We start from the raw sequence: 57671 nt of genomic DNA on the forward strand, positions 1-57671 counted from the left end.
ATACTCATTACGACTTATAAGGAATGACTAAGTTCCTGGGCGAAGAGCCCAGACGATCAGACAACTTGCCGGGAACATCGGCAACAAGTAAATTGTGATGAAAATCGGAGATAAATTATTAAAAGAGCTTTCCAAGCGTTACGAGCCGGAAAGCACGGTCGACAAAAAGTTTGGAAAGTACGATCTTACCTTTCGCACGGACAAGGAAGGTAATCCTGTAATGCTTTTTATCGGCCACCGCAATGAAAATGGCCGCATTACAGGCGACCGATTCACCAGGGTCATCGCCCGCGATCCGGCGGGCAAAGTGATCAAAGATCATTGGGACGCGAAAGGCCGCGCATGACGGGTATCATTTTTGTTCATAAGGCCTATCAACAAACAAAAGATCCTTATGAATCGACTAAAAGTTAACATGACAATGCTGAGCCTTGCCGCCTCGATAATGCTGGCATCGTGCGATACTACTAATAACCGTAAAACGACCATTGAAGGCTCGGGAAGCCGATCGGAAACGACGCCTAATGACAGTAGTGGCGCCATGAGCAGAAAAGATATCGGTGTTGGCGCCGACAATCAGGATGATTCGCTCGGCTATCCCAGCAACCAGTCTAATCTGAATGCCGATTCCACGCGAAAGAAACATGATGATACGGTTAGACAACCGAAACGTAAAAATTAAAAGAGAGGCCGGCGATTTGCCGGCCTCTCTCGTTTGCTGATAAACTGTAATCTGATTTTTAATGATAAGCGTTTTCTGCATCGCGAAGTCGCTTGATCGTATCGTGGCCGCTTTTCAGCGTCGCTTTCTGACGGGTAATCAGCGCACGGAGCTCGGGTGTCAGTTCGTCGGATTCAAGTGCCGAATTATACGCTTTCTGCGCCGCATCTTCCCCGAATTCCGAATTTTCCAGTGAGGTTTTGCGGCCATCGCTGCTGAATGCAGCCCGGACATCCATCCAAACCCTGTACAATTTACCTGATACCATTGTTCCAGTGGCGGGCTCACCGCCCAGTGCGGTAACCTCGCTGCTCAGTTCGGCTACATTGTCACGGCTGTGGTTTGCGAGACTGTTATAAACCGAACGAAGGTCAGTGTCGGCTGCATCCGTTTCATCATAAGCTTTTTCGTAGCCTGCGATACGGTCGTTGTTGATCAGGATCAGATCATTCAGTGTTTCTATGATTGCTGCATTTGCCATGATTATTCATGATTAGTGATGCAGCATTAATAAAAATTATTGTTCCAAACCGCTTACATGCGGCCTGACGTGGTCAAGTCTGTGATTTGTGGATGTTTTTGCGCCGTATATGCAGGCAATCAGCCGCTTGCTAACTCAGGTAGGCTATTTTTCGCTCAGTTTTCTTCGCACCTTGCTTAAAAATTCAGGAGAAAAACCGAGGTACGAGGCGATGTAATGCTGCGGAACGCGCTGCGGAATGGCAGGATACCGGGCGAGAAAATCAAGATACTTCTCAACGGCACTGGTAGAAATGGTTCTAAACAATCGCTCTTGCGTTTGCGCGAGATTGCGCTGTACCATGAGCCGGAACATCCGTTCGAAACCGGGGACAGTCGCCAGTAGCTTCTCCTTAGTTTCAGGTGTGAGAATGAGCACTTCGCAGTCTTCGAGCGTTTCGATATAAACATGGCTCGGGGTCTGGTTATGGAAACTGGTAATATCACTTACCCACCAGTCCTCAATGGCGAATTGCAGCGTCACCTCGGCTCCTGCACTATCGATAAAATAGGTACGGATACAGCCTTTGAGAATATAGGCCTCAAACTGACAAACTTCCCCTTGCTGTAAGAGGAAGGTCTTTTTGGAGTATTTTTTGAATTGGAGGAGCGAATCGAAAAATTCTAGATCTTGTGGCGTAAATGGCAAACACCTCAGAGCGTAGCTGTTAATTTTTTCAAACATATTTGGTTAATCGGTTAGCCACGAGCGGTTAGACACGGGCCGTTAGCCTCCGCCCAACGCATGCCGTATCTCAGAATACAATAGCCCGCTGCCGCCGCCGAAGTGGCGCAGGCAGACTATCCTCGGGTCGATGGATTGACAAAGCGAAGTGATTCTCTCGCCCGTTTCCTCATCCACACCGACCCCCAAAAGTACTAAATCGACCGAATTTAAGCGCAGTAATTCCTCAGCTTCTTCCAAAGAACCGGCAGGTATTCCATGCCAAAGTTCGTTCTGATTGATCAACCGGATAATTGTTTCCAGGATTTCGGGATGGTTGGCTACTGCCAGAATATTGATTTGCGACATATTACCAATCAATTCAAGTTCATATTCTACCACTTTTCAGGAACCTCGATCACGAGCAGAGAACTTTTCTCCAGCACTTTCACCGACACCGCAGACTCGGGCCAGAAACCGTAACCGTCACGTGTCGAAAGCAACTGCCCATTCAACTCCGCTTTCCCGTCAATCACAAACATATACACGCCGTTCCCCTCCTTTTTTAACTGATATTGGGCTTCAAAACCCGCATCAAATTCTGCCAGGTGGAACCATGCATCCTGGTTGATCCACACTCCGTCATCGTTAGGGTCGGGCGACAAGATTTGCTGAAAACGGTTATGCCGGTCACCGGAAGCGTATTCCATCTGGTCGTAGCGTGGCGCCACATTCAGTTTTTTGGGATACAACCATATTTGTAAAAATGTAACGGGTTCGTCCGGGTCCTTGTTAAATTCGGTATGGTAAACACCGGTGCCAGCGCTCATGACCTGAATTTCTCCCCGACGGATGACCGCCACATTACCCATGCTATCCTGGTGTTCCAGGGTGCCTTCCAGCGGAATCGAAATGATTTCCATGTTGTCGTGCGGGTGCCGCCCGAAACCTTTGCCGCCGTTGACGGTATCGTCGTTTAAAACCCTCAACGCTCCAAACTGGATGCGTTGAGGATCGTAATTTCCGTGAAAACTGAAAGTCTGTGCACTTTGGAGCCATCCATGGTCGGCGTAAAAGCGCGACGCTGCCGGGTGTAATACGGAATTTTTCATGATTACTTCAAAATCGTGTTGTTCACCAAGTGGATTTCCTCCCCTGAAATCGTGTGCGGCCGGCCGGGGTAAATCACTTGGTTGACCGTCGCATTCATATCTTCCAGGATCGTCACGCTCTCCTGCACCCGCGATACTGGCACGTGGGGGTCTGGGTTACCGGTCGAAATAAACACCGGCGTCTGTTTAAAATCTCCGTTGTAATTGTCGATCTCCAACTCCTTGCCTACCAGCCCGCCTGTAAAAGCGATGATTCCCCCGTACCTACGGGCATTGCGCGAAGTATATTCCAACGTAAGGCAAGCTCCTTGAGAAAAACCGGCGAAATAAATCTGATCGGCAGGAATTCCTGCTGCCTCTATTTCAGCCACCACATTCCCTACCAATGTCAGTGCCGAATCCAATGCAGGCTGGTTTTGCGCGACCGGCGCCATGAAACTGTAAGGATACCAGCTATTATTCGTAGCCTGGGGTGCATAAATCGCAAAATCGCTCAGATTCAAAACCCTTTGGAGGGAGATAATATCAGCGGCAGTCCCACCCCGGCCATGCAGCATAATGATCGCCCTTTTGGCCTGTTGAATGGGTAACCCGCTCGTAATGAATTGCTTGCTATGGGTGTACATGATGGATTTTAATTTTGAATGATTGAATGACTGAATGACTGAATAGTAGTATTCGGTCATTCAATCATTCAGTCATTCGACATTAATTAAGTACCGGCAACACTTTCACGATCTGCTCTCTGCGAGGTTCGTATTGAGGAGGCAGCATTAAACCTGAGCCCAATTGCTCCACAGTCTCGTCGGTTGCAAAGCCTGGATTGTCACTTGCGATTTCGAACAAAACGCCTCCTGGTTCGCGGAAGTAGAGCGAGTAGAAGTAGTTTCTGTCAATTTTATCGGTGATCTGCAAACCTGCGTCCAGTACTTTTTTGCGGAACTCCATCAGAATATCGTCATTCGCAACGCGGAATGCGATGTGGTGCACCGAACCTTTGGCCACATGACCCGCCCTTTCACCGGGAGCTTCCACGAGGTCGACGATATTGGCATTCTCTACCGCGTCGGTCACAAACCGGAAGCGGTTCACATGCTGTTCAGCCAGGCGGTAACCGAAAATGTCGGTCAATACTTTGGCAGTCTCTTCGATATTGTTCGTCGTGATAGTCACATTATGAAAACCACGGGTCGCATATTCCGCCGCTACTTCTGAAGTTGTCCATGGAATACGGTTATCGGTAATTTTGGGGACCGTCAGTTCAAATTTCAAACCATCGGGATCCAGGAAGGTCAGATACTGTTCCCCGAATTTCTCGGCAGGTTTGTTGTAAGTGATTTTATTGGCCTCCAATCTTTTCAACCAGAAATCCAGGCTGCCTTCGGGCACCGAGTAACCGATCTCGGTAGCCTGACGGGTTCCCCGGCGTCCGGCAGGGATCTGGTTGCCCCATGGGAAGAAAGTCAGGATCGAACCGGGCGTCCCGTTTTCGTCGCCGTAATAAAAGTGGTAAGTATTAGGATCGTCAAAATTGACGGTTTTTTTCACCATTCTAAGGCCTAATACCCTTGTATAAAAATCGTAGTTGGTTTTAGCGTCACCAGCGATAGCTGTAATGTGGTGGATGCCGTTGATTGTATTTTCCATTGTCTTGTTCAGTTAAGATGTTTCTTTGTTTTTGATGATACAAAGGTATATCCCCGGGCAGGGGCAGGGCATTGAACTAGGACAAGAAAAACGGAATTTGGAAAATTATTCGAGCGGGCTCAGCAAACTCAACACCGCATCCTCTTCCACTACCCTGCCGGCCGCTTTGGCCGCTTTCAGGTACACGCTCATCGGATATTTCCCATCGAATGCAGGGTCCGTTTCTACCATCGGTACTTTCAGGCGCGCGTGTTTAAGGCTTGCAAGATCCGACAGCGACACGTAACTCAGCTCCGGATTGCCCTGCCCTAGGTCGCAAAGCCCGAAAGCGATATTATTAACAGGATCGAGCTCAGAAAGCAGCCAAATGGCCTTACCATATTTGGAATGCAACTTCACAACGGGTGCATGATCCTTCGCAAGCTGGTTTTGTACCTCTTGCGCATTGTGGACCATTATTTCAATCAGGTTTTGTGGAATCATTTTTGACATGAGGCAAATTTAAAGGTTTTGCCCGGGGACGGAGTGCCAGGGCGCCATAAAATAAATGGAACCAGCCGCGGCTGTGTTTCGGATCACTTATTTGCCTAAATTTCGATGAGAATAGTCCTTCAATAACTTATCGGAAACTGATTATGCGCTCCTGATAGGAATGTAGAGGCAGCCTTTGGCATTTTAAAACGTGTTTCAAACAAACTAACTCGGTCCATTCATTTAAAAAGTAACGTATGAAAAAAAAACTACCACTCCTTATTTTATCACTAATATTAGTCACATCACACCAGATCTTATCCCAGGTTGTAATATCTTTTCCAACCGAAAGGGCCGTTTTTCAGCGCAACAACGCAAATGAAGCAGACGTATATATAGGTGGGTATATCACGCAGCCCTACCAGAAGATCGAGGTGCGGCTGACGCCCCGCGTGCCCGGCGAGGGGGAGCCTTTTCCCGCAGGCGGAGGTTGGGCAACGCTCGATGACCAGATTTCGGCAGGGCAGTTCCTCGGGTCTGTGCATCTGAAAGGCGGCTGGTACCAGTTGGAGGCGCGGGGTGTGGCAAATGGCGGAGGTACTTCGGCAATCGCTACGCTCTCCCGGGTAGGCGTAGGCGAGGTATTCGTTGTAGCAGGCCAATCCAATGCGACAGGTGGCGACTCCAATCCGAACGGTCCCGGCGCAGCTCATGATCAGGTAAACAGTGTCAATTTCCAGAATGTAGATCCGGTAACGTCATCCATTACTCCCTATTCAAACGTCCAGCTCCCCTGCCCCGAGTTTGTACACCTTGATGCCAACGTCAAAACGGCTCCGTTTGGTAACTATGCGTGGTGTTGGGGTTCTTTTGGAGACAAGATTTATGAGAAACTACACGTGCCGGTGATGATATTCAACAGCGGCTGGTCGAGCACCGGGGTCGACAACTGGAAACAAACCATTGATCCCAACGGCGTAACTACCAGCGCATTCGGCTACACTTTCCCGGCGGGGCTTCCATTCGGGCATTTACGGCTTGCATTGAACTATTATATTGCCCAATTAGGCGTGAGAGCGGTTTTATGGCACCAGGGAGAATCAGACAACTACCTTGAACAGCCGGGCGATAATACTTACAACCGGTACCTGTCGGCGCTTTGGGATGTGGTCAACGCAAGCCGCAGCGTCACTGGCAAACCGAATCTCGCCTGGGTTGTCGCGCGTGCTTCGCGATTTACCGTCAACGGTGCCACCCGCGTTTCGGCCAATGTGGTAAATGCGCAAAACGAACTGATCAACAACGACGGTCTCTACCCGCACGTGTTCCAGGGGCCAGATACTGACCCCTATTACACCATTGAATACCGCCACGACGAGGTACACTTCCGCGGCGACGGCGTCACTCCCTCTCCTGACGGACAGATCTATTCAGGACTCATTTCTCTTGCCGGCTTTTGGGCGGACAAAATCACGCCCGATTTCCTCAGCCAGTCCAACCCCTATGCCGCGACGCCCCCACCGGCTGTCGACGCAGCAAACGTACCGGGCGGTTCGCAGGTTACATTTACTGGCCCTTCGTTGCCGGGTGGCTACCAATACAATTGGCTCAACTTCGGCGATTGCAACCAGGTACAAAACACTGCTCAGCAATGGACGGTCGGAGCTGGTTTGTATAAACTCAAAGTGATTGATTCCAACCGCAACACCGTTTTCTCGCCTGCATTGAATGTATTGTCAACCCCGCTGCCGGTTACCTGGCAATCGTTCAGCGCGCGTATGGGCAATAACGGGCGCGTAACGCTCGACTGGGCGACGGCTTCGGAGATAAATGCCTCACACTTCGAGGTGCAGCGGAGTAACGACTCCCGGACATTTGTGACCATTAAGACCGTCAATGCCATGGGTAATTCCCGAAACACCTCTTTTTACCAATATGAAGACGAATTTCTCCCCAAAGGCACCTATTACTACCGCTTGAAGGAAGTTGATGCAGATGGCCGGACTGACCTGACGCGCATTGTAAGCATTCGCGTCGATGGGAATGAAACAGTACGTGTTTTCCCTAATCCCGCCTCGGATTTGATCACGGTAGAATCCGGTCAGGCATTGAACGGCATTGCTATTTTTAACAGCGCGGGGAAACTGGTGCAGAGTGCCCAAACCGGAGAAAAAGTTATTCGCCTGAACATTGCCGACCTTCCAAAAGGTCTCTATGTGATATCGGTAGACGGTCGCGAGCTGAAAATCGTGAAATAGAACTCCCCTAAATCACCGCAAAAGCCCCGCGCCGGTATTCGAGCGGGCTCATACCACGGTGCTTTCTAAAAGTCTTAATGAGATGGCTGTCGTCTGTAAAACCCAGTTCGGCAGCTATTTCATTAATACGCATATCACTGTGTTTCAAGCGGATCTCCACCAATGCGATTTTATAGTTGATAATATATTGCTGCAACGTCTCGTGCGTATGCTTTTTGAAATACTCGCTGAGGTAATTGAGCGAAATATTGAAATGGGAAGCGATACGCTCGGCCCGCAGCATTTCGGGGTTGTAAATATTTTGGTGAATGTAATGGATAATGTCCAGGGAAGTGTTCTGCGCAAGCTGCGTCTTCTCAGGAATATGGGTGGTAATATTCCTTGCAACCACCGTAAGCAGGGTATTGAGCAATTGCTGGACAAGCTCTTTATGCAGCGTCTGCCGGTTGGCATACTCCTGCCTGATCGCTTCCATCAATGCCCTTACGAGCGGCTTGTCGTGCTGGTTCCTGAGAATGCAGCCTTGCAAGTGATTATTGTTATGGAAGATATATTCCAATTTATGGATCCAGTCGCCCAGGTTACTATACTCATCGCGCGCCTTTTGAGCATTCAGATAGATATTATTGAAGCGGATAAACATAAATGCCGTCGTCTCTTTCACCTCGGTATAATGCAAATCCATCGGCATCGCTAAAAACAGGTTTTCCTTTTGATACCGGAACTCGTTCTGGTTAATATGGTATATCCCCGTTCCATCGAACATATACACCAGTTCGATAAAAGTATTCTTATGCTCCTTGATCGGGCATTCGTCGACCGTCACGAGCAGGACATCGAAAGGCTGATGGATATGATGAATACGCATACCCGCAAAGGTACCGATTTAACCCAAATTTTTACAACTCACAAAAGCACCCTGCCGGCGAAATTTGCAGACATCAAATCAAAACAATGCAAATTATGAAAGCCATCAAATTAGCGAAAAACGGAGGGACTGAAAACCTGATATTCACTGAAATACCGACACCTGAAATCAAGGAAAACGAAGTACTGGTACGCGTCAAAGCCATAGGCATCAATCCGGTCGACGCCTTTGTAAGGACCCATCCATTCGCCCTGGAAATGTTCCTCCAACCTCAGCCCGGCGAAACGGTCATTCTTGGGTGGGACATTTCGGGGGTGATCGAAGCCGTCGGCAAGGAGGTCACGCAATGGAAAACCGGCGACGAGGTATTCGGGATGGTCAATTTCCGGGGACATGGTAAGGCATACGCCGAATACGTGGCGGCTCCCGCAGACCAGCTCGCATTGAAGCCGGGCAACATTACGCATGAAGAGGCTGCCGCCGCCTCGTTGGCCGCACTCACGGCCTGGCAGGCGTTGGTTACTTATGGAAAAGTAAAAGCGGGGGAAAAAGTATTGATCCACGGGGCTGGCGGGGGCGTCGGACATTACGCCGTGCAAATTGCCAAGCATTTCGGCGCTTACGTCATCGGCACCGGCTCCGACGCCAAAAAAGACTTCATTCTGGGCCTGGGCGCCGACGAATTCATCGACTATTCGGCTATCAAATTCGAAGATGTCGTTCATGACGCCGATATTGTGATCGATTCGCTCTTCGGTGATCATATATTCCGTTCCCTGGAAGCCGTGAAGGAAGGCGGCCGGCTCATCGCGCTCCTGGTGCCTTTCACGGACGAAAAACTGATCCGGAAAGTGCAGGAGAAGAAAGTATATGCCCACACGCTCAATGTTGCTTCAAACGGTGAGGACATGCAGCAACTCGCCACGCTCCTCAAATCCGGAGAAATACGATCCCACGTTTCTGCTATCTACGCATTTGGAGACATTGCGAAGGCGCATGACGAAATAGAGGCCGGCAAGACCCTTGGCAAGATTGTGCTGACTTTACCTTAATGCGTATCATGCCCTTTTGGCGTGCTACATTTCCGTAGTACGCCAGTTTGGCATTTACAATCGGCTGGATAACTTTTTGAACGGGCTTTATCAAAACGATATCCAGCAGCTATGGACACCTTTTCAAGTATGATCATCGGCGCGGTTGATCAGATCAAAAATGCCGTTGTAAAAATCGATATATTCAAGACAATCAATGGGAAAATACGACCCGCAGGGTCCGGCTCGGGGTTCATATTCTCTTCCGATGGGCTCATTTTCACCAACAGCCACGTAGTCGACGGCGCGGAGAAAATTATGGTAAGCCTTTTGAATGAGAACGAGATAGAAGCAACACTCGTAGGCAAAGACCCGGACACCGACCTGGCTATCCTCAAAATATACGCCCAGGGTTATTCGGTAGCCAAGCTTGGCGATTCGGGGGCATTGCAGATCGGGCAGTTTGTGATCGCGATCGGCAATCCTTACGGCTATCAACATACGGTCACAACAGGCGTAGTAAGCGCGCTCGGCAGGACTCTGCAAACACAATCGGGGAGGTTCGTCGACAATGTAATACAGTCGGACGCGGCATTGAACCCGGGAAACTCCGGCGGTCCGATGATCAACACCGATGGTGAAGTAATCGGCGTAAATACGGCTGTCATTCAGGGCGCCCAAGGGTTGAGCTTTTCCGTGGATATTAATACGGCGAAGGAAATTGCACGACAACTTATCCGTGACGGTAAGGTATTCAAGGCATATCTGGGCCTCCAATTGCAGGATGTCCCCCTGAATGAACGCGTTCGCCAACACCACAAGCTTCCCAACCACGAGGGAATTTTCATCACGCATATTGAACCGAACACTCCGGCATCGCGGTCGCAGCTTATGGAGGGCGACATTATCGTCTCATTCAACGGCAAGCTAGTCCGCAATTCCAATGAACTGTTCAAGGCGCTCACAACGCGCGACATCCTCCGTGTTACCGACATTTCAGTGATCCGGCACACGGAGCTGCTCAACTTTATTGTGGTTCCGGTTGAGAAGAAGGTTTAGTATCGCGCAAATGGCTATAAGGTGTTTCAATCAGTTTGATTTGAAGCACCTTTTCCATTTTACAAATGGTTTGCAACGTAAAGTTTTCTGAGCCTTTCAGGATTTTGCCGATGTATTGCGGCGAGCAGCCCATGAGCTCGGCGAATTCACTTTTTGTCATGCCTCTGTCACGCAAAGTGCATACAACCTCCAAGGCAATGTCAAACGACACATTCAGCCAATATGCATTCTCCTGCCGGAATGTAGCGTCCTTTTTCCAGGTCACATCCGGCACTGCCATGAGTTTTAATTTAGTTAATGCGTCCATCTCCTTCGCTCTAAAATAGTTCAAATAATCCAAAATCATCTTTTTGGTCACCCGTCAAAAACCGGCAAACTTCTTCCAGTTTTATTAATTCTTCGTAAAGGTGCTCGCGCTCGTTCATGGTTCGGGTCAATTTAATCGCACCCGGTCACAATGAAATGGTTCACTCCCAATCTGATAGCATATATCCTTAGCCAACTCTTCCTTCGCATTCCCCGGGCTTTACTCTTTTCGATTTTGTCCACGCGCCACGTAGCTGGACTTAGCGGTTTAAATATCATCGACAAATTCTCGGAACCTCCTAGAGCACCGGAATTTGCAATGTCCATTATTTCATTGTCAAGGCTGGCGGCGTCCCTCTTAGTAATCCTTACTGCCTCCTTAACCGACATATACTCCCAAAAGGCCAGCAAATCGCTATAATGCGTGTCAAAAAACGATTGCAAATAATCTGCATCGTTCCACAGCCTGAATATCTTCGAAAATTCATGATTGTCTTCACCTGCAAACTGAACCGAGTAAAGGCTTTCCGGCACCACTTCAAATATACCGTTTATCTCCATAAAAAATAAACTTATAGGTTTACACTTCGGCCCCTCATTTATTCTTGATACGGTAAGATCCAGTTTTGGTAACAGACTTCTACAAACCCAAAAATCAAACGGTCCCAAACAATGTCTTTCAATTCACGCGATGAAGCAGAACGTCTGATTTACGCTTTGAGACACCTTGAAACCACTTTTTCAATTTTAATGGAATGAAAACCGACACTTTGCGTGTTGTGTAACCTGTTGCAAATAGTTTGACGAAATTTTTAACAGGTTATGAACTGGATTACTATTAATAGTGAAGAAGAAGTAGATAACATTTATCAATCGGCCGATTACTCTATTATTTATAAACATAGCCCCCGTTGCGCAACCAGCCTCATGGCTTACCGGCAACTTAAATCAGAAGTAAATGCCGCTGCCGACATTCAGATACCCATTTACATTGTGGACGTCATCCAGAACCGCAAAGAATCCCAGGCGATTGCAAGTAGCTTTGGTGTTGTGCACGAATCTCCACAAATTCTGGTCGTGAAGGGTGGACAGTGCATTTACGACGCGTCGCATGAGGACATTTCCCTGCGGGATTCGCTGGCATCTTTGAACTGAAAACCAAAAAATAGCTCGTAAAGAGTGCTGTTCCAGCGCGTGTTGAAAATATTTTTATGGATTATATCCATTAGTTAGGAATAATTCCATTATATTTGTTCCATCAACAAACAGGAACTACGACGACCTGCACAATTCAACCATCAAAATGGTATGGATTTTGTACCAGGCAGATACGTCGAAACTTATTAGCACTTCATCACAAACAGACGCAAAAGAGCAGCCCAGAGCTGCTCTTCTTGTTTTACCAGATTTTTTAAATCGTCAGGCATTATATATTACCGGACGCACGCGGTTCCAGGCGGGCAGCCCATTTTTGGAGCAGCAGTACCAAATCGTCCAGAATAACCGGCTTGCTAAGGTAGTCGTCCATTCCCGCTTCGAAACACTTGTCTTTGTCCTGCTGCAATGCGTTGGCCGTCATGGCGATGATAAATGGATGTGCAATATTCCGCGCCCTGATCTGCCGTGTCGCTTCCAGCCCGTCCATTTTCGGCATTTGCATATCCATCAAAATAACGTCATAATCGATTTTCTGTATCTGATCGAGCACTTCTAAGCCATTTTGCGCCAAATCGGCTTGGTAACCAAGTTTGCTGAGCGTATTCATGATTACGATCTGGTTCACTTTATTGTCCTCAGCCACCAGGATTGCCATCGGGTGCCGGCTGGCAAAATCGGCATGAAGTTTCTTTTCCGCATTGTCAATTCCGGGCGTAGTTTCTTCCGGCTCGGGCACATCCGGAGCAACTTTTGCGGTAATCCAAAACCGGAAGCTGCTGCCCTTGTGCAACTCGCTTCTCACTTCAATACCGCCCCCCATCAGCGCGGTCAGTTTTTCACAAATCGCCAGGCCCAGGCCGGTGCCCCCGTACTGCCGCGTTGTGGATGAATCGACCTGTGAAAAAGGCTTAAACAATTTGTCCAGCTTATCTTCCGCGATTCCAATGCCGGTGTCTGTGATCTCAAATCCCAGTTTGGCCTCCCTGTCCTCGCGCCCGATCACATACACGTGTACCCGAACCTCGCCTTTAGGCGTAAACTTAACCGCGTTGCCTACGAGGTTTGTCATAATCTGGCCAAGCCTCAAACGGTCACCCACGATACGTGTCGGCACGTTTTCCTCAATTTTCAACGTCAACTTCAGCGGCTGGGTGGCGGTTTTAGCACGGAAAAGATCCATTACTTCACCAATGCAGATCTTCAAATCAAACTCCTTTTCTTCGAGCTCCATGTTACCCGATTCAATTTTGGAAACATCGAGAATGTCGTTGATCACATTTAGCAAATCCCTACCGGACGTCTGTATGGATTTGGTGAAATTACGCTGCTCCTCGGTCAGCTCGGTTTCGGCAAGCAGCGAAGCAAGGCCAATCACCCCATTCATCGGCGTCCTGATTTCATGGCTCATCGTCGCCAGGAATGCACTCTTGGCCCTATTGGCCAATTCCGCCTTCTCTACTGCCATTTGCTGTTCGCCGATCGCCCGTTCGAGCTGCTTTGTCCGCTCCTGTATCTGTTGCTCAAGGACTCGTTTTTGTTTACGGATCGTATAAGTCCGGATCTGATAAAGGGCCAGAATCAGCGCGACAATCACTGCGACGGTCAGCAACCGGAACCACCAGGTGAGCCAGAAGGGTGGCGTGATGATCAGCTCTATGGCGACACCCTTTTCATTCCATAACCCATCGTTGTTTGAGCCTTTCACCCTGAATACGTAAGTACCGGGATCGAGGTTGGTGTAAGTAGCCGTGCGCTTGTTGCCGCTATAATTCCAGTCGTCGTCGAAACCTTCCAGCATATATGCGTACTGGTTCTTTTCCGCGACGGTGTAACTCAATGCCGCGAATTCGAAGGTGATCACCGACTGGTCGTGCCGAATCGTAATGGATTTGGCTTCACTGATCTGTTGATCAAGAATATGGTCGATGGCTCCCGTAACGACCGATCGGTTAAATATCTGAAAGTCAGTAATATACACAGGCGGCACAAAATCGTTGTAGCGGAGACTGTCGGGGTAAAAACTGATAAAACCATTGATACCGCCAAAGAACATCTCTCCGTCGGCTGTCTGAAAGCGGGAGTTGTCCCGAAACTCATTGCCCGGAAGCCCATCAGCAATGCCGTAGTTGCGAAAACTGCTGGTCATGAGGTTAAATTTAGAAATGCCCTTATTGGTGCTCAGCCAGAGATTATTTTTATTGTCCTTCTGAATCCCAAACACCACATTACTCGCAAGCCCGTCCTTTTCGCTGAACGACTTGAATGTTTGTTTTTTCTGATTAAAATAGCAAAATCCACCTCCTACGGTTCCTACCCAGAGATCTCCGTTTTCAACTTCCAGAATCGATTGTACTTTGTTGTGGGAAATACTAGCGGGGTCATTCGGCCTGTTGCGGAAATGTTTGAAACCACTGCGATCGGGCAGCAGCAAATCGAGGCCATTGAACGTCCCTACCCAGATGTTCCCCTTTTTATCCTGAAAAATAGTGGTAATAATATCGCCGCTGATACTCGCCGGATCGGTGATGTCGTGCCGGTAGTGCGTATATTCTTTTGTTTTGACATTGTAAAAATTAAGGCCACCCTTCCAGGTACCGATCCAGAGATTACCATCGCGGTCGCGCATCATATTGTTGACGTCCGCGATCGACAGGCTATTGGGATTCCCTTCTTCGGGTAAATGGTGCTCGATCGCACCGGTTTTGACATTCAGAAAATCAAATCCGCCATTGTGGAATCCCAGGGCAAGCACGTCCCTGGCGAGCCAGACCACGGAAATGACATAGTCATTTGAAATAGAACGCGGGTCGCCCACCCGGTGCCGGTAAAATGTAAAATTCTTTGTTTTACGGTTGAACCTGTTGAGCCCCCCTCCATCGGTCCCGATCCAGATATCGTCGCCGGTACTGTCGCCGCAAATGGCCAGAACCGCATTGTTGCTAAGACTGTTGGGGTTACTAATCATCCGTCGATAAGAATCAAACTTTGGTCCGAACTTCGGCAAGTAAGATACCCCACCCGAATAGGTACCGACCCACATGTTCTCCGCATTGTCGTGGTAAATCGTGTATACCGAATTGTTGCTAAGCGAAAAGCGGTCATCAGGATTGTTTCTCACGGAGAAAAAGCGGTCCATAGCAGGGTCATAAATGCTGATACCTCCATTCTCAGTACCAATCCAGAGCTTACCGGTGCCATCCTGGGCCATAGAGAGGACATCATTGTGCCCCAGGCTCCACGGATCGGCGGGCTTGTGTTCAAAACGTTTTACAATGTTGTCAGACGAATCAATAATCGAAACGCCTCCGCCATGCATTCCCACCCATAAATTTCCTCTCCGGTCATAACGCAGCACTTTGATCCAGTCGGATTTCAATGCGTTGCCCGTACTACCCACATGAGTACCTCCTCCGCTTGCGCGCGCACCGTGCTCGTACGCCGCGAGCACGCCCGATTGCACATCGAGTTTAAACAGCCCGTTCTCCGTACCAACCCATAACACGTATCCCTTTCCTTCCGCAATACTGGTCACAAATTCACTTCCCTGCCCGACATCCCTTCCAGGATACCTAAACAGCTGGTAGGTTCCGCGGCGCCGATCAAACAGGTAAAGCCCCTGGTCCGTCCCCAGCCAGAAACGATTACGGCTATCCCGAAAAATAGTATTGATCGCCAGATTGCGCCTCGGATGCGGAAAATGAACGAAGTTGTCCGTTTCCCGATCATACTGGTCCAGGCCAGTGGAGGTTCCCACCCACAATTTGCCCTCCTCGTCTTCCAGCAGTGACAATACAAAACTGTCATGAATAGAAGCCGGATTGCCGGGATCGTGCTTATAATGCGTGTATTTATAGCCATCAAACCGGTTGAGACCGTCTTCCGTTGCGAACCACATAAAGCCCCTCCGATCTTTCAGGATCGCGCTCACATGGCTCTGGGAAAGCCCCTGGTCCGTAGTAAGCCGCCTGAACCTGGGCCTCAACTCCTGTGCTAAAACCTGCTGAAAGCATAGGATGTAAAGCAGCACAACCTTGCAAAATATGGCCTTCATGGCACTTCATCAATTCTGGATAAGAAACGTCGATTATCGGTTTAAATGTAGAAAAATTATGACCCAATGCAACATAGAAACCAATTCTTACTCTTTGGGCTATACGGATATTAGCCATTTATGAAAAGAACACTACTCAGCCTGCTAATTCATGGACTTTCCTTTGCCGGCTTCGCCCAGACCTTCACGGTAAGCGGCCTTGTTAAAAATCAACAAAATGAGGCTGTCGGGTTTGCCGCAGTTTCCATCAATCAATTCAAAGATTCCACCCTGGTAAAAGCCGATGTCGCCGACGAACAGGGCTCTTTCAAGATAGGCGGTATCCCCGATGGTAAATATTTCGTACGCATTTCGGCGGTAGGCCTACAAATGTACCACTCGGCGGTGTTCGAGGTGGCCGGCCAGGACGTAAAATTGCCTGCAATCTCCATGTCACCGGAGTCTAAGCAACTGAATGAGGTAAAAGTAACCGGCACCAAACCACTCATCGAAGTCAAGAACGACCGGATGGTTTTCAACGTCGAAGCAAGTATTAATGCTACCGGTTCCAATGCGCTCGATCTTTTGCAACGCTCGCCGGGCGTACAGGTCGACAGGGATGAGAATATCCTGGTACGGGGCAAAACGGGCGTCCGCATTTACATCGACGGCCGTCCCTCCCCTTTGGCAGGAAAAGACCTTGCCTCCACATTAAAAAGCATGAATTCGGCTGACATAGAAGCCATTGAAATCATCACGAACCCTTCCGCCAAATTCGACGCCGCGGGCGATCTCGGTATTATCAATATCCGTCTTAAGAAAAACGCCAAGCTGGGCACCAACGGAAATGTCAGCCTTGGAGGCATGTTTGGCATAACACCTAAATACAATGCGTCGCTGAACCTGAACCATCGCGACAAGAAGCTCAACCTATTCGGCAATTACGGTTTCAACCAGGGCGCATGGCACAACACGACCTACGACGACCAGATCCTCAACCAGGTAGCTTACAACAAATTGTGGCATGGCATCTGGCGCGACACGACGCATAGTGCCAAAATCGGGGCCGATTATTTTATCAACTCCAGAAACACCATCGGTTTCAGTGCCAACGGTCGTATCAGCAACCACAACGGCGGCGGAGAGAGTGAAACTTTCATCAGCAAACGCAACAATCTGACTGCCGATTCGCTCATCCTGTCGTCGCGGACCTCGAACCCAGAGAAAAACAAAAACCTGAATGTGAACGTGAATTATCGCTATGCCGATACCACCGGGCATGAACTGAACATCGATGCCGATTACGGCCGGTTCTCTTCGCGGGGGATCAGTTACCAACCCAACCAATACCACTTTCAAACAACCAGTGACGAACCTATCGAACGGAATTACGTTTCGAAAACACCTGTGGATATTACCATTAAATCCTTCAAAATCGACTATGAACAGCCATTCAAAAAGGGAAAACTCGGGTACGGTGTGAAGTTGTCGGACGTAAAATCGGACAACACATTCAATTTTTTCAATGTTTTTCAAAATGTTGAAGTGATCGACACCAATCGCAGCAACCGCTTCAAATACCTCGAACGCGTATACGCAGCTTACGTCAATTACAATGTTTCCATTGGTAAAAAATGGGACTTGCAAGCCGGGCTCCGCGCCGAGCACACCAAATCATTGGGCGACCTGACCAGCTACAAACATAACGACCTCGATAAAGTCGATACGACTTATCTGAGCTTCTTCCCAAGTGGGGCCATCTCGTTCCGCGCGTCCAAAAACCACACCTGGAACCTCAATTACAGCCGGCGCGTTAACCGCCCGAGTTATCAGAACCTCAACCCTTTCGAATACCGCATTGACGAGCTGGTGTATTCAAAAGGGAACCCGTTCCTGAAACCCGAATACGCCAATAGTTTCAAACTCTCGCACGTGTACAAGGGCATACTTACTACCTCGTTCGGGTACCGGCGCACCAGGTTTCCGGTCGTGGGTCTGCGCATTCCTTACGATAGCAGCCGCACTTACTTCATCACCGAAAACCTCGATTATTCACAGGGTTTCAGTCTGGATGTAAGTATTACCACGCCGATTACGAAATGGTGGGAGCTCAATTTCAATATCAGCGGGTACCACAACCTCTGGAAAGCCGCGCTGGACAATGGCGTGGTGGTCAACAACCGGACAACCGCATTCAACCTCAACGGTCAGAATACCTTCAAGCTCAAGAACAGCTGGACGATAGAGCTATCCGGCTGGTACAATTCGCCCTACCGCCGTATCGATTACAACTGGCAAATGGGGATGGTGGACATTGGCGTTCAGAAGAAATTCTGGAAGGATAACGCTAGTTTGAAAGCAACATTCAGCGACATTTTCCATACAGCGCGCGGCGGATACACGTCGGCCTATGCGGGTATCGAAACGCGCCTCCGGTTCCGTTTTGAGGGCCAGATGCTACGAATCAACTTCAATTACCGATTTGGAAGCAAGGAGATCAAGGCCGCGCGCAGCCGAAGATCCGGGTCCGAAGATGAGTTGAACCGCATCAAGGGCTAAATAGATCTCCACACGCCAATTAATATTAATTCTACTTGCGTTTAATGAAAATGCGTACGTTATATTTGTAGGAAAGAAACCCTACACATCTTGCCTCTCAAAGATTCAATCTATCGAACATGGATCAATTTATCCGGCGACCCGTCAGTGTTTCCGATGAATGCACGTATATTCCATTCGGTATGCCTGATATCAACGTTCGCACTGTTATATAATGTACCATTCAACTATGCGATAGGGCTGCCCAAAATAGCATTGGCCAGCCTTATCGTGTTACTGATCACGATGGGGCTGTATTATGCCTCCCGCTTTAAAAACATGGTCAGTTTCAGTACATTGATCGCCAACATTGTCGGATTATCACTGTTCCTGGTCAACTATTTCCTCAACTCCGGCCTGCGCGGGCCTACCGACCTGTTCTTCCTGCTTTTTCTGCTGCTCAGCATCGCCATCAGCCCTGTCGATCAGTATAAAGTATGGATACCGATCAATGTCACAGTGCTGATTATCCTCAATCTCATCGAATTCTATTATCCTCACCTGGTGCCGGACACGTACACTACACGGGCCAACCGGTTTGTCGACCATATGTCGGCCTACGCAGTGGTTGCAGCGATCACTTATTTCTGCATTCACTATATCAGGGGGAGTTATGAAAGCGAAAAGCTATCCACACTCGAAAAATCGAAGGCGATCGAGTTGCAGAACGTCCGGATTGTCAAGCAAAATGAAGAGCTCGAAAAACTGAATGCGGAGAAAAACAAGCTGATGTCCATTGTCGCGCACGACCTGCGTTCGCCATTGGCCAGCATCCAGAATTTCCTGGAACTGCTTACCCAACACGAGTTGGAAGAAGAACAAAAGCTCGACATCGAAAACGAACTCCTCAACTCGACCAAAAATACGTTGGCAATGCTCTCAAAGCTGCTCGACTGGTCGAAATCACAGTTGCACGGGGTTTCAGCGCATATGGAATACCTGAATGTGCAGTCGCTTTTCGAGCCTACCCTTAACCTGGAACGTAACATTGCAGCCCGGAAGAACATCACCCTGGAATACTATTTCGACCCTTCGGCCAGTATTTACGCCGACAGCGACATGATGCAACTGATCCTACGGAACATCGTCGGAAATGCCATCAAGTTCACGGGCACAGGCGGCCACATTATGGTGAGAGCCGAAACGCAGGGCCACTACTGCCTGATTTCTGTACAGGACGATGGCATTGGAATGTCGTGGGAAAAACAGCAGTCCGTCTTTTCGCTCAATGTCGAGTCGACTTTCGGTACCGATAACGAGAAAGGGGTTGGTCTGGGCCTGATGCTCTGTATGGAATTTATCAAGGCCCAGAAAGGAAAAATCTGGTTGGAAAGCACGCCGGGAGCCGGAACTTGTTTCTACATCTCGGTGCCGATGTACGACAAAAACAAAACACGCCAACCCAATTTGCTCTGATTACCCGCAACCAGGCACGTCGGCGAGGTTATAGTAAATCTGCAACCCGCGCTCACGTCCGATTCTTATATCTTCGTCAGCGCCTTTTGACTCCCCTTCCAGTCTGAGGATCGCATCGCATTTTTGCAAAAGGCGCCCGGCCACCGGATACAAAATCTCTTCATAAGGCTCGTCGCCCGGCACTTTGGAACCGGCGAGTTTGAGTAACGGCAACGCCACCCATTCCCCGATCACCGGCAAATGCCCGGCGCGGAACAACTGCAACGTCACCGATTCGAGCTTATCGAGGTTTTTACGCATTAAAGCGGGGTCGTCATTCGTCCCCGACCGGTACGGCCCGGCCACCAGGATCATTAATCCACTCATGGCTGATGTGATTTAAAGTAAAATGGTTTTATTAAAAATGATCAGATATACTACTTTTGGCGAGCATAAACAGCATTCAAGGCTAATAGATTTGATTATTTTTAAGCAATTTTGATCATTTTTGATCAAAAGTAAGCATTTGCAATGAACTTTCAAGAACGTAAGAAAAAAATTCTCGCTGCGCTGGACAACGCCGAGAGCCTCACCGTGTTCGAACTGGCCGAAATACTGGAAGCTTCACCGGCAACGATCCGCCGCGACCTGGGCGACATTGCGGAAGAAGGATTGCTGATACGCACGCACGGGGGCGCAATGAAAATAGAAAACCCTGTGCTGACAGGGTTTTCTGAAAAGTCGGGCGTGAATAATCCGGCCAAGGAGCAGATTGCAGAAAAAGCGGCCTCTTATGTGCAGGATGGCGACATAGTCTTTCTCGATTGCGGCAGCACAGTCTTTCAAATGTGCCGCTTTTTGAAGAAGAAAAGTATTCGCGTGATAACCAACTCCCTGCCTATTCTGGCTGAGCTTATTGATGTCCCCTCCATCCAGATTAACCTGATCGGCGGGGAGCTGAACAAGGCACGGAAAGCCATTCACGGCGACAAGGCTGTCCAGCATATCAACGGCTACCATGCGCACAAGGCGTTTATTGGTGTGGACGGCTTGTCCGCAGAAAACGGCCTCACCGCGCACAGCGAGCACGAATCAACCATCACCACCGCATTTATTCGCAATGCGGGCCAGGTAATGCTGCTTTGCGACGGCTCCAAAATCGGCAGGGATAGCTATGTAAAGTTCGCCGAACTTTCGGCCGTTCACACACTTATTACAGACGCTGGCGCCGACGCCGAAAAGGTGGCCGCATTGCAGCAAAGCGGGTTGAATGTAGCCATCGCGAGCTTAATGTGAGATTTCAGGCTAGTCAGACGAGTACCGCGCCACCGTCGGTAACGAGGATTTGTCCGGTAACGAAAGGCTGTTTCATAAGGTAAATATAAGTTTGCGCCACCTCTCCGGCCTCGCCCACGCGGCGCACGGGTAATCCAGCCGCGGTCTGTCCGTAGAATGCATCCCGCTCTGCATCATCCATTGACGACCACAAATTTGTACGGATTACGCCGGGCGAAACCAGGTTCACGCGTACCGGCGCCAGCTCTATGGCCATAGCCCGCGTAAAACCGTCCATCGCGGCGCAAATGCTCGCGCCTATGGACCAGCCCGCGTTCGGGCGCGCACTCACAATCCCGCCCGTCAGCACGATCGATCCACCCGCATTGATCCCCGGTGCAGCATATTTAACCGCCATGAACGCGCCCCAGTATCGGAGATCGAAAAACGCGCGTGCCGTGGCAAGTTCCGTATCGGCTATATTGCTTAGCAAAAGGCTTTCGCCAGCCGTGAATACGAGGTGGTCCAACGTGCCGATTTCTTCAAAAAGCTGCTTTACAGATGCTTCGTCGGAGAGATTGCATTGCATTCCGAAACCATTACCCGGCAAGTCTGCCACTGCATTTTGTACCCGCGCCGCATTGCTTGATACGATGATCACATTTGCGCCTTCTGCCGCTGCCGCTTTGGCCGTAGCCAGGCCCAGTCCCGAGCTACCGCCCAGGATCACTACTTTTTTCCCATTGAGAGAGAATGCTGCATTCAAAGTTTCCATTTGTACCGATTGTTTTTGACCATACAAATCTCCCTTACCGGGCTGCCAAAGCACTTAACAAATGGTAAAAACGATTTTCAGCGCAGGTTTCTCCGAATACGGCTAAGCGACTGTGGCGTAATGCCAAGGTAAGAGGCAACATCGGCAAGCGGCACGCGTGTGGCGATATCGGCCTGGCGCGCGAGAAATTGCTGGTACCGCGCAGCCGAATCCTGACCGAGATACGCATTACGGATCTGGATTTTTTCGAGCAGCGTCCGGTTGGTAATCGTGTCGATCACCGATTTCAGGTAAGGTAAGCGAGTGTAAAGCGCCCACAAACCGGCTTTGGTAATACTCAGTACCTGCACGTTGCAGGCGGCGCAAATGCTCTCGTGCGCCGTCACGTGGTTATTGAAGCTATTCAGGATCGTGCAAAACTGATTTTCCTTCAAAAAGTAATGCGTTACCTCGTTGCCTTTCTCATTGGTAACCATAATCCGCAGCACGCCATTCAATACAAAAAACATTTCCTGGCAAATTTTCCCGCCCTTGAACAGCACATCGCCCTCGCAGAACTGCTGCATGGTAAATGCACTCAGGATCGCTTCCTGATCTGCTGGCGGAATCGCGTGGGTGAGTTGGAGGATCGAAATCAGGCGCTGCGGCATGGTGCTTTTTTAGAATATCATTTCAAATATAATACGCGCCAAAACAAAAAGCCCTGCGCTTAGGAGGCGCAGGGCGATGTAATAGTCCGGTTCAGGTTTTAGTAACCTTCGTTCTGGTACATTTTCTCCGGGTTCAGCTTGGTTTCGTCAAACGGAATGGGATAGTAACGGTCTTTTTTGCCAAAGTTGCTGAGTTTCGCGATACCGAAATTCTCCTGCTTTTTGCTTTTGAAATAGGCCACGAGTTCGTCGGTCGTGAAGAAGCGCAGCAAGTCGAACCAGCGATGATTTTCGAATGCAAGCTCCACGCGGCGTTCATGCAGGATAGCGAGTTTCAATGTCGGGTATTTGGCTGCATAATCTGCATTGGCTTTCGAAGCCGCATACTTCGGCAGGCCGGCACGCTCGCGGACCTGATCGAGGAAACTGATAGCGGTCGGTTCGTCGCCCAGTTGCATATGCACTTCGGCGAGCATCAGGATCACATCGGCGTAGCGGATCAGGATCCAGTCATTGCCGCCGTAACCGTTGGTCGTTGCTGCCGGGCTGGCGTCGCGGTATTTGGTGATAAAATAGTCCTTTACGATCGGGTCGTTGGCAAATTTGATCGAAAAGTCTTTTCTCAGATCACCTTCCTCATAATCCTGCACGAGGTCAGGCGTAACATTACCGCCCGAACCCGACGACGCGAACAATGAGTTGATCGTCTCTCCTTTGGCCTGGTTGTTACGGGCGATCGAAGACGAGAAGTTGATATCCCCTTGCTTGTTCACCACCTGGAAGATCGTTTCCGCATTCGTCGACTTCTTGGCCACGTCAAATACATCCACATAAGGCACTTCCTTCAACTCCCCGAAAGTGCGCAGGTTATACGACGCCATCAGGTATTTTTTGGCCTCATTCAGATTGGCGGTGCGGTTGGCAGCATCCAGGGTGGTCGCCATAGTGAGGTACACTTGGCCTAGCAATGCATTAACGGCAGCTTTCGTTACCTTACCCTTCGTGTTGGCAGTCTGCTTATCCGGCAAAGTCGAAGCTGCGGCGTCTTTCAGGTCCTGCGCGATCTGGTTGTAAACTACATCCTGTTTCTCACGAAATGTTTCGGCCGTTACCTCATCGGTGCTGAGCAATTCTTTGGTAACCAAAGGCACGTCGCCCCATTTGCGCACGAGGTGGAAGTAGGTCAGCGCCCGGATGAATTTCGCCTCGGCCTTATATTGCTCTTTCAGATTGGCATCTGTAAACGTCACGCGCTCAATGCCGGCCAGCACCTGGTTGCAGCGCGTTACCATCTGAAACAACGTCAGCCAGTGATTTTTCAAATAGGTATTGCTGGGTAACAGCGAAAAATCGTTGAACTGGAACGGCTCGCCCGCATTCGACTGGTTATCGTTACGGCCGGTGTTGTCCGACCGTTCCTCGCTGAACAGTCCGCTGTTTTCCCCGATGCCGTTGCCATCGCGCAGCGAGTTATAGATACCATTCACGGCCAAAGCCACGTCGTCGGGTGTCCGGTAAAAAGTGGGCGCCGACACTGCATTCGGGTTTTCCTGATCGAGGAAATCGTTGGAACACCCCGCGAGGGCTGCCAGTCCGAATGCTGAAAACAATGTATTGAAAATGTATTTACGCTTGATCATCTCTTCTGCTGCTTAAAATGTAATACGGGCACCGATGTTGTAGGCACGCACGAGCGGATATTTTCCATAGTCGACGCCCGGAGTCAGGTTAGCCCCGTTGTTGTAATCCACCTCGGGGTTATAGCCCAGGTATTTGGTCAGAGTGAATGCATTATCCACGCCTACGTACACCCGCAATGCGCTGATGGCATTGTTGGTCAGGCTGCCGATGCTGTTCATGTTGTAGCCCAACGTCAGGTTGGTACATCTTAGGAATGAGCCGTCCTGCAAATAGAAGGTCGACAAACGCGTGCTGTTGCTTTGCGTCCCCCCGCGTGAGGCGCGGTACACGTGCCCGTCACCCGGCTGCGACTCCGAACGGTAGCGGTTAGCCACTTTGGCATACTGGTTACCCGAGCCTTCCATATTATAGAGATAATAATCCTGTCCGTCGAGCACCTTGTTGCCGTAGGTTCCGTTGAACGACGAGCTGAAATCGAAGCTCTTGTAACTTGCCGTGATCGCAAAGCCATAAGTGAATTTCGCATGCGGCGAACCGATCACCCGCTTGTCGGCATCGTTTACAACACCATCGTTGTTTACGTCTTCGAAATATAAGTCGCCCGGACGAAGCGGGTTGGTGGAAGCCGTAGAGCGCGCAGGTCCTTTGAGCTGGTAACCAGCCGGGAACGACTGCGTAGAAGCATTGTACGCCGCATTATCAGCAGCAATATTCTCCATATCCTTCTCGCGCACCATTCCTTTCACCTTAAAACCGTAGAACATACCGATCGGCTGGCCTTCCTGCGTGATGTGCGTCAGGTAGGAACGCTCGGCGCCGTTGGTAATGATCGTGCTCGCACCACCCATATCGAGTACTTTATTCCGGTTCACGGAAATGTTACCGGCGATGTTCAGGTCAAAATCCTTGGTCGAAATCACGCGGGCATCCACTTGCAGGTCTATACCCTTGTTCTGTACTTTCGAGTTTCTGAGGTTGGTCAAAATTGTCGAGGCACCGGAAATCGCCGACAGCGGCTGGTTGAACAACAGGTTGAACGAGCGACTGATGTAGTAGTTCGCCATGATCGACAAACGGTCGTTGAACAACCCCAGGTCAGCCCCGAAGTTATACTGCGAGGTCGATTCCCAGCCCAGGTTCAGATCTTTGATACCCGTAGCCCACAATGCGGTATTGACCGAACCGTTTCCATACACCACACCGCCGGGGGCTGCCATGGTTTGAAGGAAGTTGTAATTACCGATGTTGTTATTACCACTCAATCCCCAGCTTGCACGCAGTTTAAGTGTAGAAGTATTGCCTAATGCATTTTTGTAAAAGTCCTCGTTGGAAATGTTCCAGCCGGCAGACACCGACGGGAAGTTACCCCACCGGTTATTCGGGCCGAAACGTGAGGAACCATCGGTACGGAAAGTGGCTGTCAGATAATATTTGCCATCGTAGTTATACGCTGCCCGCGCCAGGTATGAAAGCAGTGTCCAGTTCACTTTACCGGTTTGGTCGGCCCCGGTATTCAGTGCGAAAAAGGTAGCATCTGCTCCTTTTCCGGTTATTTCTTCGATGCGGTCATTAGAAAATCCGCGAGCAGTTACAGAAACGATGTCACGGTTGTTTTCCTGGGCCGTATAACCCACCAAACCATCTATACTGTGCTTGCCGAGTTGTTTTTTGTAATTCAAAGTAAACTCCGCCAGTTTGTCCATTTGCGTGGTCATCTGCGATACTGCATTCGCGGCAGCAATCGCCTGCGGTGATCCCGGAGGATTCGCTCCGCTGCTCAGGCTGGTAGGAGCATAGAACTCGTACTTCTCATTATAGGTCTGCAAACCGAGGTTAACCTTGAAATTCAGGTCGGGAATAATCTCGTACGTAGCAAAACCACTGAAAGTACCACGCTGCCCCCTGCGGTTGATATGCGTTTCGGTCGCCAATGCCACCGGGTTTTCGATCGACTGGTAACCATATGCCGAACTCAGCGAAGCGGCCTCGTTTTTCGCCAGGCTGCCATCTTCATTATAGGCCTTGAATATCGGCATGTAAATCAATGCACCAAGGATAGGACCTTTATCGAACCGGCCTTCCTGCACCTCGCGATTAGTATTATAGGTAAATGCGAGGTTCGCCCCTACTTTCAGCTTTTTGTTAACATCCGCATCCAGGTTCGTCCGGAAATTGGTCCGGTGCTGGCCGGTGCTTAGAATAATACCCTGCTGGTTGAGCTGACCGCCGCTGATCGCGTACCGCAGGCCATTCTTTCCACCCGAAAACGAAATGTTATGACGATGTACCGGCGCATTTCGGTAAAGTTCGTTCTGCCAGTCGGTATTGTATTTCGGAGTAATCAGCTTCTGATTCGCGAAATCATACAAATCGGTAGGGATGCTTACAGAACCCGCATTGCCCACGTTTTTGATACGGGTTGCGTTGTCGTCGGAGTACATGCCATCGTTCCAGGCCTTGCCGGCATTCACCATCAAATCGCGATAGCTCGCATTGCGGCCGTCGATCATCAGCTGGCCAAATTCGGAGGCATTCAAAAGATCGACCTTCTTGCTCAGCTGGTTCACGCCAAACTGGTATTCATATTCGAGCCGGCCTTTGCCTTCCTTACCTCTCTTGGTGGTGATCAGCACGACCCCACCCGCAGCACGTGAGCCGTAAATGGCAGCCGAAGCAGCGTCTTTGAGGATGTCGATCGACTCGATATCGTTCGGGTTAATGAAAACGTCGTTACCAGCCGGATAGCCGTCAATCACGTACAATGGATCCGAACTCGCATTCACCGAACCCACGCCACGCACACGGATCTTCGTGCCCACGTAAGGCGCGCCGCTTACCTGCGAGATCTGCACGCCGGCCACTTTACCTACCAATGCCTGCCCGATAGTGGGCGTACTGAGGTTCAGCTCTTTTGCTTTAACGCTCGAAATAGCGCCGGTAAGGTCGCTTTTGCGCATTGTCGAATAACCTACCGCTACAAACTCGTTCAGCATCATCGCATTCTCTTTCAAAGTGATGGCCAACGGCCCGTTGCCCGAAACCACCACTTCCTGCGCGATGAAGCCCACAAATGAAAAGACCAACGTAGCGCCCGAGCCTACTTCAAGCGAGAACGTACCCGCAGCATCGGTTACGGTACCTTTGTTGGTTCCTTTTTCCAAAACCGTCACACCGAACAAAGGTTGTCCGTTCTCGTCTACCACCTTACCCGTCACGGTCAATGCGCGGGTCGGCCTTTCAAACATCATCCGGCCCTTACCGGAAGCCACTGCATGCCTGCCCGGACTGAAAACCAGGATACCTGTCATTACCAACGGAACAATTGGCAGTATCAGTTTCTTCATAATAATTTTAAAAAATTTAACAAAAACAAGAAAACACGCTGCAATTCACTTTAAAGCCCATCTATTTCGTGCTCAAAAATCGAGCGTAAAAGTATTTTTGGACTATTAAGCGAATCGAACGTGTTTATTATGAAAATGTAAAGTTTTCAAGAATCAGAAGTAACCGATTACCATACTACACGCACCTGATGGACATTGCTCTTGCGGGACGACGTCACCGCGATGCCCTTCGAAGAACCACCTGAGAATATGAAGCCTTCCAGCTCATCGGCTTTGTCGATATCCACCGAGTTAAGTACCCGCCGGGTGATTGATTACATCCATGGCATCGACCGTCAGCCGGATTTCCTTTCCTGTGTAATATAAAGAATCCCCTTCCTGACTGAACTCGCGCACCATTCCTACCTCGCGGTCTCCGTACAAATACACTTTCCCATCCAGATAGGACGCGCCCTGGCAAGCGCCGAGAGAATCGATGGTGTCGGAGGAAACAAGTGACACATCCGGTTTGTCTGGTACAGTAAATGCGAGAAGGGTTACAGCAGTCATCGACGCTGCGGCCAGGAATTTCAGTAGTTTCATTTTGATGTAGATATTAAAAAAATTGCGGGTGCCGAGCAACGCCCCGCACCCGCTTGAAAAATCCGGGTTATTACCAAAGTGGCTGTTTCAGCTTCACGAAATAGATCGTGTTGCGATCTACTGCGCCGGTAGCGGGCAGGATTTTCTGCGCGTACACGCCGCCTGCACCTACTACACCGAAATCGTCGTCGTTTGAAATGGCAATGGTAGTGGAATTGATAATCGCTATTCCCTCCGCTTTGTCATGCGGGTAAAGGGTCGGCATGTCGGTCATCAAATCCGCCACGAGCGTCTTGGTCACGGGTTTGATGCCATTCGCAGCCAGGTTGGAAGCGGTTTTCAACTGCTCTACGGTAAGTCCGCCGTACAACTTGCCGTTCACCCCATTAGCTGGGTCCGAAATATCGGTAGCATTACCCAGGTCGATTTTATACACTTTTTTGATTACCGTTGCGCGGTTGGCATTGGTAGCGTATTCACCATCGCGTTCGAGGACGAGGAATGTCGTATTGTCTATCGCCACGATTTCGCTGTTCGCCTGCAAATTGGCGCGGTCGATGAGGTATACGTATTCCTTGCTGACGCCGGTAGTAATGTCAAAGCTCAGGATGCGCGTCACGAGAGAACCCGACACATCTGACGCCGACGGATTGTACAACGGGAATTGCATGATACCGACGAGTGTTTTGCCGTCAGGCGTAATTGTAAGTCCCTCCATTCCGCGGTTCGGACGTCTTTTTGCGAAAACCAGCGGGATTTTACGGCCGCCCAGGCCATTCCCGAATGGATTGATACGCTCAATTGTCTTACCGCTCGCATCGAAATGCACGATATGCGGGCCATATTCGTCGCTCACCCAAAAGGTGCCATCCTTCGCAAGTGCGAGGCCTTCCGAATCCAGCCCGTCGATGCTGTTGGGCAGCGCATTATTGTTCACATCCAGCGCCAGTTCTCCCGTGTACCCGAATCCGGGAGGGTTAGGGAGGCCATTCAACTTCGTACCATTCTCGTTTTTCAGCTCAATAGTCTTTTCCAGCACCAGCTGGTTACCTATCAGCCGGAACTTGCCGATTTGCGGCGCAAAGCCCGGATCTGCGAATACTTTGGAATCGGCAACCGTTCCATCGATATTGGAACCGCGGTCGGTGAGCAGGTAAAATGCCATGTGGTCGTTCGGGTCCTGCACCACCGCGGATCCGAAGCCACCGTTATAAACCTTTACATTATCGACCTGTGTAACAACCGTCGGATTTTGCGCTTCTGCCTTGTCCGGGTAGTTTTCGGTGGGGAGACCGTGGTCTGTGCAGCTGTTCAATATCGCGACGGAGGCGGCTGTCGAAATAAGAGAAAGTAAAAAGGGTTTCATCTGTGCCCAGGTTAGTTTGCGTAAAACTACACCGGCCGATTTTACCCAAAAGTTAATTCACAATGCTTCAAATCAACATATTGTTAAGGCCTATTTCCGCGCTTTACCCCTGAAACTGGGCGGCTGAACATAGAATTCGACCGTGGCTGCCAACCCGGAAGTGCGTACGGGAACGGCATCTTGTACCATCTTATTGGATATATTCTTGCGGTAACCGCCAAAAACCTCTACACCGGCAAAATTCCCGAATTTACGGTTATAAGACATACCCATATCGACGTCAATCCGGCGGCATACGTCGGGGGTACCTTCGGCTACACGGTTAAGGTAATACGTCCGAGTAACGGCTTCGGCTTTGAAATAGAGCCGGTCGTTAGGCGAGAGGTTATGCCGCCAGGCCATTTTCTTGGGCAGCATAATTTCGACGCCCTCTTTCTCCGAGAGATTGTAGTTAAAAACAAAAACAGGCAGGAATGTCAACTTATAGCTTTTGTTGAAAATGATCCCTGCACCGATTTCCTTGTTGGGAGAGGTTCTTTTCAAATAGGAAGCTGAAACCGTGTAGTTCAGCGGAATTTCCTTTGCGGAAAGCATCGCGAAATTACCCGTCTTGTTAATATGCGAGGTCAATAAAATCCAGGATGTGCTATCCAGCCTGATAAACGAGTTCACATCCAATGCAAACGTGCGGAGGTTCCACCCTTCGAACTTTTTGGCCGGATTTTCGCCACTGCTCTTGAATTCAAGCTGTTCCGTGCGGTAATTGGGACCGAGAACAACCGCGAAGTTCTTTTTATTGACCATAGGCAACCACGCTCGGACATACATTTCTTCGTTTGTAAAAGTCTTGGTACCTCCGTTCGCGAACCGATAAACCTTTCCCGGCGCATGCGTCATGCGGAAGGTAATCCATTTGGACGGAGCCATACCCGGCAAACCGGGCTTCTGGGCACAACAAACCATGCTTATGCCCCACAAGGATAAGAAAAACGCAAATGCCTCCGGCTTCCGAAATTGCATACTTCGCCTGTAAATGGTTGTAATAGTTCTAAGTTGCACTAAATTACTCGCTATGAGCCGGTAACGAAGCAATGTATAAATTAAGTTCCGCACCTGAATCCGGGCGGGAACGCATCACTTATATACGTCTGGCCGACATGAATTAATAAACGACCAGGAAACCATTTCAGATATACGAATCTGTTTATTTTAATGGAGGCGAATGCATCAGTACACACTCCCAAAAAAGAAAGTAAGCGAAAACGGGGCCACAAAAGGCATTGTTTGAAAACTATAAGCATCGATTTGAAAGTATTAATCCCGATAGCAAGCTGCCTGCTAATTTTGTGATCGAATTAAACCCCTTTTTCTGACATGATACAAGCAAAAGCATACGCAGCCCAAACCCCCGAGACCGATCTGGCTCCGTGGGAATTTGAAAGAAGGGATGTCGGCCCGCACGACGTTCAGATCGAAATCCACTATTGCGGCGTCTGCCACTCCGATCTTCACCAGATCAAGAACGAATGGTTTCCGGGCGTATTCCCGATGGTACCGGGCCATGAAATTGTCGGAAAGGTCACGCAGGTAGGCGCACACGTGAAGAAGTTCAAAGCAGGTGATCTAGCCGGCGTTGGCTGTATGGTGGATTCTTGCCAGGTTTGCGAAAATTGCAAGGACGGCCTGGAACAATACTGCCTCGAAGGCAATACGCAGACCTACAACAACCTCGACCGCAGCGGTGTACCCACATATGGTGGTTATTCCAATACCATTGTAGTGCGCGAGGAGTTCGTCCTTTCCGTTTCCGACAAATTGCCGTTGGCAGCCACAGCTCCATTGCTGTGCGCGGGTATCACTACTTATTCCCCGCTGCGCCACTGGAAAGTAGGCAAAGGTCACAAGCTGGCGGTACTTGGCCTCGGCGGCCTTGGCCACATGGGTGTAAAATTCGGTGTTGCATTTGGTGCCGAGGTAACCGTGCTTAGCACCTCTGCTTCGAAGGAGCAGGCCGCAAAAGACCTTGGTGCACATCATTTCGTGGTTACCTCCGATCCCGAACAGGTAAATGCTGTTAAGGGCAGCTTCGATTTTATCCTCGATACGGTTTCCGCGGTGCACGATATGGATCTCTATCTGTCGCTGCTTCGCACGAACGGAACGTTGATCAATGTCGGTGTCCCGACCGAGCCATATTCCGTTCAGCCATTTTCACTGCTGACCGGCCGTCGGAGCATGGCAGGTTCAGGTATCGGAGGCATAGCCGAAACACAGGAAATGCTGGACTTCTGTGCCGAGCACAACATCGTATCCGACATCGAGCTGATTGACATCAAGGATATCACCGCTTCCTACGCACGCATGCTCAAAGGCGACGTTCGATACCGGTTCGTGATTGATATGGCTACTTTGTAAGATTCTCCCCCGGCGTCGAAACGGTGCCGGGGTTGTAAAAACTCATCATATTCCTTCCAGCACAATCATTCTCCGCTCATGAATGGCATTCCTGTAATTCTTGATTCTCAATTCGATCTCCCGAACATCCTCACGACATAATCCCGGTTTCACTTTCTCTATTTCCAGCTCAACGATGTGTTTTTTGGCTTCATATTCGTAATAAGCCAGACGCCCATGCGCACTCAATAATTTCCACGCAATAAATGTAAGATACCCGAAAACGGGCGCACAAACAGAGATAAGTCCTTTCAGCTCAAATTCTGGAAGTTGAAGAAATAGTGTGGAATAGAACGAGGCAACCGCAGTAACGGTACTGTTAGCTTTACTAACCGGGCTCCTTTTCCTGCTCTTCTGTAAATGCATTTATTTCCAAAAATCTAACATTTCTTTGTCAAAATCTTTCGGGGGATGTTTTCTGAATGTGATCGTCTTGCCATTCTCAGGGTTATAGAATGTAACTTCATCCTTGAAAAAAATAGAGAAGGCCTTGACGACTGAATATATCCCCCAGCTACCTGTTCCTATCAGCACGGCCCAGGAAAAATAATTGGTCAACTCTTCATAATTTATCGGGCTCATAAAAATGTCGTTTAGTTGATTAATTACCTTTGTTTCAAGCAAATGTATAATATGCCTTATGCCATTCAAAGCAAATAAAATACCGTTTATCCTACGGTGACCTAAGTAGCTGTTTATAAGCAAAAGTGCCGCCCGGAAAATGTCCGAACGGCATACTACTTCGAAAGTGATGTAACAGTTTTACTCTCCCAGAAAATCAATCGCTTCATGCACGAACCGATCGGCGTACTGGCAGAATGCGGCATGGCCCGCGTCGGGGTATACCACCAGGTTGGCGTTCGGAATACTCTGCGAAGCATTGATGGCATTGATCACCGGAACCGGTACATCATTTTTCCCTTGCACATACAACACCGGCTGTTGGATCGCTTTCAGCTCATTCAACGCGTCGGGAGAAGGCTTTGCCCAGGCGAGTACCGCCGTCAGCTGCGCACCGCCCGCCTGTTGGCTAAGAGGTTGGTCGCGATCGATTTTACGTTGTTGAATGCGCTGGTACGACGCTTTTCCGGCATTCAAGCTTGCTTCGGACTTGGTGAAGCCGAATGTCAGGAAGGTTTCTTCGGGGGTAAGATTGGCCGTCGATGCGATGATATTCGGCAGATTCGCAAGCCCTTCGCTTCCCTTCGGCCCTGTACCGGTGAGAATGGCTTTGTGAACTAACGATGGTTCGGTGAGGAGGATTTGCTGGGTAATGAAGCCACCCATCGAGAAACCCATCAGGTCTACTTTCGTAAAACCCATTGCCTTAATAAACGCCACGGCGTCGGTGGCCATTTCTCCAATGGTGGCAGGTACCTGGCCCGTAGAACTTCCCACGCCGCGATTGTCGAACAAAATCACTTTATGTTTCTGCGCCAGCCCATTGGTAATTGCAGGATCCCAATCGTCCATCGAGCTGCCAAGTGACGCCAGCAGCACCAGCGGAATGCCGGGCTGATCGCCGAGGATGCGGTAGGCATATTTCACACCACCTGCTTCGACAAATTGTGTTTTAGCCGTCTGATGGTAGTCTACTGCTACCGGTGTTGGTTGATTGCCCGAGGCCTCATCATTGTTGCAGGAGAGAAGCCCGAATGCGAGCAAAGCGGAAAAGAATACAGATTTTAAAGAAACACCCGTGTTGATTTTCATCATTTTAATTGTTTGGTATGTGAATGATTGACGGGTCAAAAGTAGGTTCACATACCAGCACGGGAAATCGGGATAACGCCCAAATCGGCGAAACAGCCTTTGAAATGGACAAGGCGCTGTCTTAAATGGCAAACGTCGGAAACTCCGACGCTTTCGTTTTAACGGGAAGTGTAAGGCCCGTGAATGGATTTAATTTTCAGCTGCTCGTCACGGTCATCCAGTACAAAGACCCGGTAACTATCTCCCCCATTGGCCACCCGCACGACCACGTGGCCGCTATCGCTTTTCAAACGGTTGAGCAGCTCGCCGATGACGAGTTTGTTGGCTTCCAGCATATCCGTTGCAAACACATCCCGCTCACCCGGATAGATGCGCTGCGAAAAAATACGGTCTAGCACATCGTGTCCGGGATGATCCGACGACCAGACAGGGATTATCGCCACGCGCGGCCGCAATGCGCTCAGCAGGAAGTCATTTTGGGAATCCCGGTTGCCATGGTGGTCCAGGATATGAACATCCACAGGGCCCACTGCCTTCGCCACGGGCGTTTCTACATCATGCCAGGCCGGAACACCCGGCTGCAAAACGCCCGGAGTATCTCCGCCGGTAAAGTAATTAAACTTCCCGTAGCTGATCCTGGTGGCAATGCTGCACATATTTTCACTCGGATATTGCTCGGGTTTCAGGTCTTTCAATTCAGGAAAATGCCTGCGCGTCGTTGTCCCCACGCCTGTCCAGATTTCGCCGTTAGCTGAAATATTCCGCACTTCGAACAGATTTTTGTACTTCTGAGGATCATGCAGCAACACGATCTGGTCATTCCTCCCCGGAACGCTTACCTCTACACGCAACCCTTTGTTCTTTACCTGCCAATCCAGGAACGTCCGGTAATTCTGCATCATAGCGTCCTCTGATGGTCGCGGATAGGAATAATCGGGCCAGCCGCGGTCGATGATCTTTTTCACCGGCACAAACTCCGCCACCTCCGTAATACCTGCCAGCGCATATTTACCCGGTTCCGACCGCTTGGAAACGGATGTCGGTGTTCCCATATGATCGTCGTGAAAATGCGTAATCAGTGCATAATCCACTACCGGTGCTTTGGAAACCTTGCGAATATACCGCGCTATCCACTCGCCGGGCTGGCGTTCGGCGCCGGGTTTTGCCTTCGTGTTACGCGGGCTTTGCGTGCGCGCCTCCGTGGGATCGAGCGCACCCGCATCCACGAGAAACGTTGTCCCATCCGGCAGGATCATGAATGTTGCATTACCCATACCGGTGTTGATATGATGAATATCCATTTCTCCCTCCTGCCAGGCAGGTAGGGACTGGCCGACAGTTTGCGAGGAAACGACCGGCGCATTGAAGCCCAGCCAAAGAATGGCCAGGCCTGCTTTTACAATAGTGGTGTATCTCATTTAGCTTACTGAAAAGGGGTTAATCTTGTACCTCCAAAGCATGCAATTTGTCAAACTCCCGGATGGTTTTCCTGATTTGCTTACGGTGTACGCCGCTGTACTGAATTTGCAACGCACTGGCTTTCTCAGGTTCGAGGTTCTTCAATTTCCAGTACTTCGGGTGCGTCAGGCCAATGGGCGGCCTGAACTCCTCTTCTTTCGGATCTTTAATCAAAACATCGACCTGGATACTTACTTTCGAGAGGTCGTCGGCTAATACGCCCTCTACTTTTACTTTCACGGCTCTTCCGGTTTCTAAAACAAATATTTTTTCGTGCGTCATCTCACATCCAAACTTAATTCGGCGCCAAAGGTAAGGAGCCGAATCAAGATAGAGGATGCTTTAACAAAATCTTAATTTTCACTGGACGTCCCACCAGTTCTTCACCGCCTGAGTATCACCCCCTATCCGCTTGGCAGCACTTTCACTGTTTTGTGCATTGCTGGCGCGTGTGTTGCTGGGGTATTTCAACCGTTTGGGCACATCGGTAACATCCGGATCGAGGCTACCCGACGCCGGAGGGATAAACAGCGCGGTGCCATCCGGCTTCTTCGGATCGAGCCGCAGGCGTTCCAGCCACGATTGCAACCCTTGCATATACATGGCGATCCACTTCTGGGTACCGATCACGTTTTTCCAGGTCCCCGCTGTGTAGGGCACGGCTTTCAGGTAAGCTTCCACAGCTTTCGCGTCGGTAATGCCCCATTGCGCCATCGACGCCTTCACGGCCTCGTTGTACAGCGTTTCAGGTGTGTCGCTCCCCACATTCATTCCGCGTGCGGCAGCTTCCGCTTTGATAAATGCAACCTCCGCAAAAGTGATCATATAACCCTTTGCCGAACCACTGTAAGCAATTACGCCCGGCTTCGAGAGGCCGATCATCGTCGGTGAATTGGCTTCGGTACCATACACTTTACCGATGTATTTGCCATTGGTTTCGTCAGGGCGTGCAAAAATTGGCAAACGTGGATCATTAACCGATTGCAGGTATTCCACCAGCGTGGATGTAACCGCAAACTCCACCAGCGGGCGTTCCACATCATTGTAAGGGAATCTGTTGGTCGTAGTAGCCACATTGTAAGGAAAATACACATCCTGGGCAGTGCCGGTCAGCGTATTCTTGGCAGCATCTTCAATCACCGTCTTCGCTTCCGCGGGCGCTGCGTCGGCCATACGCATCGCAATGCGCATACGTAATGCATTCGCGATCCGGATCCATTGCTGTACGTCTCCTTTGGCGATGATATCCCCGCGTATCACGCCGGAAGACGTACCCGAAAGCACATCGATCTGCGTTTTCAGGGAGCTGAGTAATGCAGTATAGACATCCTTTCCCTGGTCGAACACGGGCTGCGGAATATCCTCGCCCTGCAATGCCTGTGTGTAAGGAATATCGATGTAAACGTCGGTAAGCACGTGAAAAATCCAGGATTTCAGGATTTCGGCCACGGCCAGGGTATGCGCGCTTTTTTCTGCCGGATGGCGGTCGTAATAGTTGCTGATCTCTTTCAAATCCATCAGCGGACCGGCGTAAAGTCCTGCCCAGAGGCCGTCATTGGTGAACAGGAAACGCCCGTCGGAGGTCTTGTCGGTGCCCATCCAGTATTGCGAAAGCTCCATCCCGATCCGCCCGTTGAAATAGGAATCGTACATCAGGTCGCTCGCACGCTTTTCGGCATTGGAAAGCAGGAATTCCGGCTGTGTTTCACTCGACCGCGCCGGGTCGGTATTCAGCGATTCGAAGTTGTCGCATCCTGTGAAGCCCAGCAGGATGGCAAGCAGTAGTAATATCTTGTTTTTCATATCATTCGATTTAAAATCGGATCAGAAAGTAACATTCAAGTTCACACCATAGCTGCGCACGGCCGGCAATGCACCGCCTTCAAAGCCGATCTGGTTACTGATGGAATTAGTAATATTGGCCGGGTCGACATTCGGCGCATTGCTTTTGATCAGCCAGAGGTTCCTTCCCGTAAGTGTCAAACGCAATGCCTGCATACGGATCTTTTGTGCCCAGCTGTCGGGCAGGTACCAGCCCAGCCGCACCTCGCGGAGGTAAATGTAGCTGCCGTCATAAAGATTAGCCCTGCTGATGCGATTACCACCATCAGCATTAAAGTGGGTCCGGGCGGGCACCACAATGTCATTAGGCGATCCATCGGCTTTCACGCCCGGATTCACCACGCCGTTTTCGCGGATACCATTCTCCGCTGTTTCTTTCAGCATCCCCGATTTGTTTCCGTACAAATTGGTATACGAAAAAAAGTCACCCCCCTTTTGAAAATCTACCAATGCCGACAGATAAAAATTCTTGTAGCTCAGCATATTCGACAAGCCTCCGATAAAATCCGGATTGGCATCCCCGATGATCACCGGCGTGGGTGTCACATTGTAAGTCCCGTTGTCGGCCACGGTTTTGTTGCCTTTCGAGTCGTATACGTAATCCGTGCCCAGCATAGTGCCGAGAGACATTCCTTTCTGGGCCACCATCGATACCTTGTTCGTACGGCGCTCGGTACCGATAATGAACCGTTCGATGCCTGCAATGTTATCGCCGGTACTGTTCAGGTCGAGGACAATGTTCTTGTTTTTGGAAAAATTAAGCCCTACCCGCCAGCTGAAATTAGTAGTCTGTACAGGTGTAGCAGACAATGTGAGCTCGATACCTTTATTCTGCACCGTTCCGCCATTCACAACTTTGGTAGTAAACCCGCTCTCGGAAGGGATCTGCACATTCCAGATCTGGTTCTTGGTCTTGCGGTTATAATAGGTAAAATTCGCGCCGAGGCGGTCATTGAAGAATTTGAAATCTACGCCTGCTTCCGTTTCCGACGACAGTTCGGGTTTAAGTCTGCTATTAAAAAGCTTGTCCGAAGTGCTTTGCAAAGGATAAGTATCAAATGGCGCTACATAATCATAATACCTTGACACCGAGTACGGATCGGCATCGTTCCCCACGCGTGCATATGACAAGCGCGCCTTCCCGAGCGTGAGCCATTTGGCGCCGGTAACAAGGTCGGAGAATATAAACGAACCGGCCACCGACGGATAGAAATACGAGTAATTACCGGTCTGCTTCAAGGTCGAAGCCCAGTCGTTACGACCGGTGGCAGTGAGATAAAGGAATTTATTATAGCCCAATGTCACTGAGCCGAAAACGGAATTAATTTGCTTATTTCCATAAGAATTGGAAACCGTAGCAGGCGTCACCGAGTTTTGCAACACATATACCATCGGATTTTGCAACCCGCCATTTGTAGTTCCGGCGTCGGTACTCGATTTGATCCTCAATATATTCCCCCCGGCCACTGCCTCCAATGTGAACTTCGAGTCGGCAAAGCTTTTGTTCACGTTCAGTGTTCCCTGGTAATTGTTTTCATTATTAACCACCACCCGTTTGGCATAGGACCCTACAAAAAAGCCTTTCGCGCTCCTGACCTCGTCGAGGTGGTTGAGGTAGTCGGAGAAAACGCGTACATCGGCAGAGAGCCAGTCAGTGAGCTTGTAGGTAAGCCCCGCATTCCCGAAATACCGGTTATTCTGGTCGGTATTGTAGTTTTCGTACTGGTTCCAGTAGGGATTTTGGGTAAATGCAGGTTTCTGGATATTCCAGGCCGTGCGGTTCCAGGACTGCTCCGTACCGTCGGCATATTTGTAATTGCGCAGGTAAGCATCGTCGATCTGCCGCTGCCCGAACATCACATAAAACAGCATTGGGTTGTTGCCAAAGAAACCCGTCCCCGGCCGGCCTTTGGAATGGTCATTCACATAGTTGATCCCCCCGCTGAATGTGAACTTGTCGGTGAATTTGTAGACTGTATTCAGACTGATGAAAAAACGGTTCAGGTTACTGCCCGGATAGATGAAATTCTGCCTGGTCTGCCCTGCCGAAAAACGGATCGATCCGTTGTCGCCGCTACTGGCGACCGAGAGGTTGTTCGAGAATGTGACGCCGGTTTTGAAAAAATCCTTCGCATTATCGGGATGCGGGCTCCACGGGGCTGTTTTACCAAAATTCGGGTTGTTACGGTCCTGGTCCCACGACCAGTAATGCCGCACCAGCTGCCCTTCCATCTTCGGCCCCCACGATTCGTCGGTACCGTAGTCGGGAATGAGGTCGTAACGGCCCTTGCCATCGCCGTCATCGTAAGTGCCACCACCCGGCAGGAAGCCCGACGGGTTCTGATTGACATATAATTTTGTAAAACTCGAACTTCCCCCGCCCCCGTAGAGGTTCTGAAATTTGGGCAACAGCGATACCTGATCAGCCTGAATGTTCAAGTCATAATTCAAAGAAAGCTTGCCTGAGCCCTTGCCGGTTTTGGTGGTAATATAAATGACCCCGTTCTGTCCACGACTACCGTAAAGTGCCGTTGCCGCCGCGCCTTTCAATACCGAAATATTCTCGACATCGTTGGGATTGATGAGCTGTGCCGGGTTACCATAATCATAACCGCCACCGCCAGTCCCCTGCCCGCCCGTAACGCCGTACGAGTTCAGGTTCATGTTGGCCATCGGCACGCCATCGACAATAAACAGCGCATTGTTATTCCCCGAGATAGATTTCAAACCCCGGATCGTCACCCGCGACGAGCCGCCCATAGAGCCGCTGTTGCCGCCGATCTGCACGCCGGCCAGTTTTCCCTGCAAGGAATTGATATAATTCACTTCCCGCGCCTCCTGAATACCCCCGCCCTCGATCTGCTGCACAGCATAGCCGACATTTCGCGTGCTGCGCTGGACCCCGAGTGCCGTTACCACCACTTCCCCGAGGCTTTTTACGTCCGCTTTCAGCTTGACTATCACTTCGGTCATACCAGCGGGTACGTTAACGTCCTGGGGCACATGACCGATCGATGATACGGTCAACACCTGATTACCGGCAGGCAATGCAATGCTGAAATTCCCGTCCGCATCGGTATTGGTACCGTTGTTGGTACCCTTCACGAGCACGCTCACGCCAGGTATACCCGCACTGGATTCATCTGTAACCTTTCCCTTCACACGCCTATCCTGCCCGGCTGCTTCGTACGCACAAAACAACACGGCCAGTAAGACCGATAAACAACTTCGTATCGATTGCGTCATATTTGCAAAATTTAAAGATTAAATATTCTTTAAAGGCGAAATCAAAATACGTATACTGATAGGCACTTGGAGAAGATGATGGAAATCGACGACTGGGGTCAAAGTGTCGACGAATCAGCAAAACAAGACTGGTTTTCAGGTATTAAAATATGGAAAGTGAGCCCGTGGCCCTCCGTCGAAGTGGCGTAAATATGTCCGTGGTGGTTTTGAAGGATCTTTTTGCACATAGCCAGCCCGATACCCGTCCCTTCAAAATCCTTCTTGCCATGCAGGCGCTGGAAAAATTTCAAAAATCTGCTCGGCATAAACCTGCTCGAAGCCCATGCCATTGTCGCTGACCTGCAAATAGTGGTAGGCGCGAAACAGGGATGCTCACTTAGAAAGGCAGGCTCACCGTTCGTTTTAACCCCTTCCAATAAAGTCCCAGATTTCGGGCATACTTCCTTCCCTTTCGTTCCAGGCGCGGATGTTTACCTTCGGCGCCCAGGCTCGGGCGGAATGCATCATTATAAAAGCAGGAGGTGGACAGAATCACGATCGGAATTTCGCGGAGTTTTCATCCCTTTTAATTTCCGTCAAAAATTGCTGCCTGTTCATAAGGGGCATGTTGAGATCTAGGAAAATAAGATCGGCATTGAGTTCACCACCGTGAATCCGTTTAAAGCCTCCCTGGCGCTGTCCAGGACAGTGCAGCGAACCGGTTTTCGGGTACTTTCAAGCGCGCCAGAAAGATTTCCTGATCATCTTCGTCATCATCGATGAGAAGAATATTCTGATAGAGCATTTAATAGGGAGCGTGAAAATCCCTGCATATTAAACTACAACAATACCTAAACCAAACAAACCTTTGCTGTGAATCAATATACCGTATATTTTGTGCTTATAATTGCTAAAACCAACCGAAAACCATATGTCATTCCAGGGATACCTCAAAACCATTCTCGCCAAAACCGGCAAAGGCCCCGATGATTTCCGGAAACTTGCTGAGGAAAAAGGCTTCACCGCCAACGGACAAATAAAAGCCAGCACGAAGGCTGGCGACATTGTTCAATGGCTCAAAATGGATTATGACCTCGGCCAGGGACACGCGATGGCCATTTATGCATTGTTGAAAGGTATTAAGGACGAAAATAGTGACTAACAGCTCATGTTTACCGGATGTCCTGGAAACGCCCCTGAGCGAGGTCGCCGGTTTCGAAGCCTTTCTTGAACCAATACATCCGTTGCTGCGAGGTACCGTGCGTGAAGGCGTCCGGCACCACGTAGCCCTGCGATTCTTTTTGAAGCTTGTCGTCGCCGATAGCGTTCGCGGCGGTGAGCGCGGATTCCAAATCACCAGGTTCGAGGATTTTATCCATCTGATTGGCGTGGTTAGCCCACACACCCGCGAGGAAATCGGCCTGTAATTCCAATTTAACGGACAGCTTATTGTAATCGGCCTCGCTCAGCCTTCTCCGCTGCTCCTGCACTTGCTGCGAAATGCCCATCAGGTTCTGCACATGATGCCCTACCTCATGCGCCACCACGTACGCCACCGCGAATTCGCCGGGCGCGTTGAACCGGTCGCGCAGCTCATCGCAAAAAGTAAGATCAATGTAAACCTTATGATCAGCCGGGCAATAGAATGGTCCCATGGCCGATGATGCCCCGCCGCAGGCACTTTGCGTAGCATTTGAGAACATCTGCAACACCGGTTTTTCATATTCGGCATTGTTCTGTGCGTAAATCTGCGTCCATACATCTTCGGTACTTCCCAACACAGCCGATACAAAATCCGCCGTCTTGTCGTCCGGGCGTGGCCCTGGCTGCCGGGTTTCGGCTTGTTCGGTTTGTGCGCCTTGAATGTTTGAAAGTATTTCCTGCGGGTCCTGACCGGTAAGCAGCCCGATAGCGACCACGATGATTACCCCTATGCCACCCAATGCAACTTTGCCCCCGCCGGACATTCCACGGCGGTCTTCCACGTTGCTGCTTCTGCGTAAATCCTGCCAACGCATGTTGTTGATGTATTTTAGGTTAAAAATTGAATTTAATACGGACCCGGTTTCCGAACCCTGAGCACCCAAATATAGAAATAATGCCAGCCATGAAAAGAGCTGTGCCGCGATAATTTTACAATGGCCCCTCCGCTGTACAAGTATTGCTGTGAAAGTCTACAATATGCATATTCCGTAAAGGCTTTTCTCCATACAATAACTTGTAGAGCCGTTAAATAAGTAATTCCGAAACATTGCTCAATAAATTCTTCGACCGATAGGCGATGTATTTAAATTTAGGCAACCAGAAGTTAATTAAATCGGCCTATGTCTTACACTAAACCTTACTTTGCAGGATTCGAATATCACTCCACGGAGGTCTGCAAGTTTCTGCAGGCGTACAGCACGTTCACATTGATGCTGACCAACGGGGCGATCATCCACCACCAGCCCGAACACGCACTGGACTTCCGGCGCTGGCTTAATCACCACCAGATCGAGGACATTCGCGTGTCCATCCGAAACAGCGACCCGGCGGCGATTACAGAGCAATAGCCCGTTGACTCCCCAACACTCAACCCCCGACGTTCCTCTTCTTTCCTCTTCTCTCTTTCCTCGCAGCCATCCCGGCCAAATCATCCAGACCTGCCTCACAGGCTATGCAAACGGAGTATCATTTTACATCAATCCGCGATCATATTTTTGAACTTACCCATTGTATTTTTACACAAAATCAATAACTCTTCACGCTAGCAAGGCGGCTTTTCAGTACCGCAAAGCCTGCGCGGCTCCATCACTGAACAAAACATCGACAAAAAAGCGTATAACGGTACAGCCGGCGGCTTTTGCTATCTTTTAACCAGGAAGCCGGGAAGAGTTTTAAAGGGTATCATTTGATATGAGGCATATTAAGTTTTTCACTCTGTGGATGTTGCTAACCGGGCATTTCTTTTCGTGTACCCCCGAACTGCCCGAGGATGTAGAGGTTGCGATGAAAGCGCTGCCCGATAAGCTGGATTACAACCAACATGTAAAGCCCGTACTTTCCGACAAATGTTTTGCCTGCCACGGACCTGATAAGGCGAAGCAGAAAGGCGGGCTACGGCTCGACATGCCCGAATCCGCATTTCATAAAGTCTCCAAAAACTCCGGACTTACCGCCATCGATCCCGGCGATCTGGCCGATAGCGAATTTTTCCATCGCATCATGTCCTCCGATCCGGATTACGTCATGCCCACGCCCGAGTCGCACCTGAGCCTCTCTGCACGTGAGAAGGCCATTTTGATCCGGTGGATAGACGAAGGTGCCGGATACAAGCCGCATTGGGCATTCGTAAAGCCCGAAAAGCCGGATGTGCCCGAAACACGGCATGATAACCGGGCAGTTAACCCGATCGACCACTTTGTGTTCCAAAAACTGGAAGAGGAAAAATTGCAACCTTCGGCGCAGGCTGAAAAAGAAATATTGCTCCGCCGCGTTTCGCTGGACCTCACCGGCCTTCCGCCGACGCTGGCAGAAACGGATGCGTTTTTAAAAGACAATTCGGCGAATGCCTACGAAAAACAAGTCGACCGGCTGCTGGCCTCGCCGCATTATGGCGAAAAAATGGCCGTTGACTGGCTCGATCTCGCCCGTTTCGCCGATTCGCATGGTTATACAGTTGACAGGCTAAGGGATATGTCGCCGTACCGCGACTGGGTGATCAGTGCATTCAACAAAAACATGCATTACGACCAATTCATCCACTGGCAACTCGCCGGCGATCTCATGCCCAACCCGACGAAGGACATGCGCATCGCCACCGCTTTCAACCGCAATCACCAGCAGAACATGGAAGGCGGCATTATCGAGGAAGAATTCCAGACGGAATACGTGGTGGACCGTACCAACACTTTCGGTGATGCGTTCCTCGGCCTGTCGATAGGCTGCGCCAAATGCCACGATCATAAATACGACCCCATTTCCCAGAAAAACTATTACGAGCTGTTCAGCTTCTTTAATAATGTAAAAGAAGCCGGACAAATCTCCTGGGACGATGCATTACCCACCCCTACCATGCTGTTGCCGACCGCAGCACAAGAGCGAATGCTCCGGTTTATCCAAACCAGGATCAACACCGAAGAGCAGCAGCTTGCAGCCGCCCAGCGTAATGCAGAAACCGGTTTTAAACAATGGATGAATGACGGTAAATACCGGAACCTGACCAAAGAGCCACTGCCAAAGGCCGGTTTACAGGCTTACTATACCTTTGAGAACGGCTCACTTCGCAACGCGGTGAACACCAGAGAAACAGGCGTGATGAAACGGGAGGCAGGCTCTCCGGGCGGCGATCCGGAATTTGTAGCGAAGTCCGATGGCAAGTCACTCCGGCTCGATGGCGATGTGTACCTCGACCTTGGCCAGAACGGCGTGTTCCGTAAATCGGAGCCATTCAGCGTGGGGATCTGGGTAAACATCCCCAAAGAACTGCATGAAGGCGTGATTCTGCACAAAAGTCAGGCGGAACGACTCTACAATTTTCGGGGCTATCATTTATATCTTAAAAACGACCACCTCGAACTGAATATGGCGCATACGGCCCCGTCGGACGCGCTCACGAGGGTCAGCAAGCAGCCCATTCCGAAACAACAATGGGTACAGCTCACAGTCACCTACGATGGCTCCTCCAAAGCCGCCGGATTCAAGTTGTATCTAAACGGGCAGGAAGCCGCAATGGAGACTACGATGGACCAGCTGACCAAGGATATCCTGTTTAAATCTTCCGTTCAGCCCGGTTTGCAGATCGGCGCGTGGTGGCGGGGTTTTGGGTTAAAAAATGCCCAGGTGGATGACATTACCGTCTATAACCGCGAATTAACGCCATTTGAAACGGCCATACTCGCCCGTAAATCATCCTGGTCAACCGTGGGCGCCAAAAGTGCCGCACAACTAACCTCGGCAGAATCCGGTGCATTGAAAAGCTATTACATTTCCGCGGTCGATCCTACGACGGCGGTGGCGCGCACAGCCTTGCGCGATGCCCGCACGCAGCTCTCGGACTCTACCGAACAGATCCGTGAACTGATGGTCATGCAGGAAATGCCCAAACCCAAACAAGCGCACATCCTGCTCCGCGGGAATTATGACGCATTGGGCGAAAAAGTGTTCCCATCGACACCGGCTTCGATTTTGGAATTCCCAAAAAACCTGCCCAAAAACCGCTACGGGCTTGCGCAATGGCTCACGCACCCGGATAACCCGCTGACCGCACGCGTGGCCGTGAACCGCTATTGGCAGAATTTCTTCGGTACCGGGCTGGTCAAAACGACCGAGGACTTCGGTAACCAGGGCGAGCTTCCTACCCATCCGGAACTGCTCGACTGGCTGGCGGTGACCTTCCGCGAATCGGGTTGGGATGTAAAGAAACTGAATAAATTGATCGTCATGTCGGCGACCTACCGCCAGGACTCCCGCACGAGCAGGGATATACGCGAGCGTGACCCTGAAAACCGCTTGTACGCACGGGGGCCCGCCAATCGAATGTCAGCTGAAATGATCCGCGACAATGCATTGATGGCAAGCGGACTGATGAATACTAAAATTGGCGGCGCGAGTGTAAAACCCTACCAACCAGAAGGGTTATGGTCGATCAACAACACTACTTACACGCCCGATTCGGGCAATGCGGTGTACCGCCGGAGCCTGTACGTGATCGTGAAGCGCTCGGTACCAAACCCAACGCTGGCAACGTTTGACGCTACTTCGCGAAGCTTCTGCGTCGTGCGCAGGCAAAAAACAAATACGCCACTGCAAGCCCTGGTAACGCTCAACGACCCGACGTTCGTGGAAGCCATGCGTGTAATGGGTGAGCAAATGACCCGCATTCCCGACGCGCGGCAGTCTATTACCGCCGCCTACCGCAAGCTCACTGGCCGCAAACCGCCTGTGAAGGAGGTAGACCTCCTGCTGGCATTGCGGAAAGTGGAGGAAGACAAGTTCCGGAAAGATCCCAAAAAGGCTGAGGGCTGGCTGCATACCGGCCAGTATACGGCCGATCAAACGCTCGATCCCGCATTGCTTGCCGCCAACAGCGTGGTAGCGAGCACCATACTCAATTCAGACGCCGCCTTAACCAAACGATAACCATGCAGCACCATCACGAAGAAGAGTTCCGCCTGCATACGCCCGAGTTCAACGAGCTGCACCGGAAACTGGACCGCCGCCGCTTCCTCACCCAGACGTCCCTCGGATTGGGTGCCATGGCCGTGGGGTCACTTTTCGGGCTCGACAGGCTGTATGGTTCCGCATCGCGGCAAGCAGCGGCACCTTCGGGCGACCTGGAATCCGAAATACTCAAAGCATTACCCCACATCGCCCCGAAAGCTAAGCGGGTGGTGTATTTGTTCATGGCCGGCGGACCATCCCAGTTCGAAACATTTGATTATAAACCCAAACTGATCCAGATGGCAGGCCAAAACCTGCCCGATTCTGTCCGGAAAGGCCAGCGGCTTACGGGAATGAGCGCCAGCCAGAGCGTATTGCCCATGGCTCCGTCTATTTACGGTTTCAACCAGCATGGCAAAACCAAAACCTGGGTAAGCGAGCTGCTGCCTTATACAGCCAAGGTGGTCGATGACCTCTGCATTGTGAAATCCATTTATTCGGAGGCCATCAACCACGACCCGGCCATTACCTTTTTTCAGACGGGCAACCAGCTTCCGGGCAGGCCTTCGATCGGCTCTTGGGTGAGTTACGGGCTCGGTACCGACAACAACAACCTGCCCACTTTCATTGTACTGGTTTCCAAGAATGCCCCGAAAGACCAGCCGCTTTACGCACGCTTGTGGGGAAATGGCTTTCTCGAATCGCGGCACCAGGGCGTGCAGTTCCGTTCGGGCAAGGATCCGGTACTTTTCCTGAACAACCCGGAAGGTTACGACGGCCATGACCGGAAGGAAATGCTCGATTACCTTTCCAAACTGAATCAGCTTCAAAACGACGCATACGGCGACCCGGAGATCAATAACCGCATTGCGCAGTATGAAATGGCCTTCCGCATGCAAACTTCCGTGCCCGATGTAATGGATACTTCCGCCGAGCCCGATGATGTTTTTGAACTCTACGGCCCCGACAGCCGCGACCCGGGCACCTACGCGGCCAACTGCCTGCTGGCCCGCAAGTTGCTCGAAAAAGACGTCAAATTCGTGCAGCTGTACCACCAGGGCTGGGACCAGCATGGCGGCCTGCCGAAGGCTATTGCCCAGCAATGCCAAGCCACCGACCAGGCCACCGGCGCATTGATCATGGATTTGAAACGCCGCGGCCTGCTCGACGACACCCTTGTGATCTGGGGCGGGGAATTCGGCAGGACCGTTTATTCGCAAGGCAAGCTCAGCGCCACGGATTATGGCCGTGATCATCACCCGCGCTGCTTCACGATGTGGATGGCCGGTGCCGGCGTCAAATCCGGGATCAGTTACGGAGAAACTGACGATTTCAGCTACAATATCATCAAAGATCCTGTACACGTCCACGACTTCCACGCTACCCTACTGCATTTAATGGGCGTCGATCACGAACGGCTCACCTACAAATTCCAGGGCAGGCGGTTCCGGTTGACCGATGTTCACGGGAAACTGGTGAAGGATATTCTGGCGTGAGGCATTGTTTTCAAATTACGCCGACTGCCATACCGAGGTAGCCTTGCTGGTTTTCCGGTGGTCTGACTAAGAGGTTATTTGGGTTTGATTAATGTGAATGAGGTTTTTACAAAAAATCCTTTGCCGAAAAAGCCGGTTTTAATTGGATGGCCAACTTGATTGTAGGTTCCTGGATTGCGTATCATAGATCTGCCTAGGCTAGTCATTCCGCCAATGCTCAACATCAACCGATCGATTTTTACGCCTAATGAAAGTGAAACTCCGGGAATAAAGCGTTTGTAACCAAACGCATTCCAATTCATGTACGTCCGGGTCAAATCCTCGTCCATAAAATATCTTTTTGTCCGCGCGGCAATCAGCCAATCTATTTCAGCCCTACCGTCCACGAAAAACAATAATTTGGAAACGGACTTAATGTAATATCTCAATCCAGCGTCGACCGTAGTCCAAAGATGCTTTTCATCCGTGCCCTGGACTTCCAAAACAGTATTGCATTGACAAAGCATATTTTCGGGCACGTCTTCCTCCGTGAACCGAAACCCAGTTAGAGCCGAGAAATGTGGGCTTAGATAGCTCCCCGCCCACACTCCTGCGACCATAAATAGTTCGTCTTGAAATTTGTCTCCCACCCCGGTGCTAACTGCAGTTGATCATAGTATTTTTGTCGTAGAAATTCCTGCCGGTAGATGCAAATATGCCTAAATCCATGCCTCGCTTATGCTGATCGCCCGCAGGCGAACACAAACAACATGGGACAAAAATCGCTATCGGAAGTACTAATCAAATTTCATCTTTCGGTTTGTTAGCGTAATCTAAATGCCGTAATGGCGACTTTTCCAAAGAAACCTTTGGACATTATGCCGGTTTTCATTGCGTAGTGCACCCGGTTATGAACACCTGGATTCCGAACCATAGTACGGGTCACATTGCTGTATACTCCGAAACTTAGGGCCAACCGTTTCCATTTGGAACCAAAAGCGAACGACAGACTCGGCGCCAAATGTGAATATCCCATTGCGTTCCAATGATGGTACGTTTTATCATTGATTTTTTCTTTCGCGAGGATCAGCCAGTCGGCATCTGCCTTTGTATCGAAGAAAAAAGAGACCGGCGACTTTGGATTTAAATAATATCTCAGCCCCACTCCCACAGAGCCCCAATAATGTTTCTCGTCCTGCAAAATTACAGCTCCCGTGTAGCTGCACTCGCAGAGCATGTTATTGGGGACATCTACTTCAGTATAGCGAAGTTCTCCAATTGCGGCGACGTGACGGTTCAAATATTTTTCTGCCCATATAGTTCCTCCCCATAAATAATTGGATTTTAGTTGCGCTATTCTTCCCGGTGGAACCTCTGGCTGATCGTAGTATTTTCTATTGTAAAAGCTTCTCCCCGTCGATCCGGAAACACCAAGATTCCAGTTCTTGACAACCTGTGCTTTGCCCACAACCGGCAGCAAAAGTGAGGAAATTGACAGCGTCGAAAGTAATAGTGTTAGTTTCACAGCCATTCGTCGGTTATTCAAGGATTAATTTCGACTTCATTACCTTCTCATTTAAGTTTTCCGATTTCGTCGCATGTAAATAATAGGTACCGCGAGGCAGGTCTGATACGTTAAGGTCAAGTTTGTTTCCTTCTCGAAAACCTCGCTTATCATAGATTTCCTTGATCACAACTGAGCGGACAGGCGCGATAGACTTCTCTGAAAACAGTTCAACTTTAGACGGCATGGCGGCCGGCAATGCCGTATTAGCAAACTCCACAGTCACATTATCTTTTGACCAACACCTTAGTCCTGCTGTACCAGATCGGATACTCCTGACCATTCAGGATCCGCCGCTCATCTTGCGCCAATACATTAAACCAGTTCACCAACAGAGAGAGAAATAAAAACTTTTTCATGAGTATTAAGTTTGGAGGATGAATAAACCTATTTCTAAGGCATATTAAACCCAACTCAACCGTTCCTCTCTATACGATTCTCAACTGGTGCCTTTGGATATACAATCGGCAAATCACTTCCTCCAGAGTAGAGTATCCAACCCATTTCCTCGTCTTTCTTTCGAAATGCAACTCCAGATGAAACCCTTGAAGCAATACCTCATTATTTCTTCCCTGCTGACGGCTCCGCTGCTTGCAACAGCCCAGCAAGCGAACGTCAACCTCGACTGGGCGCCGCAGAAAAACACCGAGCAGCTGGTGCCTTACGGCGGAAATGTCATTTCCCCGGAGGTGAAAGATAATCATACTGTAACATTCCGGCTTAAAGCGCCCGATGCGCAGAAAGTAGAACTGACGGGCGGGCCGATTCTTCTGGCCTTGAAAAGCAAAGCCAATATCCCTTTCACAAAAGACAACGAGGGGCTGTGGACGCTGACCGTGGGCCCGGTAACCCCGAATATCTACGTGTACCGCTTCCTGATCGACGGCGTGGCAGTGGCCGATCCTAACAATACGCTTACGGGCGCTTCGAACCAGCCCGGGTACAGCAACCTCGTCGTACACGGGAGCGGGCCCGCTTATTACGACGCACGCCCGGTGCCGCACGGCAGCACTACCAGGCACATTTATCATTCCGACGTCCTGAACGGTGAACGGGAAATGTTTGTGTACACCCCGCCTGGCTATGATTCTAAGAAAAAATACCCGGTTCTGTACCTGCTGGGTGGCAGTGGCGAGCTGGCTTCCGGCTGGATGCTCGACGGGCGGGCCAATCTGATTGCGGATAACTTGCTGGCGGAGGGAAAAATCGTGCCGATGATCATCGCGATGCCCAACAACCAGGTCATTCACCGCAACGATCCCAAACACCTCGAAAAGACCTACAAGTTGTTTGAAGAAGAACTGCGCAAACAGATTGTACCTTTCGTAGATACGCATTACAGCACTGTGAAACACCGGAAACGGCGTGCTATTTCCGGACTTTCGATGGGTGGCAGACATACCGAAGCCGTGGGTTTCAATGCGATAGATTTGTTCAGTTCTTTCGGGATATTGAGCGCGGGCGACCTGGAACCTGAGCAGTTGAATCCCGCATTTTTCAGCGATCCTAAAATCAAAGACAAGGTTGACTACCTGCTGGTGGGGCTCGGGAGCGGAGAACTGGACTTTGTAGGGAAAAGATCGGCAGCCACGCATGCAGCTTTGGATAAAGTGGGTGTCAAACACGATTATTTCATCGGCGGCGAAGGCGCGCACGACTGGGGCACCTGGCGATTGCTGCTGCACAATAAATTACTTCCGGGGCTGTTTCGGAATGGAATGAGCGAATAGTTAGGTGTGGTCAAGAGTTGTCATTTGTAGTCAGGTATGGTCAGGTGTAGTCAAGAATAGTCATTTGTGGTCAGGTGTAGCCATTTATTGTTCAGAATAGGGGTTTGTAGTCAGGTGTAGTCATTAATAGCAATACCAATTAAAAACAATACCTGACAACACCTGACTATAAATGACTCTTCCAAGCCATTCGCTCATCGCTCCGGCGACCCGGTCAGTCATTCAGTCATTCAGTCATTAAAATATGAGCTATTTCAATATCGACGCCGCAAAGGCGCAAACTTTCGATGCGATTGTTGTGGGAACCGGGATCAGCGGCGGCTGGGCGGCGAAAGAATTAACCGAAAAAGGATTGAAAACCCTCGTGCTTGAGCGCGGACGCGACGTGAAGCATATTGTAGATTATCCTACTACGAATATGATGCCCTGGGAGTTCGAGCACCGCGGATTGCCGCCATTGGCAGTCAGGGAGGCAAGCCCGATGGCCAGCAAACATTACATTTTCCGGGAAGATGCGATGCATTTCGTTGTGAAGGATTATGAGCACCCGTATGTGCAGGACCAGCCGTTCAGCTGGATGCGCGGCTACCAGGTAGGCGGCCGCTCGCTGCTGTGGGCCCGGCAAACGCAGCGATGGTCGGACTATGACTTCGAAGGCCCGGCGCGCGACGGCTTTGCGACCGACTGGCCGATCCGTTACAAGGATATCGCGCCGTGGTACAGCTATGTGGAGAAATTTGCGGGTATTTCGGGCAACAAGGATGGCCTGCCGCAACTTCCTGACGGCGAGTTTCTGCCGCCGCACGAAATGAGCTGCGTGGAAAAGCATTTCAGCGACAAAACCGCGAAAAACTACAAAGGCACGCGGCCCGTGATCATCGGCCGCGCCGCTCATATCACCGATCCGCAGCCGATCCATACCCAGCAAGGCCGCGCCAAATGCCAGCACCGCAATATGTGCCAGCGGGGCTGCCCGTTCGGCGGGTATTTCAGTACCAATGCAGCCACATTACCCTGGGCCGAGAAAACGGGCAATCTTACATTAAGACCGCACTCGGTGGTACATTCGGTGATTTACGACGAAAAGAAAAAACGCGCCACAGGCGTGCGTGTGGTGGATGCGCAGACAAAGGAAATGACCGAGTTTTATGCCAAAATCATTTTCGTAAATGCCTCAGCCATTAACTCAAACCTGATTTTACTCAATTCCAAATCGAGCCGTTTCCCTAACGGGCTGGGCAACGACAGCGGGATGCTGGGCAAATTCATCGGTTTTCACAATTACCGCGGCCGCATTACAGCCGATTTCGACGGCTTCCACGACCGCACCACCGACGGACGTCGGCCAAATGGCGCCTATATTCCGCGTTTCCGCAACGTTTTCAAGCAGGAAACCGATTTCCTCCGCGGATATGCCGCCTCGTTTTCAGCTTCCAAAATCGGGAATGCGAATGAAGGCCTCGGCGAATCGCTGAAAGCCAGCCTGTTCGCTCCGGATGAAAGCGGCTGGTCGCTCGGTGCCCAAATGATGGGTGAGGTGGTTACCAAAGAATCCAACTTCGTGACGCTGCACGACAGCCTGAAAGACGACTGGGGTATTCCTCAGCTGCGCATGAATGTGTCGTTTGACGACAACGACATGAAAATGGTCAAAGATTTTTACACCGAACTCAGCGAAATGCTCGATAAGGCCGGTTTCAAAAACATCAAAACCTCCGATACCCACCGTAACCCCGGTAGCGAAAACCACGAAATGGGCGGCGCCAGAATGGGTAAGGACGCCAAAACCTCGCTGCTCAACAAATGGAACCAGATGCATCACGTCCCCAACGTGTTCGTCACCGACGGCGCTTGCATGACTTCCACCGCCACACAAAACCCATCGCTGACCTACATGGCGCTCACCGCACGGGCGGCGGATTATGCCGTGGCCGAAATGCGGAAAGGGAACATATGATTCTAATTTTGAATGAGTGAATGATTGAATGAGTGAATGAGTGAATGGATTAATTTCTTGTCTGAGGCAATTATTCAACCTTACTCAACTATTTAAAGAATCCATTTCGGCAGGTGCCCCAAAACCGCATGACTATGAATGATTTTTCAAGAGTATAATGACTTCCCATAACAATTCCTTACTATTCATTCAGTCATTCAGTCATTCAGTCATTCAACATTAAAAGCAACCGTAACGTACCACATTCCCCCAACTGACGGTCCGCCGAGGAACGAGACATAGTATTTATTCAGCAAATTGCTCGCGCCCACTTTGACCTGGCTTTTCAGCCTGGGAACGCGGTAGGTCACCTGCGCGTCGAGGCTGCTGTATGACGGGACGTTGCCGGTTACGAGGAAAGTCTGCGAATAGTAACCTGACTGCCATTTGTACGAAACCGTGGCGTCGAGGCGATCGAGTAAATTGGTACGGGAAACAGAGCCGTTCCATATCCATCTCGGTGTGTTAAAGCCGTCTTCGAGGCCGTCCTGGTTTTCAGCATTTTTCAGTTTGGCGAACGTAGTGTTAAGCCCGAAAACCCATTTCTTTTCCAATTGGTAATTCATCCCTACACTGAAACCGTAGTTGTTGATGATCGAGCGCGAATTAGTGTACATGCGGTATTGCGACTGACGGGCCTTGTCATACAGATCGTGCGGGATAGCGGCCGCATCGGTCGATACCGGTACATTCATGTTGGTCTGTGCTATAAAATTGCTGTACCGGTTGAAGTACAAATCTGCATTCACAAACAATGCCCGATCGAAGAAAAGCCCTTTGTAACCCGCTTCCCACGTTTTGGTGTGTTCGGGTTTCACGTAGGTGTAGGGGTTCTTTTTAAGCAAACCCTTATTCTTCTCAATCGCGGCATCCTGCGTGAGGCCATTCTGATTGATTTCATTCAAAACAGCCTGCTGGAAGCTGGCAATGGAATTGGCGAGCCAGGCATTCTCAAAAATGCCCTGCGACATCACCGGCAACCCTCCTACCCGCTTCACACCACCGCTGTTGACATTACTATATGCCTCGAAAATGCTCGGAAAGCGATAGCCCGTCTGGAATGAAACACGGATATTGTGGTCGTGCGCCGGGCTGTAAACGGCCGATAAGCGCGGATTGAATGTTGTTTTGAAATAGTCGTTCTTGTCCATCCTCAGGATCACACCGAGGCGTATTTGTTTCTGAAATAATTCCTTATTCAAAGAAACAAATCCACCTGTTTTGCCATAAGTAATGTTCTTGCCATCCTTTCCCGGCTCTGGGTTGACGAAATAATTGCCGTCCGGCACAATGATATAAGTCCGGTGGTCGGCACCGAGGAGAATATCGAGCCCGTATTGGTCCTTCCAGGCTTTGAGGTACTTTTCGGTGAGGCTTACCTGCGCTTCGGCGTGCACAAAATCCGCCTTCACGCGCAATGCGGCGCCAAGATCCCAGTTGTTGATGTCCTGTAACTTGCGCAGCTGCGCATTGAAGGCATCCGTGCCTGGCGTATATCGGCCCGCATCTGCGATAACGCGGGCTTGCCGCATTGCATCGGGTACCGCTACTCCGCCGGTGACGGCACTGTTGAACCCCTTGCTAAAATCGGCATACCATTCGTTGTCGGATTTGTAGCTGCGATCCATATTCTCGGCCATTGAACGCAGGTTGTAAGAGCGGCCGGTATTCTCCGAATTGACATACAACCTGGCCTGCACCGAAGCCGACTGGTATTGAATTCCATGTTGCTGCACGAGGTAGTTTTCGAGCCGGAACCGGTTGGCGCGCTGGTATACATTATCAAGCAGGCCAAAATGATAGGTGTAGGTCAGCATCGCGCCGGGCGCCACTTTATAATAGAGGCCCAGGTCGCCTTTGATATTGTGCAAATGATAATCCACCACTTCGGATTCCTGGTAACCTGTACGGCTCACTACGTAGCGCTTGCCGTCGAGTGTAACGGTCTTGCGGTTGGAGCTTTCATTACCATATTTGTTCACGGGATCACTCGCCGGGTTGTCTGCGCCGAACAGCTGCGTACTGTTGTTGGCATTGCCGTTCAGCTCGGTCTCGTCAGAGGCAATCCAGTCGTAGCCCTTTGTGAAGGCTCCGTTGATTTTAAATGCCAGTTTGGGAGTAATGACTTTGGCAAAACGAAGGGTTGTTTCGGTAAACGGCCTGGCCTTGCTATGGCTGTCGTTCAGGTGATTGACGGCCGTTTTCTGCTGGATCGACAGCCCCTCGGAATTGAATGGGTTTTTGGTAAAAAAATTGGCCAGGCCGTTTACGGTGTTCATCCCATACAATGCGGAAGCTGTACCAGGCAGTATCTCAATGCTTGCAATATCCAGGTCCGTAGGCCCGAGTGCATTGCCGATCGCGCCACCGATATGCGGTGATTGCACGTCCATTCCATCGGTCAGCTGCGCGAAACGCACGTTGGTCGTATTCGAAAACCCTCTCGCATTCAACACCTTGAAACCCATCGAAGGCGTGATCATATGCATGCCCTGCACATTTTCCAATGCATCGAAAAACGACAATGCAGGCGCCAGAGCAGTAGCTTTGGCACTCACTTTCTGCACGCTCACCGGCGACACAAGAATGCTTTCGATCACCCGAGAAGCCGTCACCACGACCTCATCGAGCGAACGCGCTTTCAGGGAGTCAGACTGACTTTGAGCCCTAAGTTTGAATGGCAGTATTAAAACTAACGCGGTAAAAAGTCTTTTCATGAGCGCGATGCGAGCGATATATCCAACTGGAAATATCACAAAGTAAAGGAAAATGATTAAATGATTAAATAGTCATACGTAGTCATTGATGGTCAGGAATAGTCATTGCGGTGTTTAAAAACAATACCTGACAACTCTTGACAATACCTGACTATTCACTCAATCACTTATCGCTACGGCGGCCCGGTCACTCATTCCTCATTCCACCTTCTCAAACTCAAAATTCCCCTTAATATGCTTATTAAAAAACGTCCCCTTCGAGCCCGAGGCTTTCATGGCCTGGTACACTTCCCAGGGGACGTTTTTGTAATCATACACCATCCCCGAGACATATACGATGCGTAAAGTCTGCTTCTCCTCGTTGTAGATCATCTGTGCAACGACTGTGGATGGCATAACGGCATTTAGTTGAAATCATCCAGCTTTTCGCGTAGATCGTCGATTGCCTTGGATGAAATGTTTGACTCCGTAAAGATAGATTTGACAGTGGCTTTACTTCCATAAAGGCCTGTATTAGCCCTGACATCGACATCGAGCATAGCGCCGTTGACGGTCACGCCGGCGAAGAGCCCTTTGGCACGTGAATAGGAATATACTTCCGCTTCCAGCTTGTAATCGGTCGTAGCAGAGGCATTTTTGCTGACTGGCCCGGCGGCTACCGATACATCACCACCGAGCGTATAGTCGCCTTTTTCGATATTCATCAGCGTTTTATCGCTTTTAAAAACCAATACCAGGTCCACCGCCTGCACGCCGATCTGCGCGCCTACGCTACCGCCTGTAATGGTCACAAACACGGGATCGCTCCACTCGCCGTCTTCGCGTTTTACCATCGCGAGGCCCTTGCCATGCTTTCCGCCGACGATGAGTCCGCCATTGATCATCCTGGGAATAATGATAATGCCTTTGGAGGCTTCAATCAGCTGCGGCGGGATTTGTATGCCGTTGAAATCACTTAATACTGCCGTGGCGGCGTTTATTCTATCTTCCTCTTTGTTCTGTGCGAAAGAAGGGGCCGAAAACGCCAGTGCGAGAATAAGGATGGCCTGCGTTTTCATGGATTTTAACTTGTTGAGAAACATAAATGGATGGGATTAATGGGTATAAAAAAGTACTTCAAGGATCGTGCCTGCCGGCCCCTGGGGACAGTATTTCGACAACAGAAACCTGTATCCGGGCGCCGACAAGCCATCATCCGCAACTTTTAACGCAACAATGCGCCATTTCTGATCCGTTGGTATGATTTTGATGACAGGATTACCGGAAACAATGTCAATCTCAACCCTATTTACTATGGATGCCAAAGCAATCAGTCTGAGCGAAACTGACGTAAAACCCGTTGTGGATCTGTTGAATGACTACCTCGCCAACTACCATATCCATTACCAGAAACTGAGAGGCTGCCACTGGAATATCAAAGGGCAAAACTTTTTTACCTTGCACGTGAAATTCGAAGAGTTGTATACCAACGCGCAGGAAACGATCGACGAAATCGCGGAGCGGGTATTGACCCTGGGCAAGCCGCCGCACAGCCGTTTTATAGATTACATCAACGAATCTGAAATCAAGGAAATCAATACGATCGGCATGAAGGACCTCGACATGGTGGACGCCATACTTGACGATTTCGGGAAGCTCATCAGCCTCGAACGCGAGCTGCTTTCCGCCACCGAAGAAGCCGGCGACGATGGTACCAACGATATGGTCAACCGTTTCATGCAGTTCAAAGAAAAGAACACCTGGATGCTGCGCTCGTTCGCCGGGAAGAAATAAACGATACCTATGCACACCCTGGGCCGCGTTCTGGAATAGAGCGCGGCTTTTTTGCGCATTGCATTTTGCATCGGATTGGTTTATTTGCGGTAATTCTCAATACTTCCTGTCCT

51 protein-coding genes are annotated in these 57671 nt (G+C 50.2%); 17 read left to right on the forward strand and 34 right to left on the reverse strand.

All coding sequences use genetic code 11. The annotated features are described in order from the left end of the window. The first annotated feature begins 97 nt into the window (after positions 1-97). Together AC2YIT_RS12965 and AC2YIT_RS12970 are read left to right on the forward strand one after the other, a co-directional pair. Complete coding sequence (locus AC2YIT_RS12965) at positions 98-346, forward strand: hypothetical protein (RefSeq protein WP_487279435.1); 249 nt, start codon at positions 98-100, stop codon at positions 344-346. Between the two features lie 48 nt (positions 347-394). Next, entirely contained in the window at positions 395-682 is a 288-nt protein-coding gene (locus AC2YIT_RS12970) for a hypothetical protein (RefSeq protein ID WP_487279436.1), read from the forward strand. 58 nt (positions 683-740) lie between these two features. Here AC2YIT_RS12970 and AC2YIT_RS12975 read toward each other — a convergent pair whose 3' ends face one another. The 7 genes from AC2YIT_RS12975 to AC2YIT_RS13005 form a co-directional block, all read right to left on the reverse strand. Beyond that, positions 741-1202, reverse strand: coding sequence for a PA2169 family four-helix-bundle protein (locus tag AC2YIT_RS12975; RefSeq protein WP_430845973.1), 462 nt, complete (start codon positions 1200-1202; stop codon positions 741-743). 144 nt (positions 1203-1346) lie between these two features. Next, complete coding sequence (locus AC2YIT_RS12980; RefSeq protein ID WP_430845972.1) at positions 1347-1925, reverse strand: Crp/Fnr family transcriptional regulator; 579 nt, start codon at positions 1923-1925, stop codon at positions 1347-1349. A gap of 42 nt (positions 1926-1967) precedes the next feature. After that, positions 1968-2273: a response regulator receiver protein gene (locus AC2YIT_RS12985; RefSeq protein ID WP_430845971.1), complete on the reverse strand. Its 306-nt coding sequence runs from the start codon at positions 2271-2273 to the stop codon at positions 1968-1970. A gap of 26 nt (positions 2274-2299) precedes the next feature. After that, positions 2300-3016 carry a pirin family protein gene (locus AC2YIT_RS12990; RefSeq protein ID WP_487279437.1) on the reverse strand — a complete coding sequence of 239 codons (717 nt, stop codon included), beginning with the start codon at positions 3014-3016 and terminating at the stop codon, positions 2300-2302. 2 nt (positions 3017-3018) lie between these two features. Next, entirely contained in the window at positions 3019-3642 is a 624-nt protein-coding gene (locus AC2YIT_RS12995) for an alpha/beta hydrolase (protein ID WP_430845969.1), read from the reverse strand. An 82-nt stretch (positions 3643-3724) separates the two neighbouring features. Continuing rightward, the gene (locus AC2YIT_RS13000) at positions 3725-4663 is read right to left on the reverse strand and encodes a ring-cleaving dioxygenase (RefSeq protein WP_430845968.1); all 939 of its coding nucleotides are present in this window, start codon (positions 4661-4663) and stop codon (positions 3725-3727) included. Between the two features lie 105 nt (positions 4664-4768). After that, positions 4769-5155, reverse strand: coding sequence for a DUF2958 domain-containing protein (locus AC2YIT_RS13005; protein ID WP_106595257.1), 387 nt, complete (start codon positions 5153-5155; stop codon positions 4769-4771). A 236-nt stretch (positions 5156-5391) separates the two neighbouring features. Between AC2YIT_RS13005 and AC2YIT_RS13010 the strand changes: the two genes are divergently transcribed. Then, on the forward strand, positions 5392-7392 hold the full coding sequence (locus AC2YIT_RS13010; RefSeq protein ID WP_487279438.1) for a T9SS type A sorting domain-containing protein: 2001 nt from the start codon (positions 5392-5394) through the stop codon (positions 7390-7392). Positions 7393-7399: 7 nt separating this feature from the next. On the opposite strand, the gene AC2YIT_RS13015 is transcribed toward AC2YIT_RS13010, so the two are convergent. Further along, positions 7400-8260: an AraC family transcriptional regulator gene (locus AC2YIT_RS13015; protein ID WP_430845966.1), complete on the reverse strand. Its 861-nt coding sequence runs from the start codon at positions 8258-8260 to the stop codon at positions 7400-7402. A 95-nt stretch (positions 8261-8355) separates the two neighbouring features. Between AC2YIT_RS13015 and AC2YIT_RS13020 the strand changes: the two genes are divergently transcribed. Beyond that, positions 8356-9312, forward strand: a complete 957-nt coding sequence (locus AC2YIT_RS13020; protein WP_430845965.1) for an NADP-dependent oxidoreductase — start codon at positions 8356-8358, stop codon at positions 9310-9312. Positions 9313-9423: 111 nt separating this feature from the next. Further along, positions 9424-10350 carry a S1C family serine protease gene (locus AC2YIT_RS13025; RefSeq protein ID WP_487279439.1) on the forward strand — a complete coding sequence of 309 codons (927 nt, stop codon included), beginning with the start codon at positions 9424-9426 and terminating at the stop codon, positions 10348-10350. On the opposite strand, the gene AC2YIT_RS13030 is transcribed toward AC2YIT_RS13025, so the two are convergent. Both AC2YIT_RS13030 and AC2YIT_RS13035 read right to left on the reverse strand, forming a co-directional pair. Then, entirely contained in the window at positions 10319-10696 is a 378-nt protein-coding gene (locus tag AC2YIT_RS13030; RefSeq protein WP_487279440.1) for a helix-turn-helix domain-containing protein, read from the reverse strand. The genes AC2YIT_RS13025 and AC2YIT_RS13030 overlap by 32 nt on opposite strands. Positions 10697-10788: 92 nt before the next feature. Then, a complete protein-coding gene (locus AC2YIT_RS13035) occupies positions 10789-11217 on the reverse strand; it encodes a hypothetical protein (RefSeq protein ID WP_487279441.1) in 429 nt (142 codons plus the stop codon). 261 nt (positions 11218-11478) lie between these two features. Between AC2YIT_RS13035 and ytxJ the strand changes: the two genes are divergently transcribed. Next, positions 11479-11811 carry a bacillithiol system redox-active protein YtxJ gene (ytxJ, locus tag AC2YIT_RS13040; protein ID WP_430845961.1) on the forward strand — a complete coding sequence of 111 codons (333 nt, stop codon included), beginning with the start codon at positions 11479-11481 and terminating at the stop codon, positions 11809-11811. A gap of 271 nt (positions 11812-12082) precedes the next feature. Here the strand turns inward: ytxJ and AC2YIT_RS13045 are convergent, their stop codons facing one another. After that, a complete protein-coding gene (locus AC2YIT_RS13045; RefSeq protein ID WP_487279442.1) occupies positions 12083-15865 on the reverse strand; it encodes a two-component regulator propeller domain-containing protein in 3783 nt (1260 codons plus the stop codon). A gap of 120 nt (positions 15866-15985) precedes the next feature. On the opposite strand from AC2YIT_RS13045, the gene AC2YIT_RS13050 reads away from it, so the two are divergent. Together AC2YIT_RS13050 and AC2YIT_RS13055 are read left to right on the forward strand one after the other, a co-directional pair. Beyond that, positions 15986-18403, forward strand: a complete 2418-nt coding sequence (locus AC2YIT_RS13050) for a TonB-dependent receptor (protein ID WP_487279443.1) — start codon at positions 15986-15988, stop codon at positions 18401-18403. Between the two features lie 156 nt (positions 18404-18559). Further along, positions 18560-19858 (forward strand): sensor histidine kinase, encoded by a 1299-nt coding sequence (locus tag AC2YIT_RS13055; protein ID WP_487279444.1) that lies wholly within the window; start codon positions 18560-18562, stop codon positions 19856-19858. On the opposite strand, the gene AC2YIT_RS13060 is transcribed toward AC2YIT_RS13055, so the two are convergent. Continuing rightward, positions 19859-20224 (reverse strand): DUF4406 domain-containing protein, encoded by a 366-nt coding sequence (locus AC2YIT_RS13060; protein ID WP_487279445.1) that lies wholly within the window; start codon positions 20222-20224, stop codon positions 19859-19861. It abuts the gene before it with no gap. Positions 20225-20368: 144 nt separating this feature from the next. On the opposite strand from AC2YIT_RS13060, the gene AC2YIT_RS13065 reads away from it, so the two are divergent. Further along, positions 20369-21133: a DeoR/GlpR family DNA-binding transcription regulator gene (locus AC2YIT_RS13065; protein WP_487279446.1), complete on the forward strand. Its 765-nt coding sequence runs from the start codon at positions 20369-20371 to the stop codon at positions 21131-21133. Positions 21134-21146: 13 nt separating this feature from the next. On the opposite strand, the gene AC2YIT_RS13070 is transcribed toward AC2YIT_RS13065, so the two are convergent. The 7 genes from AC2YIT_RS13070 to AC2YIT_RS13100 form a co-directional block, all read right to left on the reverse strand. Then, positions 21147-21887, reverse strand: coding sequence for an SDR family oxidoreductase (locus AC2YIT_RS13070; RefSeq protein WP_487279447.1), 741 nt, complete (start codon positions 21885-21887; stop codon positions 21147-21149). Between the two features lie 77 nt (positions 21888-21964). Next, a complete protein-coding gene (locus tag AC2YIT_RS13075) occupies positions 21965-22537 on the reverse strand; it encodes a Crp/Fnr family transcriptional regulator (protein WP_487279448.1) in 573 nt (190 codons plus the stop codon). A gap of 98 nt (positions 22538-22635) precedes the next feature. Continuing rightward, positions 22636-24177: a RagB/SusD family nutrient uptake outer membrane protein gene (locus AC2YIT_RS13080; RefSeq protein ID WP_487279449.1), complete on the reverse strand. Its 1542-nt coding sequence runs from the start codon at positions 24175-24177 to the stop codon at positions 22636-22638. Between the two features lie 12 nt (positions 24178-24189). Beyond that, entirely contained in the window at positions 24190-27522 is a 3333-nt protein-coding gene (locus AC2YIT_RS13085; protein ID WP_487279450.1) for a SusC/RagA family TonB-linked outer membrane protein, read from the reverse strand. A 291-nt stretch (positions 27523-27813) separates the two neighbouring features. Continuing rightward, positions 27814-28104 (reverse strand): hypothetical protein, encoded by a 291-nt coding sequence (locus AC2YIT_RS13090; RefSeq protein WP_487279451.1) that lies wholly within the window; start codon positions 28102-28104, stop codon positions 27814-27816. A 70-nt stretch (positions 28105-28174) separates the two neighbouring features. Next, positions 28175-29470: an esterase-like activity of phytase family protein gene (locus tag AC2YIT_RS13095; protein WP_487279452.1), complete on the reverse strand. Its 1296-nt coding sequence runs from the start codon at positions 29468-29470 to the stop codon at positions 28175-28177. 90 nt (positions 29471-29560) lie between these two features. Next, a complete protein-coding gene (locus AC2YIT_RS13100) occupies positions 29561-30397 on the reverse strand; it encodes a DUF6268 family outer membrane beta-barrel protein (protein ID WP_487279453.1) in 837 nt (278 codons plus the stop codon). A gap of 447 nt (positions 30398-30844) precedes the next feature. On the opposite strand from AC2YIT_RS13100, the gene AC2YIT_RS13105 reads away from it, so the two are divergent. Further along, entirely contained in the window at positions 30845-31885 is a 1041-nt protein-coding gene (locus AC2YIT_RS13105; RefSeq protein ID WP_430845948.1) for an NAD(P)-dependent alcohol dehydrogenase, read from the forward strand. 45 nt (positions 31886-31930) lie between these two features. Here AC2YIT_RS13105 and AC2YIT_RS13110 read toward each other — a convergent pair whose 3' ends face one another. The 8 genes from AC2YIT_RS13110 to AC2YIT_RS13145 form a co-directional block, all read right to left on the reverse strand. Continuing rightward, on the reverse strand, positions 31931-32290 hold the full coding sequence (locus tag AC2YIT_RS13110; RefSeq protein ID WP_430845947.1) for a hypothetical protein: 360 nt from the start codon (positions 32288-32290) through the stop codon (positions 31931-31933). Next, positions 32291-32506, reverse strand: coding sequence for a hypothetical protein (locus tag AC2YIT_RS13115; RefSeq protein WP_430845946.1), 216 nt, complete (start codon positions 32504-32506; stop codon positions 32291-32293). Between the two features lie 180 nt (positions 32507-32686). After that, positions 32687-33640: an alpha/beta fold hydrolase gene (locus AC2YIT_RS13120; protein WP_487279454.1), complete on the reverse strand. Its 954-nt coding sequence runs from the start codon at positions 33638-33640 to the stop codon at positions 32687-32689. 155 nt (positions 33641-33795) lie between these two features. Beyond that, on the reverse strand, positions 33796-35055 hold the full coding sequence (locus AC2YIT_RS13125; RefSeq protein ID WP_430845944.1) for a ComEC/Rec2 family competence protein: 1260 nt from the start codon (positions 35053-35055) through the stop codon (positions 33796-33798). A 19-nt stretch (positions 35056-35074) separates the two neighbouring features. Then, positions 35075-35335: a hypothetical protein gene (locus AC2YIT_RS13130; RefSeq protein ID WP_309985027.1), complete on the reverse strand. Its 261-nt coding sequence runs from the start codon at positions 35333-35335 to the stop codon at positions 35075-35077. A 120-nt stretch (positions 35336-35455) separates the two neighbouring features. Beyond that, positions 35456-36898, reverse strand: coding sequence for a SusD/RagB family nutrient-binding outer membrane lipoprotein (locus tag AC2YIT_RS13135; RefSeq protein WP_487279455.1), 1443 nt, complete (start codon positions 36896-36898; stop codon positions 35456-35458). 21 nt (positions 36899-36919) lie between these two features. Then, positions 36920-40183 (reverse strand): SusC/RagA family TonB-linked outer membrane protein, encoded by a 3264-nt coding sequence (locus tag AC2YIT_RS13140; RefSeq protein ID WP_430845942.1) that lies wholly within the window; start codon positions 40181-40183, stop codon positions 36920-36922. A gap of 98 nt (positions 40184-40281) precedes the next feature. Next, positions 40282-40473, reverse strand: coding sequence for an ATP-binding protein (locus AC2YIT_RS13145; protein WP_430845941.1), 192 nt, complete (start codon positions 40471-40473; stop codon positions 40282-40284). A 620-nt stretch (positions 40474-41093) separates the two neighbouring features. Here AC2YIT_RS13145 and AC2YIT_RS13150 point away from each other — a divergent pair. Then, positions 41094-41324: a DUF4287 domain-containing protein gene (locus tag AC2YIT_RS13150; protein WP_430845940.1), complete on the forward strand. Its 231-nt coding sequence runs from the start codon at positions 41094-41096 to the stop codon at positions 41322-41324. Between the two features lie 10 nt (positions 41325-41334). Here the strand turns inward: AC2YIT_RS13150 and ypfJ are convergent, their stop codons facing one another. Next, the gene (gene ypfJ, locus AC2YIT_RS13155) at positions 41335-42180 is read right to left on the reverse strand and encodes a KPN_02809 family neutral zinc metallopeptidase (protein ID WP_430845939.1); all 846 of its coding nucleotides are present in this window, start codon (positions 42178-42180) and stop codon (positions 41335-41337) included. Positions 42181-42486: 306 nt separating this feature from the next. On the opposite strand from ypfJ, the gene AC2YIT_RS13160 reads away from it, so the two are divergent. The 3 genes from AC2YIT_RS13160 to AC2YIT_RS13170 all read left to right on the forward strand — a co-directional run bounded on the left by AC2YIT_RS13160 (position 42487) and on the right by AC2YIT_RS13170 (position 47799). Next, the gene (locus AC2YIT_RS13160) at positions 42487-42714 is read left to right on the forward strand and encodes a hypothetical protein (protein WP_430845938.1); all 228 of its coding nucleotides are present in this window, start codon (positions 42487-42489) and stop codon (positions 42712-42714) included. A 343-nt stretch (positions 42715-43057) separates the two neighbouring features. After that, on the forward strand, positions 43058-46282 hold the full coding sequence (locus AC2YIT_RS13165) for a DUF1553 domain-containing protein (protein WP_430845937.1): 3225 nt from the start codon (positions 43058-43060) through the stop codon (positions 46280-46282). 2 nt (positions 46283-46284) lie between these two features. Further along, positions 46285-47799, forward strand: coding sequence for a DUF1501 domain-containing protein (locus tag AC2YIT_RS13170; protein ID WP_430845936.1), 1515 nt, complete (start codon positions 46285-46287; stop codon positions 47797-47799). A gap of 74 nt (positions 47800-47873) precedes the next feature. On the opposite strand, the gene AC2YIT_RS13175 is transcribed toward AC2YIT_RS13170, so the two are convergent. From AC2YIT_RS13175 to AC2YIT_RS13185, 3 genes are all read right to left on the reverse strand, one after another. Next, positions 47874-48398, reverse strand: a complete 525-nt coding sequence (locus tag AC2YIT_RS13175) for a hypothetical protein (protein ID WP_487279456.1) — start codon at positions 48396-48398, stop codon at positions 47874-47876. Between the two features lie 203 nt (positions 48399-48601). Next, on the reverse strand, positions 48602-49309 hold the full coding sequence (locus tag AC2YIT_RS13180; protein WP_487279457.1) for a hypothetical protein: 708 nt from the start codon (positions 49307-49309) through the stop codon (positions 48602-48604). Between the two features lie 260 nt (positions 49310-49569). Then, positions 49570-49701 carry a hypothetical protein gene (locus AC2YIT_RS13185; protein ID WP_430845933.1) on the reverse strand — a complete coding sequence of 44 codons (132 nt, stop codon included), beginning with the start codon at positions 49699-49701 and terminating at the stop codon, positions 49570-49572. A gap of 177 nt (positions 49702-49878) precedes the next feature. On the opposite strand from AC2YIT_RS13185, the gene AC2YIT_RS13190 reads away from it, so the two are divergent. Together AC2YIT_RS13190 and AC2YIT_RS13195 are read left to right on the forward strand one after the other, a co-directional pair. After that, positions 49879-51072, forward strand: coding sequence for an alpha/beta hydrolase (locus AC2YIT_RS13190; RefSeq protein WP_487279458.1), 1194 nt, complete (start codon positions 49879-49881; stop codon positions 51070-51072). Between the two features lie 244 nt (positions 51073-51316). Next, positions 51317-53029: a GMC oxidoreductase gene (locus AC2YIT_RS13195; RefSeq protein WP_430845931.1), complete on the forward strand. Its 1713-nt coding sequence runs from the start codon at positions 51317-51319 to the stop codon at positions 53027-53029. A gap of 209 nt (positions 53030-53238) precedes the next feature. Here AC2YIT_RS13195 and AC2YIT_RS13200 read toward each other — a convergent pair whose 3' ends face one another. The 3 genes from AC2YIT_RS13200 to AC2YIT_RS13210 all read right to left on the reverse strand — a co-directional run bounded on the left by AC2YIT_RS13200 (position 53239) and on the right by AC2YIT_RS13210 (position 56843). Then, complete coding sequence (locus tag AC2YIT_RS13200) at positions 53239-55785, reverse strand: TonB-dependent receptor (protein ID WP_487279459.1); 2547 nt, start codon at positions 55783-55785, stop codon at positions 53239-53241. 198 nt (positions 55786-55983) lie between these two features. Then, positions 55984-56181, reverse strand: a complete 198-nt coding sequence (locus tag AC2YIT_RS13205; protein ID WP_487279460.1) for a KTSC domain-containing protein — start codon at positions 56179-56181, stop codon at positions 55984-55986. A gap of 8 nt (positions 56182-56189) precedes the next feature. Then, positions 56190-56843, reverse strand: coding sequence for a lipid-binding SYLF domain-containing protein (locus AC2YIT_RS13210; RefSeq protein WP_487279461.1), 654 nt, complete (start codon positions 56841-56843; stop codon positions 56190-56192). A 235-nt stretch (positions 56844-57078) separates the two neighbouring features. Between AC2YIT_RS13210 and AC2YIT_RS13215 the strand changes: the two genes are divergently transcribed. After that, positions 57079-57558 (forward strand): Dps family protein, encoded by a 480-nt coding sequence (locus tag AC2YIT_RS13215; protein ID WP_430845927.1) that lies wholly within the window; start codon positions 57079-57081, stop codon positions 57556-57558. The last annotated feature ends 113 nt before the right edge of the window (positions 57559-57671 follow it).

The organism is Dyadobacter sp. SRI_021, from assembly GCF_057586235.1.

What these genes read in the sequence shown, in the direction of transcription:
- AC2YIT_RS12965 (WP_487279435.1), top strand. Translation starts at nt 98, where the DNA reads ATGAAAATCGGAGATAAATTATTAAAAGAGCTTTCCAAGCGTTACGAG.
- AC2YIT_RS12970 (WP_487279436.1), top strand. Translation starts at nt 395, where the DNA reads ATGAATCGACTAAAAGTTAACATGACAATGCTGAGCCTTGCCGCCTCG.
- AC2YIT_RS12975 (WP_430845973.1), bottom strand. Translation starts at nt 1,202, where the DNA reads ATGGCAAATGCAGCAATCATAGAAACACTGAATGATCTGATCCTGATC.
- AC2YIT_RS12980 (WP_430845972.1), bottom strand. Translation starts at nt 1,925, where the DNA reads ATGTTTGAAAAAATTAACAGCTACGCTCTGAGGTGTTTGCCATTTACG.
- AC2YIT_RS12985 (WP_430845971.1), bottom strand. Translation starts at nt 2,273, where the DNA reads ATGTCGCAAATCAATATTCTGGCAGTAGCCAACCATCCCGAAATCCTG.
- AC2YIT_RS12990 (WP_487279437.1), bottom strand. Translation starts at nt 3,016, where the DNA reads ATGAAAAATTCCGTATTACACCCGGCAGCGTCGCGCTTTTACGCCGAC.
- AC2YIT_RS12995 (WP_430845969.1), bottom strand. Translation starts at nt 3,642, where the DNA reads ATGTACACCCATAGCAAGCAATTCATTACGAGCGGGTTACCCATTCAA.
- AC2YIT_RS13000 (WP_430845968.1), bottom strand. Translation starts at nt 4,663, where the DNA reads ATGGAAAATACAATCAACGGCATCCACCACATTACAGCTATCGCTGGT.
- AC2YIT_RS13005 (WP_106595257.1), bottom strand. Translation starts at nt 5,155, where the DNA reads ATGTCAAAAATGATTCCACAAAACCTGATTGAAATAATGGTCCACAAT.
- AC2YIT_RS13010 (WP_487279438.1), top strand. Translation starts at nt 5,392, where the DNA reads ATGAAAAAAAAACTACCACTCCTTATTTTATCACTAATATTAGTCACA.
- AC2YIT_RS13015 (WP_430845966.1), bottom strand. Translation starts at nt 8,260, where the DNA reads ATGCGTATTCATCATATCCATCAGCCTTTCGATGTCCTGCTCGTGACG.
- AC2YIT_RS13020 (WP_430845965.1), top strand. Translation starts at nt 8,356, where the DNA reads ATGAAAGCCATCAAATTAGCGAAAAACGGAGGGACTGAAAACCTGATA.
- AC2YIT_RS13025 (WP_487279439.1), top strand. Translation starts at nt 9,424, where the DNA reads ATGGACACCTTTTCAAGTATGATCATCGGCGCGGTTGATCAGATCAAA.
- AC2YIT_RS13030 (WP_487279440.1), bottom strand. Translation starts at nt 10,696, where the DNA reads ATGATTTTGGATTATTTGAACTATTTTAGAGCGAAGGAGATGGACGCA.
- AC2YIT_RS13035 (WP_487279441.1), bottom strand. Translation starts at nt 11,217, where the DNA reads ATGGAGATAAACGGTATATTTGAAGTGGTGCCGGAAAGCCTTTACTCG.
- ytxJ (WP_430845961.1), top strand. Translation starts at nt 11,479, where the DNA reads ATGAACTGGATTACTATTAATAGTGAAGAAGAAGTAGATAACATTTAT.
- AC2YIT_RS13045 (WP_487279442.1), bottom strand. Translation starts at nt 15,865, where the DNA reads ATGAAGGCCATATTTTGCAAGGTTGTGCTGCTTTACATCCTATGCTTT.
- AC2YIT_RS13050 (WP_487279443.1), top strand. Translation starts at nt 15,986, where the DNA reads ATGAAAAGAACACTACTCAGCCTGCTAATTCATGGACTTTCCTTTGCC.
- AC2YIT_RS13055 (WP_487279444.1), top strand. Translation starts at nt 18,560, where the DNA reads ATGAATGCACGTATATTCCATTCGGTATGCCTGATATCAACGTTCGCA.
- AC2YIT_RS13060 (WP_487279445.1), bottom strand. Translation starts at nt 20,224, where the DNA reads ATGAGTGGATTAATGATCCTGGTGGCCGGGCCGTACCGGTCGGGGACG.
- AC2YIT_RS13065 (WP_487279446.1), top strand. Translation starts at nt 20,369, where the DNA reads ATGAACTTTCAAGAACGTAAGAAAAAAATTCTCGCTGCGCTGGACAAC.
- AC2YIT_RS13070 (WP_487279447.1), bottom strand. Translation starts at nt 21,887, where the DNA reads ATGGAAACTTTGAATGCAGCATTCTCTCTCAATGGGAAAAAAGTAGTG.
- AC2YIT_RS13075 (WP_487279448.1), bottom strand. Translation starts at nt 22,537, where the DNA reads ATGCCGCAGCGCCTGATTTCGATCCTCCAACTCACCCACGCGATTCCG.
- AC2YIT_RS13080 (WP_487279449.1), bottom strand. Translation starts at nt 24,177, where the DNA reads ATGATCAAGCGTAAATACATTTTCAATACATTGTTTTCAGCATTCGGA.
- AC2YIT_RS13085 (WP_487279450.1), bottom strand. Translation starts at nt 27,522, where the DNA reads ATGAAGAAACTGATACTGCCAATTGTTCCGTTGGTAATGACAGGTATC.
- AC2YIT_RS13090 (WP_487279451.1), bottom strand. Translation starts at nt 28,104, where the DNA reads ATGAAACTACTGAAATTCCTGGCCGCAGCGTCGATGACTGCTGTAACC.
- AC2YIT_RS13095 (WP_487279452.1), bottom strand. Translation starts at nt 29,470, where the DNA reads ATGAAACCCTTTTTACTTTCTCTTATTTCGACAGCCGCCTCCGTCGCG.
- AC2YIT_RS13100 (WP_487279453.1), bottom strand. Translation starts at nt 30,397, where the DNA reads ATGGCTCCGTCCAAATGGATTACCTTCCGCATGACGCATGCGCCGGGA.
- AC2YIT_RS13105 (WP_430845948.1), top strand. Translation starts at nt 30,845, where the DNA reads ATGATACAAGCAAAAGCATACGCAGCCCAAACCCCCGAGACCGATCTG.
- AC2YIT_RS13110 (WP_430845947.1), bottom strand. Translation starts at nt 32,290, where the DNA reads ATGCATTTACAGAAGAGCAGGAAAAGGAGCCCGGTTAGTAAAGCTAAC.
- AC2YIT_RS13115 (WP_430845946.1), bottom strand. Translation starts at nt 32,506, where the DNA reads ATGAGCCCGATAAATTATGAAGAGTTGACCAATTATTTTTCCTGGGCC.
- AC2YIT_RS13120 (WP_487279454.1), bottom strand. Translation starts at nt 33,640, where the DNA reads ATGATGAAAATCAACACGGGTGTTTCTTTAAAATCTGTATTCTTTTCC.
- AC2YIT_RS13125 (WP_430845944.1), bottom strand. Translation starts at nt 35,055, where the DNA reads ATGAGATACACCACTATTGTAAAAGCAGGCCTGGCCATTCTTTGGCTG.
- AC2YIT_RS13135 (WP_487279455.1), bottom strand. Translation starts at nt 36,898, where the DNA reads ATGAAAAACAAGATATTACTACTGCTTGCCATCCTGCTGGGCTTCACA.
- AC2YIT_RS13140 (WP_430845942.1), bottom strand. Translation starts at nt 40,183, where the DNA reads ATGACGCAATCGATACGAAGTTGTTTATCGGTCTTACTGGCCGTGTTG.
- AC2YIT_RS13150 (WP_430845940.1), top strand. Translation starts at nt 41,094, where the DNA reads ATGTCATTCCAGGGATACCTCAAAACCATTCTCGCCAAAACCGGCAAA.
- ypfJ (WP_430845939.1), bottom strand. Translation starts at nt 42,180, where the DNA reads ATGCGTTGGCAGGATTTACGCAGAAGCAGCAACGTGGAAGACCGCCGT.
- AC2YIT_RS13160 (WP_430845938.1), top strand. Translation starts at nt 42,487, where the DNA reads ATGTCTTACACTAAACCTTACTTTGCAGGATTCGAATATCACTCCACG.
- AC2YIT_RS13165 (WP_430845937.1), top strand. Translation starts at nt 43,058, where the DNA reads ATGAGGCATATTAAGTTTTTCACTCTGTGGATGTTGCTAACCGGGCAT.
- AC2YIT_RS13170 (WP_430845936.1), top strand. Translation starts at nt 46,285, where the DNA reads ATGCAGCACCATCACGAAGAAGAGTTCCGCCTGCATACGCCCGAGTTC.
- AC2YIT_RS13175 (WP_487279456.1), bottom strand. Translation starts at nt 48,398, where the DNA reads ATGGTCGCAGGAGTGTGGGCGGGGAGCTATCTAAGCCCACATTTCTCG.
- AC2YIT_RS13180 (WP_487279457.1), bottom strand. Translation starts at nt 49,309, where the DNA reads ATGGCTGTGAAACTAACACTATTACTTTCGACGCTGTCAATTTCCTCA.
- AC2YIT_RS13185 (WP_430845933.1), bottom strand. Translation starts at nt 49,701, where the DNA reads ATGAAAAAGTTTTTATTTCTCTCTCTGTTGGTGAACTGGTTTAATGTA.
- AC2YIT_RS13190 (WP_487279458.1), top strand. Translation starts at nt 49,879, where the DNA reads ATGAAACCCTTGAAGCAATACCTCATTATTTCTTCCCTGCTGACGGCT.
- AC2YIT_RS13195 (WP_430845931.1), top strand. Translation starts at nt 51,317, where the DNA reads ATGAGCTATTTCAATATCGACGCCGCAAAGGCGCAAACTTTCGATGCG.
- AC2YIT_RS13200 (WP_487279459.1), bottom strand. Translation starts at nt 55,785, where the DNA reads ATGAAAAGACTTTTTACCGCGTTAGTTTTAATACTGCCATTCAAACTT.
- AC2YIT_RS13205 (WP_487279460.1), bottom strand. Translation starts at nt 56,181, where the DNA reads ATGCCATCCACAGTCGTTGCACAGATGATCTACAACGAGGAGAAGCAG.
- AC2YIT_RS13210 (WP_487279461.1), bottom strand. Translation starts at nt 56,843, where the DNA reads ATGAAAACGCAGGCCATCCTTATTCTCGCACTGGCGTTTTCGGCCCCT.
- AC2YIT_RS13215 (WP_430845927.1), top strand. Translation starts at nt 57,079, where the DNA reads ATGGATGCCAAAGCAATCAGTCTGAGCGAAACTGACGTAAAACCCGTT.